General features: G+C 44.7%; 49 protein-coding genes and 2 tRNA genes (1 of these 51 running past the window's edge). 34 read left to right on the top strand and 17 right to left on the bottom strand.

The window, feature by feature from the left end; genetic code table 11:
• Positions 1-245 precede the first annotated feature (245 nt).
• Positions 246-319: transfer RNA gene (locus L0665_RS10790), tRNA-Phe, on the bottom strand.
• A gap of 103 nt (positions 320-422) precedes the next feature.
• Between L0665_RS10790 and L0665_RS10785 the strand changes: the two genes are divergently transcribed.
• The 5 genes from L0665_RS10785 to L0665_RS10765 all read left to right on the top strand — a co-directional run bounded on the left by L0665_RS10785 (position 423) and on the right by L0665_RS10765 (position 4,544).
• Positions 423-1,391 (top strand): phosphoesterase, encoded by a 969-nt coding sequence (locus tag L0665_RS10785; RefSeq protein WP_274925689.1) that lies wholly within the window; start codon positions 423-425, stop codon positions 1,389-1,391.
• Between the two features lie 84 nt (positions 1,392-1,475).
• Complete coding sequence (locus L0665_RS10780; protein ID WP_274925688.1) at positions 1,476-2,279, top strand: ABC transporter substrate-binding protein; 804 nt, start codon at positions 1,476-1,478, stop codon at positions 2,277-2,279.
• Between the two features lie 137 nt (positions 2,280-2,416).
• A complete protein-coding gene (locus L0665_RS10775) occupies positions 2,417-3,091 on the top strand; it encodes an amino acid ABC transporter permease (RefSeq protein WP_274925687.1) in 675 nt (224 codons plus the stop codon).
• 1 nt (position 3,092) lies between these two features.
• A complete protein-coding gene (locus L0665_RS10770; RefSeq protein ID WP_274925686.1) occupies positions 3,093-3,848 on the top strand; it encodes an amino acid ABC transporter ATP-binding protein in 756 nt (251 codons plus the stop codon).
• 3 nt (positions 3,849-3,851) lie between these two features.
• A complete protein-coding gene (locus L0665_RS10765; RefSeq protein WP_274925685.1) occupies positions 3,852-4,544 on the top strand; it encodes an amino acid ABC transporter permease in 693 nt (230 codons plus the stop codon).
• A gap of 11 nt (positions 4,545-4,555) precedes the next feature.
• Here the strand turns inward: L0665_RS10765 and L0665_RS10760 are convergent, their stop codons facing one another.
• A complete protein-coding gene (locus tag L0665_RS10760; protein WP_274925684.1) occupies positions 4,556-5,341 on the bottom strand; it encodes a hypothetical protein in 786 nt (261 codons plus the stop codon).
• A gap of 42 nt (positions 5,342-5,383) precedes the next feature.
• Between L0665_RS10760 and metG the strand changes: the two genes are divergently transcribed.
• Positions 5,384-7,411, top strand: a complete 2,028-nt coding sequence (gene metG, locus L0665_RS10755; RefSeq protein WP_274925683.1) for a methionine--tRNA ligase — start codon at positions 5,384-5,386, stop codon at positions 7,409-7,411.
• Between the two features lie 578 nt (positions 7,412-7,989).
• Here the strand turns inward: metG and L0665_RS10750 are convergent.
• From L0665_RS10750 to L0665_RS10740, 3 genes are all read right to left on the bottom strand, one after another.
• Positions 7,990-8,064: transfer RNA gene (locus L0665_RS10750), tRNA-Arg, on the bottom strand.
• Between the two features lie 57 nt (positions 8,065-8,121).
• Positions 8,122-8,529: a DUF473 domain-containing protein gene (locus L0665_RS10745; RefSeq protein ID WP_274925682.1), complete on the bottom strand. Its 408-nt coding sequence runs from the start codon at positions 8,527-8,529 to the stop codon at positions 8,122-8,124.
• Positions 8,530-8,532: 3 nt separating this feature from the next.
• Complete coding sequence (locus L0665_RS10740) at positions 8,533-9,249, bottom strand: proteasome assembly chaperone family protein (protein ID WP_274925681.1); 717 nt, start codon at positions 9,247-9,249, stop codon at positions 8,533-8,535.
• 156 nt (positions 9,250-9,405) lie between these two features.
• On the opposite strand from L0665_RS10740, the gene L0665_RS10735 reads away from it, so the two are divergent.
• Positions 9,406-9,753: a DUF5611 family protein gene (locus L0665_RS10735; protein ID WP_274925680.1), complete on the top strand. Its 348-nt coding sequence runs from the start codon at positions 9,406-9,408 to the stop codon at positions 9,751-9,753.
• A 22-nt stretch (positions 9,754-9,775) separates the two neighbouring features.
• Here the strand turns inward: L0665_RS10735 and leuS are convergent, their stop codons facing one another.
• From leuS to L0665_RS10715, 4 genes are all read right to left on the bottom strand, one after another.
• Positions 9,776-12,538, bottom strand: a complete 2,763-nt coding sequence (gene leuS / locus L0665_RS10730) for a leucine--tRNA ligase (RefSeq protein WP_274925679.1) — start codon at positions 12,536-12,538, stop codon at positions 9,776-9,778.
• Positions 12,539-12,608: 70 nt separating this feature from the next.
• Complete coding sequence (locus L0665_RS10725) at positions 12,609-14,567, bottom strand: PINc/VapC family ATPase (protein WP_274925678.1); 1,959 nt, start codon at positions 14,565-14,567, stop codon at positions 12,609-12,611.
• A 26-nt stretch (positions 14,568-14,593) separates the two neighbouring features.
• On the bottom strand, positions 14,594-14,962 hold the full coding sequence (gene hisI, locus L0665_RS10720) for a phosphoribosyl-AMP cyclohydrolase (RefSeq protein ID WP_274925677.1): 369 nt from the start codon (positions 14,960-14,962) through the stop codon (positions 14,594-14,596).
• 3 nt (positions 14,963-14,965) lie between these two features.
• Complete coding sequence (locus L0665_RS10715; RefSeq protein WP_274925676.1) at positions 14,966-15,760, bottom strand: A24 family peptidase C-terminal domain-containing protein; 795 nt, start codon at positions 15,758-15,760, stop codon at positions 14,966-14,968.
• A gap of 303 nt (positions 15,761-16,063) precedes the next feature.
• Here L0665_RS10715 and L0665_RS10710 point away from each other — a divergent pair, with 303 nt between their 5' ends.
• Genes L0665_RS10710 through L0665_RS10665 form a run of 10 tightly spaced genes read left to right on the top strand, consistent with a single transcriptional unit; the run spans position 16,064 to position 26,120 of the window.
• Positions 16,064-16,309: a 4Fe-4S dicluster domain-containing protein gene (locus L0665_RS10710; protein ID WP_274925675.1), complete on the top strand. Its 246-nt coding sequence runs from the start codon at positions 16,064-16,066 to the stop codon at positions 16,307-16,309.
• 2 nt (positions 16,310-16,311) lie between these two features.
• The gene (locus L0665_RS10705; RefSeq protein WP_274925674.1) at positions 16,312-16,875 is read left to right on the top strand and encodes a hydrocarbon binding protein (contains V4R domain); all 564 of its coding nucleotides are present in this window, start codon (positions 16,312-16,314) and stop codon (positions 16,873-16,875) included.
• Positions 16,876-16,885: 10 nt separating this feature from the next.
• Positions 16,886-17,806, top strand: a complete 921-nt coding sequence (locus L0665_RS10700; RefSeq protein ID WP_274925673.1) for an NADH-quinone oxidoreductase subunit B family protein — start codon at positions 16,886-16,888, stop codon at positions 17,804-17,806.
• Complete coding sequence (locus tag L0665_RS10695) at positions 17,803-19,221, top strand: Ni/Fe hydrogenase subunit alpha (RefSeq protein ID WP_274925672.1); 1,419 nt, start codon at positions 17,803-17,805, stop codon at positions 19,219-19,221. Before L0665_RS10700 ends, L0665_RS10695 begins: the two co-directional genes overlap by 4 nt.
• Complete coding sequence (locus tag L0665_RS10690) at positions 19,214-19,561, top strand: roadblock/LC7 domain-containing protein (RefSeq protein ID WP_274925671.1); 348 nt, start codon at positions 19,214-19,216, stop codon at positions 19,559-19,561. The genes L0665_RS10695 and L0665_RS10690 overlap by 8 nt, the downstream gene beginning before the upstream one ends.
• A gap of 5 nt (positions 19,562-19,566) precedes the next feature.
• Positions 19,567-20,226 carry a roadblock/LC7 domain-containing protein gene (locus tag L0665_RS10685; protein ID WP_274925670.1) on the top strand — a complete coding sequence of 220 codons (660 nt, stop codon included), beginning with the start codon at positions 19,567-19,569 and terminating at the stop codon, positions 20,224-20,226.
• A gap of 41 nt (positions 20,227-20,267) precedes the next feature.
• Positions 20,268-20,879: a hypothetical protein gene (locus L0665_RS10680; protein WP_274925669.1), complete on the top strand. Its 612-nt coding sequence runs from the start codon at positions 20,268-20,270 to the stop codon at positions 20,877-20,879.
• Between the two features lie 10 nt (positions 20,880-20,889).
• Complete coding sequence (locus L0665_RS10805) at positions 20,890-24,192, top strand: type II/IV secretion system ATPase subunit (protein WP_338036438.1); 3,303 nt, start codon at positions 20,890-20,892, stop codon at positions 24,190-24,192.
• Positions 24,185-25,108 carry a type II secretion system F family protein gene (locus L0665_RS10670; RefSeq protein ID WP_274925668.1) on the top strand — a complete coding sequence of 308 codons (924 nt, stop codon included), beginning with the start codon at positions 24,185-24,187 and terminating at the stop codon, positions 25,106-25,108. The genes L0665_RS10805 and L0665_RS10670 overlap by 8 nt, the downstream gene beginning before the upstream one ends.
• 1 nt (position 25,109) lies before the next feature.
• Complete coding sequence (locus L0665_RS10665) at positions 25,110-26,120, top strand: type II secretion system F family protein (protein ID WP_274925667.1); 1,011 nt, start codon at positions 25,110-25,112, stop codon at positions 26,118-26,120.
• Between the two features lie 246 nt (positions 26,121-26,366).
• Here the strand turns inward: L0665_RS10665 and yciH are convergent, their stop codons facing one another.
• Positions 26,367-26,672, bottom strand: a complete 306-nt coding sequence (gene yciH / locus L0665_RS10660) for a stress response translation initiation inhibitor YciH (RefSeq protein WP_062399989.1) — start codon at positions 26,670-26,672, stop codon at positions 26,367-26,369.
• A 152-nt stretch (positions 26,673-26,824) separates the two neighbouring features.
• On the opposite strand from yciH, the gene L0665_RS10655 reads away from it, so the two are divergent.
• The gene (locus tag L0665_RS10655; RefSeq protein WP_274925666.1) at positions 26,825-28,330 is read left to right on the top strand and encodes a cobyric acid synthase; all 1,506 of its coding nucleotides are present in this window, start codon (positions 26,825-26,827) and stop codon (positions 28,328-28,330) included.
• Here the strand turns inward: L0665_RS10655 and L0665_RS10650 are convergent.
• Positions 28,304-28,570 (bottom strand): hypothetical protein, encoded by a 267-nt coding sequence (locus tag L0665_RS10650; RefSeq protein WP_274925665.1) that lies wholly within the window; start codon positions 28,568-28,570, stop codon positions 28,304-28,306. The genes L0665_RS10655 and L0665_RS10650 overlap by 27 nt on opposite strands.
• Positions 28,563-29,045, bottom strand: coding sequence for a YkgJ family cysteine cluster protein (locus L0665_RS10645; RefSeq protein ID WP_274925664.1), 483 nt, complete (start codon positions 29,043-29,045; stop codon positions 28,563-28,565). The genes L0665_RS10650 and L0665_RS10645 overlap by 8 nt, the downstream gene beginning before the upstream one ends.
• A 102-nt stretch (positions 29,046-29,147) precedes the next feature.
• Between L0665_RS10645 and L0665_RS10640 the strand changes: the two genes are divergently transcribed.
• Positions 29,148-30,329: a nucleotidyltransferase family protein gene (locus L0665_RS10640; RefSeq protein WP_274925663.1), complete on the top strand. Its 1,182-nt coding sequence runs from the start codon at positions 29,148-29,150 to the stop codon at positions 30,327-30,329.
• Here the strand turns inward: L0665_RS10640 and L0665_RS10635 are convergent.
• Both L0665_RS10635 and L0665_RS10630 read right to left on the bottom strand, forming a co-directional pair.
• Positions 30,326-31,111: a CBS pair associated ParBc domain-containing protein gene (locus tag L0665_RS10635; RefSeq protein ID WP_274925662.1), complete on the bottom strand. Its 786-nt coding sequence runs from the start codon at positions 31,109-31,111 to the stop codon at positions 30,326-30,328. The genes L0665_RS10640 and L0665_RS10635 overlap by 4 nt on opposite strands.
• A gap of 66 nt (positions 31,112-31,177) precedes the next feature.
• Positions 31,178-31,645 carry an Hsp20/alpha crystallin family protein gene (locus tag L0665_RS10630; RefSeq protein WP_274925661.1) on the bottom strand — a complete coding sequence of 156 codons (468 nt, stop codon included), beginning with the start codon at positions 31,643-31,645 and terminating at the stop codon, positions 31,178-31,180.
• Between the two features lie 169 nt (positions 31,646-31,814).
• Here L0665_RS10630 and L0665_RS10625 point away from each other — a divergent pair, with 169 nt between their 5' ends.
• On the top strand, positions 31,815-32,492 hold the full coding sequence (locus L0665_RS10625) for a hypothetical protein (RefSeq protein WP_274925660.1): 678 nt from the start codon (positions 31,815-31,817) through the stop codon (positions 32,490-32,492).
• Positions 32,493-32,532: 40 nt separating this feature from the next.
• On the top strand, positions 32,533-32,799 hold the full coding sequence (locus L0665_RS10620; protein WP_274925659.1) for a thioredoxin family protein: 267 nt from the start codon (positions 32,533-32,535) through the stop codon (positions 32,797-32,799).
• Here L0665_RS10620 and L0665_RS10615 read toward each other — a convergent pair.
• Positions 32,794-33,369, bottom strand: a complete 576-nt coding sequence (locus L0665_RS10615; RefSeq protein ID WP_274925658.1) for an HVO_0476 family zinc finger protein — start codon at positions 33,367-33,369, stop codon at positions 32,794-32,796. The two genes, L0665_RS10620 and L0665_RS10615, sit on opposite strands and share 6 nt — an antisense overlap.
• A 65-nt stretch (positions 33,370-33,434) precedes the next feature.
• Here L0665_RS10615 and L0665_RS10610 point away from each other — a divergent pair, with 65 nt between their 5' ends.
• Complete coding sequence (locus tag L0665_RS10610; RefSeq protein WP_274925657.1) at positions 33,435-33,950, top strand: DUF371 domain-containing protein; 516 nt, start codon at positions 33,435-33,437, stop codon at positions 33,948-33,950.
• Here the strand turns inward: L0665_RS10610 and xseB are convergent.
• A complete protein-coding gene (gene xseB, locus L0665_RS10605; RefSeq protein ID WP_274925656.1) occupies positions 33,886-34,065 on the bottom strand; it encodes an exodeoxyribonuclease VII small subunit in 180 nt (59 codons plus the stop codon). The genes L0665_RS10610 and xseB overlap by 65 nt on opposite strands.
• Positions 34,049-35,287, bottom strand: a complete 1,239-nt coding sequence (xseA, locus tag L0665_RS10600; protein ID WP_274925655.1) for an exodeoxyribonuclease VII large subunit — start codon at positions 35,285-35,287, stop codon at positions 34,049-34,051. Before xseA ends, xseB begins: the two co-directional genes overlap by 17 nt.
• 66 nt (positions 35,288-35,353) lie before the next feature.
• On the opposite strand from xseA, the gene L0665_RS10595 reads away from it, so the two are divergent.
• The 12 genes from L0665_RS10595 to rpl18a form a co-directional block, all read left to right on the top strand.
• The gene (locus L0665_RS10595) at positions 35,354-36,199 is read left to right on the top strand and encodes a sugar phosphate isomerase/epimerase family protein (RefSeq protein ID WP_274925654.1); all 846 of its coding nucleotides are present in this window, start codon (positions 35,354-35,356) and stop codon (positions 36,197-36,199) included.
• Between the two features lie 93 nt (positions 36,200-36,292).
• Positions 36,293-37,573 (top strand): hemolysin family protein, encoded by a 1,281-nt coding sequence (locus L0665_RS10590; protein WP_274925653.1) that lies wholly within the window; start codon positions 36,293-36,295, stop codon positions 37,571-37,573.
• 25 nt (positions 37,574-37,598) lie between these two features.
• Positions 37,599-38,216, top strand: a complete 618-nt coding sequence (purN, locus tag L0665_RS10585; protein ID WP_274925652.1) for a phosphoribosylglycinamide formyltransferase — start codon at positions 37,599-37,601, stop codon at positions 38,214-38,216.
• Positions 38,217-38,252: 36 nt separating this feature from the next.
• A complete protein-coding gene (locus L0665_RS10870; protein WP_420847037.1) occupies positions 38,253-38,576 on the top strand; it encodes a ribonuclease P protein component 4 in 324 nt (107 codons plus the stop codon).
• Positions 38,554-38,799 carry a YhbY family RNA-binding protein gene (locus L0665_RS10580; RefSeq protein WP_274925651.1) on the top strand — a complete coding sequence of 82 codons (246 nt, stop codon included), beginning with the start codon at positions 38,554-38,556 and terminating at the stop codon, positions 38,797-38,799. The genes L0665_RS10870 and L0665_RS10580 overlap by 23 nt, the downstream gene beginning before the upstream one ends.
• 92 nt (positions 38,800-38,891) lie before the next feature.
• On the top strand, positions 38,892-39,341 hold the full coding sequence (locus L0665_RS10575) for a 30S ribosomal protein S19e (protein ID WP_274925650.1): 450 nt from the start codon (positions 38,892-38,894) through the stop codon (positions 39,339-39,341).
• A 14-nt stretch (positions 39,342-39,355) separates the two neighbouring features.
• Positions 39,356-39,697 (top strand): DNA-binding protein, encoded by a 342-nt coding sequence (locus L0665_RS10570; protein ID WP_274925649.1) that lies wholly within the window; start codon positions 39,356-39,358, stop codon positions 39,695-39,697.
• Positions 39,694-40,296, top strand: a complete 603-nt coding sequence (locus L0665_RS10565) for a DUF7411 family protein (protein WP_274925648.1) — start codon at positions 39,694-39,696, stop codon at positions 40,294-40,296. Before L0665_RS10570 ends, L0665_RS10565 begins: the two co-directional genes overlap by 4 nt.
• Before the next feature lie 6 nt (positions 40,297-40,302).
• A complete protein-coding gene (locus tag L0665_RS10560) occupies positions 40,303-40,455 on the top strand; it encodes a 50S ribosomal protein L39e (RefSeq protein ID WP_274925647.1) in 153 nt (50 codons plus the stop codon).
• Positions 40,456-40,461: 6 nt separating this feature from the next.
• Positions 40,462-40,725, top strand: coding sequence for a 50S ribosomal protein L31e (locus L0665_RS10555; protein ID WP_274925646.1), 264 nt, complete (start codon positions 40,462-40,464; stop codon positions 40,723-40,725).
• Positions 40,726-40,729: 4 nt separating this feature from the next.
• Positions 40,730-41,392, top strand: a complete 663-nt coding sequence (locus tag L0665_RS10550; protein ID WP_274925645.1) for a translation initiation factor IF-6 — start codon at positions 40,730-40,732, stop codon at positions 41,390-41,392.
• Positions 41,392-41,499, top strand: the 5' portion of a protein-coding gene (rpl18a, locus tag L0665_RS10545; RefSeq protein ID WP_338036437.1) for a 50S ribosomal protein L18Ae. It continues 90 nt past the right edge of the window; the window shows 108 of its 198 coding nt (coding positions 1-108); its start codon is at positions 41,392-41,394; its stop codon lies beyond the right edge, outside the window. Before L0665_RS10550 ends, rpl18a begins: the two co-directional genes overlap by 1 nt.

Raw genomic sequence — 41,499 nt, 5'->3', positions numbered from 1 at the left:
GGAGAAAGAATATGTTTCCATTCTTCATCTGTCCGGATTATCGGTTTGGCACTGTACATCACACCTGAACATGGATCAAACAGCAGAAGATCAGCTCCCGGATTCATGCATAAACCTGTCCATACCAGTAGAAATACATTGCCGATAGGGCGGGGGGGACTCTTTTTTAATACCTGATGGGATTGTCATAGAGAGAAAGAGAAAAAATACCCTGCACTCACAAGAATAAAAAACGAAGAAATTAGTGCCTCAGGCCGGATTTGAACCAGCGACAACCAGATCTTCAGTCTGGCGCTCTCCCAATCTGAGCTACTAAGGCTTGGATATTAAGATTGGCACCACATAGATATAATACCATCTATTTGGTTTTTAGCAGACGAGTCAGGATATTTATTCCACCACTTCCAAACGGTATCGATAACATGGGGAAGAAAAAGGGAAATTCCAAATCAAAGAGAGAAAATTTACTCAAATCTGTCTCAGAACGAAAAACAGAGATTGTGCATCTCTCACATAATGATCTTGACGCGGCAGGATGCGATGCAGTGCACCGGATGAAATACGGCACCGTGTTCACCATATGGTCGTCAGTTGGTTCATTCCCATCAATGCTGCGCGACATTGGTGCACTTAAGGGAAAAGGCCATCTCCTCAGTATCTCTGACCTTGGATACTGTAAAGATGCGGAGAAACTGGTGAAGGTAGCCATCAAAAACGGATGGGAAATCTGCTGGCGTGACCATCACCGATGGACAGACGAGGAACTTCTTTCCATTCAGAATACCGGCGCGACCTGCATTGTAGACACAACACGATGCGCTGCTGCCGTATGTGCAGGGGACCTTCTGCCCGGAGATAAAACTGCTGAAGAAGTCGCCAGTGTTGTCTGTGACTATGATCTCTGGAAAAATGTTGATCCACGCGCAAAGATTCTGGGTCAAATCTGCACAAAAAGACATAATCTGAATCCTGTCCGTGATCGCCTGGCAAAAGGAATTATTAGTGATGACTGGATCACCGAAGAGTACCAGACAATTGAAAAAGAACGAAAGGATGCAATAAAAAAGAGCATTCGGCGGATGAAAATAATTGAATCGCGCTACAAAATTGCATTTGCCCCCATGTACGGATATCCCAGTGAGACTGCCCATGAAATACGGGATATATATCACACGGATATTGAAGTGGTATACGGAACAAATGGCAGATTTTCAATACGTTCATCAGTTCCCATCAGTCATCTCATTGCACGCAAATTTTCTGGCGGCGGACATCCCCCTGCAGCAGGAGGTTCGTTCACATTAACCTTAAAAGATAAAATATCCCTGTTTTTCCTGAAAAAAGCCAGATGTTTCGATGAACTGGTTCAGGTTGCAGATACTCTTCCATAACTGCAAACAACCTCCCACTCTTTTTCTCACCCCCCTAAACACAATTCATAAGACATAATTAATATCTCCACATAAGAAAGTCTGATGAATCACAAAGGATTGGGATTGGTTCTTGTTCTTATCATGGCAGTGACAGTCGCATTTGCGGGTTGCACGTCATCTGAACAGACACCTGCAGAAGAGCAGGTCATTATTGAGGAGACCACAGTGTATACTGTTGGTATCGACGGAGAGTATCCTCCATACGCATTTATTGACTCTGAAGGAAATGCGCAGGGTTTTGATGTTGAGTCTGCCAGATGGATCGCAGAACAACAGGGTTTTGAAGTCAAATTCCAGCCAATGGCATGGGACAGTATCATTCCGTCACTCATGAACAACAAGATTGACATGGTCTATGCCGGAATGACAATCACAGATGAGAGAAAGGAAAAAGTGGACTTTTCCATTCCCTACTGGGTGGTAAACCAGTCTGTTGCAGTGCATGAAGACTCCGGCTATACCCTCGAAGACTTTAAGAGTGGTTCACTCGTCGTCGGTGCACAAAGTGGTACCACCGGTCAGATATGGGTTGAAGAAAACCTCATTGACACAGGCCTCATGCCAAAGGAAAACCTGAAAGCATCTTACTCTAATTTCCCACTGGTAGCAGAAGACCTGAAAATCCAGCGTATTGACGCAGCAATCTATGACAAACCACCCATGCTCGATGCAATTGCAGGGAAACCAATTGTCATCGTTGGTGAGATTAACACCGGAGAAGAGTATGGTGTGGCCATCCGGAAGGATGACCCTGAACTGTTAGCCATGATGAATGAGGGTATTACTGCACTCATGGCAGACCCATACTGGGAAGAACTCAAAACGAAGTACGAAATGACCGAGTAAATTTTCAGACATTGTGGAGAAATCAACTCCACAACTTCTATTGCATAAAACCACACAGTATCTTTTAGGTACATATTGTGCTGTGTTTGTACACAGCATTGAATATGATCTGGATAAACGAATTTTGAGTGTTATCTATGGATTTCGCAGCAGTAATCACAGAATGGTTCCCATATCTCATTGGGGGAATTTTTGCGACCCTCGGTCTCGTCGGATCTGCACTGCTTCTGGGCGTGCTTTTTGGCCTTCCGATGGCAGTCGGACAAGTCTATGGCAAACGTCCGATCCGCTTTTTAATCGGTATTTTTGTGTGGTTCTTTCGTGGCCTTCCAGTTCTTGTTTTGCTCTTTCTCTTCTACTTTGGTGTATTTCCGGGGTTAGGACTGGAAGCCCCTGCCTTCCTGGTTGGTGCCACCGTGCTTGGGCTGAGAGGTGCAGCCTATCAGTCACAGATCTTCCGTGGAGCAATCCAGTCAGTCAGCGAGGGACAGATGATTGCAGCACGTTCCGTCGGGATGACAAAACTTCAGAGCATCCGGAATGTCATATTGCCACAGGCCGTACGTGTGGCACTTCCGGGATGGTCAAATGAGTACCCCAATATCCTTACCGATTCTTCAATCTGTTACGCCATCGGTGTAATGGAACTCATGACACGAACATCACAGATCGTCTCACAGACCTACATAACCATGCCAATTTACCTCGTATGTGCGGGAATATTTATCCTCCTGAATTATGCAGGAATGAAAGTCCTCCACATGATTGAAAAGAAGATAAAAATACCCGGATTCGGAACAGGAGCTGCATAATATGGAAAATAACGAGACAATACTCAAAGTTAAAAATATTCACAAATCCTTTGGTGATTTAGAGGTCTTAAAGGGAGTATCATTTGAAGTGAAAAAAGGGGAGACCATCTGTTTCATCGGCCCTTCCGGTACAGGAAAAAGTACCCTCCTGCGCTGCATCAACCTCCTTACTCAGCCGGATCAGGGATCCGTGTGGCTTGGAGATGCGGAAGTCACGAATTCAGGTAAAAATATAAATCATTTCAGACAAAAAATCGGAATGGTCTTCCAGAATTTTTTCCTTTTTGACCACCTGACAGCGATACGAAATGTAGAAATTGCACTCATCAAAGTCAGGGGGATGAAGCCAAAAGAGGCACGGGAAAAAGCACTCGAAGAACTCAGACAGGTGGGAATGGAAGAGTGGGCAGAACACTACCCGGCAGAACTCTCCGGAGGACAGGCACAGCGGGTATCAATCGCCCGTGCCCTTGCAATGGATCCCGATGTTATCCTCTTTGATGAACCCACTTCAGCACTGGATCCTGAATTAACACGGGAAGTTCTTGAAGTCATGAAGAAGCTGGCACTTGCAGGGATGACAATGCTTGTTGTAACTCATGAGATGGGATTTGCCTGTTCTGTTGCAAACCGTATCATGTTCATGGAACACGGTGAAATAAAAGAACAGGGATCGCCGGAAGAACTCATGAGTGACACAAAGTTTGAACGCTGTAAAAATTTCATTGGTCAGTTTGACCAAATCAACGGTGATTGAACGATGGATCAGGCTGAATTTTTATTCCAAATACTCCTCCCCGTCCTGATGGAAGGGATGATAGTCACTATAAAACTAATTGTCTTTACTGCCCCATTTGGACTCATACTGGGAATTCTTGTCGCTGTCGGTCGGGTCTACGGGTCAAAACCCATTTCACTCCTCTGTAAAGGTGCCGTCGGATTTATTAAGGGAACACCACTCCTTTTGATGCTCTTTATCTTGTATTTCGGGTTACCATCGATAGGAATTACTCTTTCAGCATTTGTCGCATCACTGGTTGGTTTTATTATGTGCAATGGTGCCTACAACTCTGAATATATCAGGGGTGCAATCAGTTCTATAAAAGAGGGCCAGATTATTGCAGCACAGGCACTTGGTATGACCAGGATGCAGGCAGTTCGGCACATAATCCTCCCCCAGGCACTCATACGGGCCATTCCCGGTCTTTCAAACGAATTCATATATCTCATTAAGTATTCGTCCCTTGCCTACATGCTCACGGTAATTGAACTGACAGGGGCAGGAAAAATGGTTGCAACAAAATATTTTGAATTTACCGAAGTATTCATGATTGTCGGAATTGGCTACCTGATTCTTGTAACAATTACAACAATTGCTGTAATGCTCATCGAAAGAAAGGTGGCCGTTCCGGGAATGACACAGTCAGGCCGGAATATGCTGGATATCCTTTAGAAACTGGCGAATCAGACCAAAACAAAGGCGTGTGAAGACACGTCGTCCCAATACTTTTTTCCGCCGCCGGAAGATAATCCACCTGCGGTCAGGTCTTCCGGATCAAAATACGAAATAAGTCCGGTAAAATCCTTTTCAGTCCCATCAATCACCGTTAATGCACGTATCTCATATTCATTAATCAAATCCGGAATGACAGAGAGGCGATGTGCAGAAAGAGACAGAGTATTCTGGACTTCAAGAATTTTGGAAATTGCACGCGTGCTCCCTGAAAGGGAGTGGAGAAATACCCGTCTTCCGGGAAGCAGTTCGCGCTCTAAAGACGAGAACTGATCACCAACAATAATAGTCCCATATACTCCGGCATCACGCATCTCACGCATAAGGGATTTATAAATACTGCAGAGAGCATCCTCATACTCCTCTCTGTCATGAAACACCACATCTTCAATCTTCAGGTGCAGAGGAGACGGCAGGACAGCCCATACCTTTCGGGAGAGAGAAACTGCGCGCGAAGCATCATCAAGAAGATATTCTGAACGGAGCCAGGGTTCTTCACGCAAGAACCCGGAACGAACTCCACCAATCGAATCACAGATCCTGTCTCCATAATACATACCCCCATATGCCAGGCGATCAAGTCCGACCTGGTCTTTTAGTGAACTTTCAACCTTAAATGAGAGAAGATCACACACCCCACCTTTTTGCCTGCCCGTCCAGGCAGCAAGAATGGGCACATCCGGATCCGGTTCTTCCCCGCCAAATGACCAGACCGGGAGGTTTCTACGTTTATTCATTGATATTATGTATTTATACCATCAAATGCAAAAAAATTAGTTATGAGTGATTCACCTCTGCTGGTAACATGCGGACTTCCGTACACTAACGGGCACTGCCATATCGGGCACCTGCGTACATATGTTCCCGCGGACTTTTATGTCCGCTATCTCCGCCATTCTGGAAAAGAGGCCCTTTTTATATGTGGTTCAGATAATCACGGAACTCCTATTGTCATCTCTGCCGACCAAAGTGGCAAGACCCCCCGTGAAATTTCAGAACTTTACCATAACCACTTTGATTCGACATTTAAACGAATGAATGTCGTTTTTGACCGGTTTGGAATGACAGATGACCCAACGAATCACCAGCGGACGCGCAAGATTGTCCAGTCACTCATTGACAATGGACATGTCTACCAAAAAACGATAAGTCAAAGTTACTGTCCTCACTGTCAGATGTTTCTTCCCGACAGGTATGTGGAAGGCGTCTGTCCACACTGTGGTACCCGTGCACGTGGAGACGAATGTGACCAGGGATGTGGCAAACACCTTGAACCAGGTGAAATCAAAGATCCTGTCTGCAAAATATGTGGAGAAAAAGCTGAACAGAGAGAACAGGAGCATTACTTCTTCAAACTCGGTGATTTCAGCGAATTCCTGCAGGAATATCTTCCCAGTCTGGGCGGCACAACAAATGCACGGAATTATGCAATCGGGTGGCTCAAAGAAGGACTGCATGACTGGTGTATCACACGAACGCTTGACTGGGGCGTGAAATTCCCCGGCAACGAAGATCTGGTAGTCTATGTCTGGGTCGATGCACCGATTGGATATATGGCATTCACCGAAGAGTGGGCAGAACAGAACAATGGCGACTGGGAACAGTTCTGGCGGGGTAGCCAGCCAATCACCCATTTTATCGGACAGGATATCATATACCACCACTGTGTCTTCTGGCCGGCGATTCTGAAGGGGGCCGGGTATGCAACACCAAACGCAGTGGTAGCAAGTGGCATGGTCAAAATCAATGACAAGACCTTTTCCAAGTCACGGGGATATGTGATCTGGACAAATGACGATTACCTTGATCAGGGACTTCCTGCAGATTATCTCCGATATTATCTACTTGCCTATACATCGCACACCAAAGAACTCAACTTTTCATGGGATGTATTCCAGCAGCGGATCAATAATGAACTGGTAGATACTCTGGGCAATTTCCTGTACCGGACACTGCATTTTGCTGCAAACAAACTGGGAGGCATTCCTGAAGGAAAGCCTGCACCTGAAATTTGTGAAAGAATTCAGGCAACCCTGGACATTGTCCAAACAGAAATGGAACGGTATGAGTTTAAAAATGCAATCGATGAGATGATGGCACTTGCATCATTCGGCAACTCCTATATCCAGAATAATGCACCATGGAAACTCATAAAAGAAAACAGGCAGGAAGCAGAAGCAGTGATTCTTAACTGTCTGCAGATTGCAAAGGCATGTAATCTTCTTTTTGATGCACTCCTTCCGGAAGAAGCACAGAAAGCATGGGAGATGCTGGGATATACCGACAGTGTTGCAACGCACACTATTGCAGAATCAACAGAAGGATTTGCACACAATAATCTCCCAAAACCTTCCATTCTATTTGCAAAAATCGAAGACGAAACACGAGATAAACTGAATGGAATTATGAAAATCAGAATAGAGGAAGCAGAAATGAGCGAAAATACCGAAATGAGCAAAAATACTGGAAATACTGAAATACCAACAGAAGAACGTATAACCATCGATGAATTTGCACGCGTTGAGATGAAAGTTGCAAAAATTCTCGCCGCAGAAAAAATAGACGGGTCAAAGAAACTTCTCAAAATCCAGGTGACTCTTGGGGATGAAGAACGCCAGATTGTCAGTGGGATTTCCCAGTATTACACTCCAGAAGAACTGATTGGAAAGTCTGTTGTTGTTGTAACAAATCTGAAGAAAGCAAAACTCTTCGGTGTAGAGAGCGATGGCATGATCCTTGCGGCAGGAGATAATGCAGCACTCCTGATTCCGAATGAGGACGTTCTTCCCGGAACAAAAATTCTTTAACTTTTTTTCAGAGTGAAATTTTCTTTTTTTTTAATCAATTCACGACTCCCGCCACATGAGCAAAGCCCAGAAATAAACAGCATAATTACGTTCAAATGGTATATCCGGCGAATATTTGCCCCGAAAATCAGCATCCACACAGAAGCCCTGCGTGGGCAGTTCTCAGTTAAGACAGCCAATACATCCTCCCAAAATACCTGCCAATAGCGACCGCTTATTAGTCTGCAATCAGCCGTATTTCCACCAAATAAAAGGCATTGCAGCCGTATTTTTCCACCAGTAAGAATGAGCAAAAAATACGTCCATTTCACCCCCTAATTCCCAAACACAGGGGGACAAAGAGGGTGGACACAGAGGGTTACAAAATAAAGGAGGGGAGAAACAGTATCCCACATCACCAACATTGCAGAACAGGCTCCTTAGTGAAAAAATCCCAAAAAATCGTAATCATCCACTGCGAGGGGAGCACTGACCAGAAGAAAAATACCCCTTTTTCGAAAATGAACGACAAAAACCCACAATAATCAGAATAATAAACAATCTGACAGTTCAAAAAGGAAACATGAGACAAATAAATACGGGCCTGGAGGGATTCGAACCCCCGACATCCGGGTTAGAAGCCCGGCGCTATATCCAGGCTAAGCCACAGGCCCAACTCATCCTGCGTAATAAGGTTGCATTCAGGGATAATAAAATGTATGGAATTGATATTATCCGGCACGATAACATGAAGGACGGATTACTTCTGCAAATGTGGGCTCCCCCCATCCATTCCCATCCACGGATTTTGCCATCGCACCATTCAGATATCGCACCTGAATCCGTGCAGACATCCTCTCACGCTCTTCATAATGATAGGGCGCCGTATATTCAACGAGCCTCTTCATATTTATCGTCAGTGAGATAACCTGCACAACAATTCCACGGTCCCCGGCAGTAAAATCATCCAGATCAACCGATGTCAGTAACATAACATCACCGGGCGACACAACGGTAAGAGATATCAGATTATGTGCACTCTGAAGTTCCAGTGTGCGTGGCTTCCCTTTCTTCAGTTCTTCAATGACATGTGGTCCAATTCCGGTGAGTGCAATACACTTAAGCGTACAATCCATCATAAATCACCCATACATCGGAAGGTGTTCTTTTTTCACCGGTTGCTGCTCAGCCTGCTCAACCTGTTCGGCCATCTGCTGCAGAGACGCTTCAATTTCCGTCGCCTGTTCAATCAGTGGATCAATGCTCACATTAAATGCAAACAGTTCATTCAGAACTTTCATAACGGCAGCAGCAGCGCGTGGATCAGGGGCATTTACCGATTCTCCCATAAGTCCTATTGCCAGTAAACCATTTACTTTACATTCAGTAAGGACGGTCCCTGCAATTCCTGTTATACTTCCCATCGGCAGAATCTCTGTTTTTTCACGGATCAGTTCAAGACCGGATTTCTCTGTTGCAACCCCAAATACCCGTTTTTCAACATCATTTGTTACAATCCCTGCCACAACCACTACTTTACTCACCGGAAAGGGAGAAAGCCATTCCAGAATACCATTTCCTACTTCATAGCAAATAGCCGGATGGATTGGGACATCAGAAACGATGAGAACATACTGATCTTTCTGAAATATTCGCATCGGAGCATTGACAATTCCGTCGACCATCATCGCAAGCGGGGGGAAATATTTGCTGGTGATATTTCCTATATGTTCAAACTCCAGTTCATCGATCATATGGGCAAGTGCAATACTCCCGACAAGTCCACTGCCCGGGAACCCCAGCAGTACAACAAGGTCCTCCCCATGCGGGTCACTGGAAATTATTCTTATATCCTCCATCTTCATCACCGTCCTTGATACCTATACAATGCTAATGAGTAGACAAAGGTATAAAAAGGATTTCCGTCGGAAAATAGTGCAAGTCATCCAAGATCCGAATTGATCACACATAGATCAAGACCAACAATCATAATATCTGACGTCGATACATCTGGTATGCAGGAATATCCAATTAAAAGAGGATATACCAAAGAATTTGCCACACGAATGGTAGATGGTCTGACAGAACTCTTTGGTGAGACGGCGGAGGAAAATGAGGGGCACTATCTCATAATATATGGATCCTTCAAGCGCTTTGAAGTGTACACTGGTGAAAAAGGAAAAACACTGATTGTTGATTCTGACTCAGATATGTCCATTTTTGACCGGTTCACTGAAGAAGAGGCAAATGGAATTGTCCTTGATACAAACAGACGCTTCCGACAGTACCTTGAATTTGTGACCGGATATAATACAAAAGAAAGAAAGAAAAATGCAGAAAAGGCTGCCAAAAAATCTGCATAATTTTTTTGTTTTTTACCTTTTTTTACTGCACAACAATTGCTGGTTTAAACGGCAGTGCTGCCCGTGCTTTGGGATGAGAACTCTCTTCTGCATTAACGACAGAAACTGAGACACCAAACTCACGCTGCAGGAAGTCCTGTACTTCAATGAATACAGCATGTTCGTCCAGCCCACCTGCAGCAATCGAGGAAACCAGTTCCGGCGGGAAACGGTGTATCTGATTTGTGATCTGTTTTGCAGCATCCGTTGCTTCTTTACCCCGGTTTCTCATCTCCTCATTCTTCATGATCTCGCCCATCACCTTCTTTCTGTCAGAGGCAGAGGCTATGATACGGAAGATGTCCCACTTCCATGCCGGTGCAACATATAGAGTGATAGATGCGGTGTCAATCTGAATCAGGCGGATAATTGACTCAATATCCTCCACAGTCCGGGAAAGAAGTTCCTCAGATAGTTCAAGATTGGTGTCAACAAGGGCATAATCCGGTTGTGGCCAGGACGCAAATCCAACCGGTTCGCCAGAACCAACCAGTGTCCAGAGTTCCTCACAGGTATAGGGGATGAATGGCGCGAGCATTCTGACCCACACAGATGCAATGGAATTGAGAACCGCTGAGCTGCGTACACCTTCCGGAAGACGGCGACGGTACCACTTCAGATCGGATTCAATGCTGAAGTAGGCCTCCTGTAGTGCCTGACGGGTTTGGAACGATTCAAGGGCGTCTGTCGTCATCTCAATGTGCTTCTGCATACGGGACAGGACCCATGCATCAATATCATAGGAATCTCCGGACTGAATGCCTTCGTTGATTGTGTTCCAGAACCGTTCAATCTGTTTCCGTACTGACGAGACCAGTTCATTTCTCCAGTCAAAGTCCTGCCATGGTTCAGCACTGCCTACAAGGAACATCCGCACTGTGTCAGCACCAAATTCATCAAGCGCATCTTCAAGAAGAATCACATTTCCTTTCGATGAAGACATCTTGGCTCCTTCTAAGAGACCCATCCCAAAGACGACCATTCCCTGCGGCCTCAGTTCGGGAGGGAAAAGAGCATCATGGTGGAACAGCTGGAACGTCAGATGGTTGGATATCAGATCTTTAGCTGAGAAACGGTAGTCATATGGATACCAGTACAGGAATTCCTGCCTGATATCATCAAGAGTTTCCCGCGGAATGCCCTGCGGGTCCCCTTTCCCAAGGAAGATATATTCAAAGACATCCGGCGTAAGCAGTTCCGGTGCGATTTCACGGATTTTATGGGCAATGGTATAATATGACATATACATTGTCGAGTCAGACAGAGGCTCAACCAGCCAGTCTTTATCCCATGGCACTTTGGTGCCCAGTCCAACTCTTCTCGTACATGCCCAGTCATTGAGCCAGTCAATAGTGCGGGTAAATTCTGCCCGCACTTCAGGAGGCACCAATGTCACGGATTTCAGGTCATTATGAACATTCGCCTTCCATTCCGGGTCACTGTATTTCAGGAACCACTGATCCTGCAGAATCCTCACATACACACGGGTACCGCAGCGGCAGACGACATTTCTGTTGTCAAACTCAAACATCACTGCCGAACCGTAGCGCTCAAGCATAAGTTCAGAAATTTCCACCCGGGCTTCTTTTACCGGCTTTCCACCGAATTCCGGAAGCATCCTGCCTTTTGAATGCTCTGCATTATAGACTTCCTGTGTCAGGACTTCCATTGCCGGATCATTCTGATTACTGATACCCGAGCGTTCAACAGCATCCTGGGCTGGGCATCTGCCATATCCTGCAACCGTAATCAGGGGGACAGGAGTAATGTCCAGGTATTTTCCCTGCTGCTGAAGGTCACGGAGGGCAATGTAGTCAAATGGCGCATGTGCGGGCACACTCATCACAATGCCTGTCGCCATATCAGGATCAACAAAGGCTGCAGGCAAAATCTGAATGTCCCCACTCAGAGGATTGGAGACCGTCTGATCAACGAGGTCTGCACCTGAAATTTCTCCATCCAGAATCACATCATGATCCTGCAGACGAATCTTTTCTGTTGCTTCAGGGGACAGAATCCATTTCTGGCCGTCAACACGTACCTTCTGATACATGACATCAGGATTCACCCAGAGATTTGTCACACCATATGACGTCTCAGGCCTGAGCGTGGCACAGGGAATGGCATACTCATTCCAGCTGAACATAACCAGGACATATTTGACAATCTCTGCATGTTCTCCTTCAAGGAGGTCATGATCACCGACTGGGTTGTCACATCCCATACAGTATTTCACCGGATGAGCGCCTCGCACCACACGGTTTTGATCATGCAGATGCAGATACTGCCATTCAATAAATTTAGAATATGTCGGATCCACCGTAGTAAACCGCCGTCTCCAGTCAATTGAGAGACCGCAGCGACTCATTACCCGCTCATATTCCTGACTGAAATGACGAACAATTGACATTGGTTCAACAAATGTATCAAGCGTCTCCTGGGGGACACGATAGAGATCAGAATAGAGCCGTATTGTCTTCTCGTCACCTGCTGCAATTCTCCGTGATATACCAATAACAGGAGATCCGGTAACGTGAAAAGCCATCGGATACAGAACCTGATACCCTTTCATTCTCCAGAAACGCCCAATAACATCAGGCACAATGTATGTCCTCCCATGCCCGACATGCATTGCCCCGGATGGATATGGATACGCCACATTCAGGTAGAATTTATTTTTCGCGCTGGGGTCTGATTCAAATTGCGACCGCCAGATTTTCCCGTATTTTTGTTCAAAGTTTTTCATATCAAATGATTGCACGTTTATCGCCCCAATCTGAAAGGTAATACCAGAAATATTGTTCCCAAAAATAAAGTTAGTTTCCTACCGGCTTAAGGAGGATTGGCTCACCCTCCTTATACCGGCGGAGCATGTCCTGTGCTATCCCACTGCTCTTAGAGATAACAATTTCACCACTATCATTCACCGTTGCTGTGAAAAGGTATTCTTTTCCACCAAACACATCAACAATTCTCCCACTGTTTTCCCGAGACATCACCGTGAGATTCTTTTTGTCAACGGTAAGATCAATGGAATGCCCATTTGTAGCTACTGCATCTCCGGATGGTCTCCCATCCACAGAAACATCTTCATTTGCAGGGCCAAATTCCGAGAAAGGCTTGATATCTATTCCAATACTCAGTTTATTGACGATCCCCGCAACATTTTTGCCCCCTTTTCCAATTGCAGCAGGCACATCTCTGTCATCGATATATACAACTGCTTTATTGTCAGAGAGCATTTTTACTTCAATGGGGCCATCTGTAAAACGCCCGATTTCCTGTTTTATTTCACGTCCTGCCAACTTCCACGAGAGATTTTCGTCTTCTGGCTGCGTCACCTCTTTCTCCTCAGGAACTTTTTTTGCCATTTCCTTTACCGGAGCGAGCTCTTTTTTATGTGAAGATACGGACGGTGCTTCATCTGTCTTCACTGGCAAAACAATTATTTGTCCTTCATAGCAGAAGGCATCACATACCGTAACACCATCTGAACAGCGTGACAATTTGATGATTGGACAATTTTTGGAAATATCCTGCATTCCGGTAGGTTTCCCAATTATCATCGATATTTCGTAAACAGACAATTTAGCTTTCTCATCAACAAATATCAGCGTATCAACTGCATTTGCCAGGGTACTGAAATCGATCCGGTTAATGAACCGCTGCAGGACAGCACTGGGTGTATGAGAATGGACAACACCAATGGTTCCGATTCCTGCAAGACGCATGTCCGCATATACCTGAAAATCTTCTTCAATACGGATTCCACCAAATATGACATAGTCCGGACGCATGAGTACGAGCACTTCTCCGGTTTTCATCATGCTTCCGTCAAGGGGCGCAAACTGTATGACTGAATCAGGAACCTGAAGATCACGGGGATTTTCCATTGTGCAGACCTGATTTCCTGACTCCAGAAGGTAAGACGCAATGGTCTGAGCAATCGTGGTTTTTCCGGAACCCGGAGGACCGGCAATAAGAATACCGGACGATTTATGTGCCAGACGTGCTTTAATCTCCGAAGTCAGCAAATTCGGATCATACTGCTCTCTAAGAACCGGTCTGAATGCAGTAATACCCATGCCATCAGAAAAAGGCCGGCGCGTAATTGCAATTCTCATCGAACCTATCTGAACAACCGTCACTCCCTTGCATTCAACTTCAACAAATCCATCTGGATCGCGTTTGGCCCGTTCAAGGATTTCCTGAGCCATTTGACGGAGTTCATACTCAGAAAGAGGCGTATCACGAAGACACACAATCTCGGAACTATCGATATTTCCTTTCCGCGCAGTAGGTTTTACACGTTCCTTCAGATAGACAGAGATTGTCGTCTCATCAAAAAACTGGTCAATACCGAGAGGTGAAAATTCCCCCGCATGTGGTTTGAGGTACAGGACATCCAGACCTTTTGCCTTTGCCACCTCTGCCTGCACAATATCACTGGTGATAAATCGCACATCTTCGTATTCCAGTGCAACATTGCGAATAATTGCATCAATTTCCCCACCACTTGCCAGTTTCACCTGTTCAAGACTGGGTCGTTTTCCGACATACTGTAAGTCAATTATTCCTTCTCCAGCCATATCTGAAAGTTGCTGGAGTTCGATTAAACCACTGAATCCTATTTCTCTTCCCTGGTTCGCCTGTGATTCAAGTTCTGCCACAACAGCTTCCGGTATTATTATTGTATAACCGTTATATTCTCCCTCCCGTATCATGGAGGTGATGCGTCCATCTATTACAACGCTTGTATCGGGTACTAATATCATAAAAATATCACCAATCTAATATGATGTCACTCATCCTTTTTATCATATACCTCATCCGGGTTAACCAGCCTTCGCGCAATTACTTTTCCGTCCAGTTCACGGAAAAAGCAGGTTTCATATCCGGTATGGCAGGGTGCACCGGTCTGATGCACAATATAGAGAAGAGTGTCTGCATCGCAATCCACTCGTATGGCTTCAATTTTCTGAAAATGCCCGGATTCCTCACCTTTTTTCCAGAGCCTGTTTCTGCTCCGGGAAAAATAGTGCGCATAGCCTGTTGACTGAGACAGTGACAGAGCTTCGGCATTTGCATATGCAAGCATCAGTACACGCCCGGTCTTTGCATCCTGTGCAATCACAGGAACAATTCCTGAGTTATTGTAATGTATATCCATGAATCAGATAGCTCCTGATAGTGCCTGTATTAGTATTGTCATAATATCACCAATAAATAGTGCAGAAAGAAAACCCGCACAGATGGGAAGAATGAAAGGAACACCATAGGAGATCCAAACCGTCCCCGCCTTCCTGTATAGTCTGAGTTCCTCTTTGTATTCCTCTGGGTTTCGCTTAAAATCCTTTGTATACAATCTTCGCTCTCCACGGATCATTCTCCGTATCGCTTCCGTGAATGAAAGATACCGACGCGTCACTGTGCCGTCTTCATCTTCAGTGAATTCCTCCATTACAAATCCAAATTCATTCTGAATTGTATCTCCGGAAACCGGAAATCCTACAAACATGTACCGAAGTGGCCCACGATTCCTCCGAAAGATATTAATGAAAAATATGCCCAACGGCGTCACAAGATTGAGAAGAACAGCATTTACCATTACAGAGAGAGGGAAAAACGCAATTATCGGATAACCTGCATACGGTTCAACAGGGAAAAGTGGTATACACGCAGTAATGAATATCATCGCCCATGCATCCGCACCGCCAAAAAGATGCAGGTATGCTGAGGCAAAATAATAAAATCCACAGAGCATCACTGACAAAAATAACAGACCTGATGCAAACCGTACAGAATCATGAAATAATTCTGCATACGTAAGCACTGCCATTGGGAGTGCAATAAAAAGCATTGGATACCATGTACGAAAAGGGACCCGGCGTTCGCGCAGGTCCAGAATTGATGCATACAGAAGAGTCAGAGCGATGGCCGCTGAAGAGAGAATCAGTGTCTGATACATATCATAATCATAAGTAGTTCAGCATCTTTCCATTTAATTATTCATAAGAGAGTTGAATGCATGGGTGATAGATACTATTGAATATCAAAACTTATTTAACTAAATATTCATTTTTTATAAATTATTTTGGCAAAATCCCCATATAAATCCAAATTTGAGAGAAATTTCTCCATTGGTATTAAAAAAGTATCCCCGATCATTCATCGGAAGGACTTTTACGGATCAATCACACCACTTAATTATTACTGTAAATCAGTGATGATAAGTCACAAATAATTCTCTGAATGTAAAAGGTTGAGACAGATGATAGAAATCAGGGTTGACGAAGATGCGTGCGTCGGTTGTGGCCTTTGCGTTAAAGACTGCCCAATGGAAGTACTCCAGTTACGAAATGGCATTTGCTATCCGGCACATCCGGAAAACTGTATGGGGTGCCTGTCGTGCCATGAAATATGCCCGGCTCAGGCTCTGGAACACAAAGGTGTGGTACCATCCAGAAGAATGTACATCAGCATGAAAGTTTGCAACATGCTTCGAAAGGTGATCTAAGAATGCCTGCAAGTTATATTGATGAAGCAAAAAAGCAATTCAAAACAGATCTTGTCTTTAAAGCAGAGGATGTACCACTGAGATGTGACCCTCCTGCTGCTGAATTAGAGGTCACCCTCCATGGCCTCATGCAGATGAATGGGTATATTATAAAATCCCTGGAAGAGATCGCAGGGAGGGGCGCGAATGCTGTTACATACCGTGCGGGAAAAAAATTCGGACATGAGGTTGCGAAATATTTCGAGAAAAAGGATGATGTGGAAGATGCACTCCGGGAACTCTCGTACATTCTGCATGGACAATACTCCTTTGAACCATGGAAACCGGAGGGCAAGGATAACTACATTGTGGAGGATGAAAGCGGGACATTCATCTATCTGGTCTTTCACGATTGCATTGTCCGCCAGAATCTGAGACGGATAGGCGAAGAGCAGGGCGGCCCGTTCTGCCAGACACTCTGTGGATATGTCGTTGGTGCTGTTGAAGAAATCACCGGCAAAAAAGCCAGACTGGAAATAATTCACACCGGGCCAAATGCCTGCCTTAAAAAACTGATCCTGAAATAATGGGGAAAATATGAAGATTGCAATAGAAGAACTGGCCGGATGTTCCGGCTGTACAATTGCCGTCCTTGATCTCCATGAAGCAATTCTGGACCTGGTTGAAGCGGCAGACATTGTATATTCACCAGTAATAATGGACGTGAAAGAACCTCCTGAAGGTATTGACATCGCCTTTGTTACCGGAGCGGTGCGAAACGAAGAAAATCAGGAACGGCTTAAAAAAATTCGGAAAAATTCCAAGGTTTTGGTTGCACTTGGAACCTGTGCATGTTATGGGGGGATATCGGGCCTTTCTATGATGAGTAGCAGAGAAGAACTCTTCAATAAAGTGTATTGTGATCTCGATACTGTCAATAAAAATGGCATAATCCCTCATGATGTGCCGGAATTTTTATACCGTGTCTTTGCCGTTGGAGATCTGGTAAAAATTGATTATTATATTCCGGGCTGTCCCCCAAAAGAGGCACGGCTAAAAGAGATTATACTCCCTATGGTGAAAGGAGAGAAAATCAATCTTTCCCGGAAATCAGTCTGTTCTGAATGTGACCGTAAAATGGTGGAAGTCAAAGACTGGTCACTAAAACGCCGTCATGTAGGAATCCCAGACAGGGAAACCTGCCTTCTGAGTCAGGGATATCTCTGTCTCGGGCCGGTGACATTCTGCGGATGCAATGCATCATGCCCAAAAAATAATGTGCCCTGCCACGGATGCAATGGGCCATCTCTGGATATTCTCAGGGAACCCTGCAGGGACATATATAATATGATGGTCAGAAGAATCGCCGATCTGACAGATATCCCTCAAAAAGAAATTGAAAAAGAACTCTACGACGTTGGACATACAATGTATGCATTTACCATGGGAAGCGAGGTAATGGAAGATAAACAAATCTCAAAAATTCGTGAAGTCATATCCCAGGAGGGAAACAGATGACACGGATTAACATCAGTCCGGTCACCCGAATTGAAGGCCATGCAGAAGTACGGATTGATCTCGATAGCTCCGGAGGAGTTGAAAGCGCACATTTCAATGTTGTTGAGCTTCGGGGATTTGAGAAATTCATGATTGGTGCCGCAGTTGAGGAAGCGCCAAGAATTACCCCACGAATATGCGGAATCTGCCCGACAGCACACCATGTAGCTTCCGCAATGGCGTGTGATCAGATATTTGGTGCAGATATTCCTGATACCGCTAAAAATCTCCGGGAATTACTGATGCATGGACAGTACGTGCACTCACATTCCCTGCACTTTTTTATGCTGGCAGCCCCGGACTTTCTCATCGGGCATGATGTACCTCCCGAAGAAAGAAACATCCTTAGTCTGGTAAAAAAAGAACCGGAAATCGCAAAAAACGCGATTAAAGTTCGAAAATTTGGCCAGCGTCTTACCGAGGCTGTTGGGGGAAAACCAATTCACCCATCATCTGCAATTCCGGGCGGGATGTCGCACGCCATTACAGAAACCCAGAGAACTACACTCCTTGAAATGGCAGAAGAGTCAAGGGGGATAGCTGAGAAATGCTGGAGTCTTGCACGCGATATTCTGGATAAGACCGATCTCTCTTTCGGAGCAGTGGAGACTGCATTCATGGGCTCTACAGAGAATGGCAGATATTCAGTCTGCGGAGGCACGACAAAAGTCATTGATGCAAATGGAAACCCTGTTTCAGCATTTTCCGGAAAGGAATACGCAAATCATATCGAAGAATATTCCGAAGACTGGTCATATCTCAAATTCTCCCGTCTGAAGGATGGACGTTTTTACCGTGTTGGCCCTCTTGCACGCCTGAATATTGTTGATTCAATGGGGACACCTGCTGCAGATGCGGCTCTTGAGGAATATAGGGAAAAATTCGGCAGGCATGTCCAGACAACACTGGCATATAATCCGGCACGATATATCGAATTCCTCGCATCATGCGAACGGGCTGTCGAAATTCTCAGCAACCCATCAATTACATCAACTGATGTCCGGACAGAGGTTGACAGTGTGGTTAATACCCGTGGCGTTGGCATCATTGAAGCCCCGCGTGGAACACTCGTCCATGATTACACGGTAAATGATGAAGGATTTATTGAAAAATGTAACCTGATCGTTGCAACCTGCCAAAATAACTGGGCAATGGATAAGGGGGTCGAGAATGTTGCACGAAAAGTCATTTCCAATGGAAAAATCTCAGATAGTGGTAAAAATCAAATTGAGATGGTAATTCGTGCCTATGATCCCTGTATATCCTGTGCAACCCATGCAATCGGCAAAATGCCTTTTAAATTTACTATTGTACCAAAAAGAAAGGTTATTAATTTAAAAAATGAGAAAACAGAGTTGGGTGTGGAAGATGCTTAAATCAATATTGTCAGAATTTCTCAGACTGGATGGGATTACTGCTGCGGTGGTTGTCGGAAGAGATGGATTTGTAATAGAGAGCGCAGAGAAAGGGGATATTGACACGGAAGCACTGGGGGCAATGGCTTCGACCGGGATGGGCACCTCTGAAGCAATGGGCGCTGAGCTTGGACAGGGGGAGATGATCCAGATGCTGGTAGAGTGTAAAAACGGCCCAATTCTCCTTTCACCGTTATCTGATGATGAACTCATTGCGATTGTCGCGGAAAAGGATGTAAACATTGGAAGAATTCGGTATGAGTTAAAGAAAAACCGTGAACGAATTACTGCTGCACTGTGATTACAATGCTTCCGGAAGGTAGGCAGGTTGCAAATATTAAAGGTTCATTTAAAGAACTAATTGAGTTTACCGGACAAATAATTGCCGGAATTTCAGCACGGGGCCCAAATGGAGAGGGATACCTCCTTATCGAGAAGGGAAATCCCGCAATTGCTCAATACAATGAAAATGGAACAGAACTGAAAGGAAACGATGCAGTAATTTTCTTTAGAGAACAGCCATTTTTAGAATATACTGTCTCATCCTACAAGGAATCAGAGTTAAGAGAAGTTATTACCTACTCAATCCGAAATAAATGGCTTGTCGATCAAAAGTCCCTTCCTGCTGAAGAGAAGGCCATATTTTCAGAAGAAGAGAAACTTGAAACGATTCTGCGGCAGCCCGGGGTGATTGCTGTTTCATCATTTTTTGAAGGATTTCCCATTAATTCACGGGGAGATGGTGATTTCGAACACGCCGCAGCAATCGCAGAAGATCTCCTTCGTGCAGGTGCCAGGATATCAGATGACCTTGGTATTGGCATCCTTGAACAGATAATTCTTGAAACACCAGAGGGGAAATGCATACTTGCACCATTTGAAGATCTCTATCTGGTTGTACTAACCTCAACAGATGCAAATCTCGGCCTTATACGCCTTGCAATAAAAGGGGTGCAAAAACAGTGATCTAATCACTCGAAAAAAAGTCAGGGGGATGGTGAAAGAAGATGAATATTGAAAACGACATCAGAAATGTGGTTGAGCATGCCCAGTATGCCGGCGAGTATGAATCTGAAGATCTCATAAATAAAATGACAGCATCCGGAAGATCCGGGCTTGCTGTGTCTATTGGGGGGAAAGAGCAGAATTTATTAATTTTTATTGATGGAGCTGTTGAAGGTGCAGCCCTTCTGGGAAATGAAGGGAACCTCTATGGTGACAAAGCAATTTATCTATGCAATAAAAATTTAAAATATAAAATATATATTACGGACAAAAATATCGCAGAATCAGTAGCTTCGGGGTGCAGGATATATGACAAGGGACACATACAAAGCAGTCATCTTGAAGAGATTCCGGAAATTGGTGAGCAAAAAAAGGGACGGGGAGTAATCAGACTCCAGATAATCTCAGAAAGAGAACCACTTGCCGGGGCAAGGGTCTCCATGAGGAAAGGCAGACAGCTTCTTCTGAGTGAAGTCACCGGACCAGACGGAATTGTGGCATTTAAACTCACTTATGGTATCTATGACTGTATCATTGTGGACAGATCGGGGACTGTTCACAAGTATCGGATTGAGTTTAATGATGAATTAATTGATACTATAATTGAGATTTGAGGGTGAAGAGATGAAAGAGAAAAAATCATTTTTTGGGGGATTGCGTCGTGGAAATAAGTCAAAAGAAACCAGTGATGCTGTATTGCCAGAAGAAAAAACAGTGCAGGATATCCCTGCCGGACAGGAAAACAATCTGATACCAGCTGATGAAGAAAAACGTTCTGAAACGGAAACCACCTCGGCTAAATCATATGAAAATGGTATCTCAGATTATACACGACCAAATGAAACTCTTGGAAATCTGCTGGCCGACATCCGGGGAATGGACACAAATACGAAAAACACGGATGAAAAACCAGATTCGAGCAGATCTCATACAAATAATTCAATATCCGAAAGCAATGAATCAGGAGAAAAAAGATCTACATTCAGGGACATTATTGCAGGAATTCATATAAATGAATCCGAACACGACTCTGCTCAAAAAGAACTGAAACCAGAAGATAAAACTGTCCCTGCCGGATTGATACCGGACAAAAATACAGAAAAGACAGAAGAAGAAATAAATCAGGACATCAGGGAAGAAGATCCTGAAGAAATACCAATAGAACAGGATACAGAACAATTCATAACCGGGAAAACAGAAGGGAAGAATATTCCGGAATTCGGGAGCGAGAATACCGAAGAAATACCAATAGAACAGGATACAGAACAATTCATAACCGGGAAAACAGAAGGGAAGAATATTCCGGAATTCGGGAGCGAGAATACCGAAGAAATACCAATAGAACAGGATATAGAAACATTCATACCAGAAAGAAGAGAAGAGGAAATTATTCCGGAATTCAGGGAAGAAAATACCATAGATCAGGATATGGAGGTATTCACACAAGCCAAAAATGATGGAGGTGGAGTCCCGGAATTCAAAGACGAAATTTTTGACGGTGATCTTTCCGAAGGGGACACAACAAAACAAGAGTCCACGTCACATCTGAATTCACTCATCCAGTCAGTACAAAATGAATCCCCTGAAAATATTGCACCTAAAACACCAGAGGTCACGGTGGATGCAGAAAGCAGCCACCTTGATTCACTGATTGCTGACAATAAGGAGAACACCAATCCATCAGTATTAGAGAGTTTTGACAATCAGGCTGAAATGAAAATTGATGGAATAATTAGTGAATTGCTTAACAACAAAGAGGAAACTCCTGAAATAAATTATTTTGCTGACATACCTGAGGAATCCAAAGCAGGAGATCTCAGTTCAATGATACAGGAAATACAGGATTCTGAAACTGCATTAAACAAGATACCTCCTCAGCGAAAAACAGATGATATCATCAACGAACTGGTGGATGCATATGATGATGCAGAACCAATACCTGAAATCAATCAGCTCAAAAATTCAACAACAAGAATTACCCAGATGATTGAAGAAATTTCAAGTGACGGAGACTTAAGTATCCGCAAAGAAAAAATCGAAATCAGGCCTGAAAATGCACACTCTCATTCAGAACCGACAGGTAAGAGAAAATTACGTAAAGATGGGATAATTAGTGCAGAAGAAGCAGCAACCATTTCAGATCATATCCTGTCAGGTGGCGCAGAATTAGACCTTGAGGAATTTCACATCTCTAACACTGCACACAATTTTGAGATGGATAACAGAAAAGAGATCTTAGCTGCACTGGATGGAATCGTTGACGGTGATCTGGAAAAGCTGGACTTTTCAAAGCTGAAACCTGCTGAATCTGTTTCAGAAGAAGATACAAATAAAGACCAAAAAAAGAAAAAATTCGGTCAGGGCCTTTTTAGTAAAATCATGGGCAAGGTTGTGGAATATGACCCTGCAATCCATGGATCCCTCATCGATCTTTCACATGAAAGTGCTGAAGGAATTGAAGAAATCGAATTATATCCGGTAAATGAACCATACGCCTACATCCGAATTATCTTTGACCATAACAGTCATGAATACCTTTACACGGTAATTGAACCGGAACTTTCAGAAGGAGAAAAAGTATTGCTGCAGGAACTGACGCAGCGATTGTTTGAAACACTGGACATCAACACCAAAGATCTCACAAAAGAACGGGCACGTTCAACCCTGACAGAGGCTGTTGACCGGATTATCTTCGATTACGGTATAAAACAGGATCCGGTATCAAGGGAAAAAACCCTTTATCATATTCATAAAAATTTCGTTGGAGACGGACGTATCGATGCCATCATGCATGACAAATATATTGAGGATATTTCCTGTGATGGTATCGGTGCACCCATATTTGTATTCCATTCAAATTATGAATCAATCCAGACAAATATCTCCTATAACCATGCTGAAGAACTTGACTCATTTGTAACCAAACTTGCCCAGCGTGCAGGAAAATACATCTCAATTTCTGAACCGATGCTTGATGCAACAATGACAGACGGGTCACGAATTCAGATGACCCTTGGTCACGAAGTGACAGCCCATGGGTCTACATTCACCATCCGTAAATTCAAGGATGAACCAATCACTCCAACAGATCTCATAGAATGGGGAACCTATTCACCACTCTCCATTGCGTTCCTGTGGCTTGCTGTGGAGAATGGGAAATCCTGTATATTTGCAGGAGGTACAGCATCAGGAAAGACAACTTCTTTGAATGCGATATCACTCTTCATTCCACCTTTAGCGAAGATTGTCACACTTGAAGATACCCGTGAACTGAAACTTCCGCACAAGAACTGGATCCCTTCCATTACCAGAGAATCATTTGACAGCGGCGGGAAAGGTTCAATTGATATGTATGAACTGCTGCGTGCAGCACTCCGTCAGCGTCCTGAATACATCCTCGTAGGTGAAGTACGTGGAAAAGAGGCACAGACACTTTTCCAGGCTATGAGCACCGGTCACGTAACCTATGCAACAACACACGCTGATTCCGTTGCCAGTGTTGTTCACCGATTTGAAAATCCTCCAATGGATGTACCCCGGAATATGCTGAGTGCCCTTGATTTGGTCAGCGTACAGGTGCAGGCACGATTTGGCGGCCAGAGGATTCGACGAAATAAAACACTCATTGAGATCCTCGATATTGACCCCCGGACAAATGAACTGATCACCAATGAGGTATTCAAATGGAATGCAGCTACCGATGAGATACGATTCTCCGGTAAATCCTACATTCTTGAAGATGTTATGGAAGTCAAAGGATGGAATGATGCCCGTATGAAAGAGGAACTCAAACGGCGTCAGGAAATTCTCGAATGGATGAGAATAAAAAAGATCCGTCATTTCCAGGAAGTTGGGAAAGTGCTGCTCTCCTATTACCAGGATCCGGAAACCGTGATGGAACTTGTCAGGAGTGATCTCTATGAATAGTTATCAGAGAATCTGTTTCAATATCATTGGAGAGCGACTGAAAGCGAAAAGGGATGATTTTCTCTTTTTACGCAACGACATGATGCGCGCACGAATGACTGTCCCCTTTGAAGCATATCTTGCAACAGCCTACATTACTTCCATCCTTATTGGATTAATCTTCGGAGCCCTGATTGGTTTTGCTACATATCTATTCCGCCTGCCGGATCTTCTCGTCTACTATGGACAACTACCTGATTTTATCATTGCCCTGAACCCATTTAAGGCGTTAATCGGAGGAATAATTGTAATGGTAGTCTGTCTGGTTGTATTTGGCGGAATTACCTACGCAATATTCCTTATTTATCCTGGAATTATGGCAGGAGAACGAAAACGTAATATCGACGCAACCCTTCCGTATGCAATTAATTATATCACCGCAATGTCAACAGCAGGAATCACACCTGCAGAAGTTTTCCGGCTGCTTGGACAGAGTAAAATTTATGGCGAAAGTGCCGTTGAAGCACGGTATATAGCACGGGAAATCGATATTTTTGGAAAAGATCTCCTTGATTCCCTGAGAATTGCCGGCCAGTATACACCAAGCAGCAGAATGCGTGAGTTCCTTCAGGGCGCATCTGCAAGTATCTCAGCAGGAAGTAACCTGACGGAATATTTCCGTGCAAAATCAGAACAGTATACCCGGGAAAACCGCATGGAACAGAAGACATTCCTGGAAACTCTGGGATTAATCTCAGAGTCGTATGTGACAGCGCTTGTAGCCGGAACACTTTTCCTTATCATTCTTCAGTCTATCATGTCGACAATCAGCGGAGAAACAGATCCCCTGTTTCTGTATGCGGTAATTTATGCCGTCATCCCACTGGGCAGTATCATGTTTGTGATTCTCATCAGTTCAATGACTCCGGAGGTGTAAAATGAAATTATTTGATACCAAAAAAACAGACGATAATGCGCATGATACACCATCACAAATCCAGACAGATGAAGAGATCATTGCCCGGGTGGAAGAACAGCACCGTTCGAATGAGGGGATTGGTAAATTCATGCGGCATCCTGTTCAGGTGCTCACTGAAAAACCAATGAATGTTTTGATTCTCACCATTCCTGTTGCAATAATTGTCTTTGTTATTGGACTGATACTGCAGGTAAGTAAATACGGAGTATTTCTTGCACTGACAACAACAGGCATTGATGACTACTTCCTTCTTGCAGTATTGATTGCATCAATTCCCCTTGCAATACTGGATTTGAAATACTCAATGAGAGTGAGAAATCTCAATATATCACTGCCTAACTTCTTCCGGGACGTTGCCGGAATGAATGAAAGCGGCATGACATTACCAAATGCGATTCATGTTGTTGCAGAAGGAGAATATGGCTCCTTAACGAAATATATTCAGAAACTTGATGCAGAGATGTCATGGAATATTCCATTTGTCGATGCAATATACCAGTTCGGAGAGCGGATAGGTACATCACTTGCACAGAGAAGTGTTGATCTTATTGCAAAGGCAAGTCGCGCAGGTGGTGATGTCAGTGAAGTCCTGCGTGCTGCCGCAAATGACAGCTTTGAATTTGTCAATCTCGAAACAGAACGACGCAATAACATGCTCATTTATGTTATTATTGTACTCATTTCCTACCTGGTCTTCCTCTTTGTAATTGCAGTGATGACGGGAACATTTCTGGAGACAATGGCACAGGCTGGCGGGGCTGTATCAGAGTCAGGAAGTGGTGGAACAACATTCGGGGGTGCCATTGATATGGATTTCTACCGGCGGCTTTTCCTTCATGCATCTGTAATTCAGGGGTTCTTTTCAGGCCTTGTTGCAGGGCAAATGGGTGAAGGGCGTGCGGTTGCAGGACTGAAGTACTCTGTCATTATGGTTGTCATAGGATGGGTTGCATTCAGACTGTTTATCTGAAAAAACCTTCTTTTTTTAGCAAAATACCTGATAGTATCGATATTTATACCCTTTTCAGGAAGAGGGAATTTTTACCTTTTCCCAATGATTACCCTGAAAGTCAATTGAACAACCTTTTGCAGTGTATCACCAAAAGCATGTTTCCTTTTGTAAGATCTTTCTGCAGTTATTCCTGATTAGTAGCATAGGATGGGATACATTCAGACTGTTTATCTGAAAAAGACCCAACACATTTAAAAAAAAAAATTAACTGATATTATCTAGCTTATATCCTTTATCAAGAAGGAGTTTCTTCACCCGTTCACGATGATTCCCCTGAAGCTCAATTGAATTACCTTTCACTGTACCGCCACATGCAAGCTTCCCTTTCAGGTACTTCTGCAGTTCATCCAGGTCAATGTCATAGGGATCAAGACCATCAACCACGGTGACCTCTTTGCCATACCGACGACGGTTTATCTTAACACTGATCTGCTGCTGTTCTTTTGCTACTTCTTCGCAGATACAGAGTTCTTTGGGCAGTCCGCACTTTGGACATATACCTCCAGTCATTACCATGTACCTTCATGCTATGTTTATATATTTGTTGGCATGAACCACTGATTCTTTGTTCACTAATTCATTACAAGTCATATATTGTAATTCAGATTCGCAGAAATAAATCAAAATAATTTAACCCACATAAAAAGAAGTATGTATCAGACATGTCCGTGATGATTCTTGGAACTGCATCCCATGTTGGAAAAAGTATCACGGTAACTGCACTATGCCGGATTCTTTCCAATTATGGGTATCGTGTTGCACCGTTCAAATCCCAAAATATGAGTCTGAACTCATATGTAACCACAACCGGCGATGAGATTGGTATTGCTCAGGCAGTACAGGCACTCGCGGCACGCACGACGCCATCTGCAGAGATGAATCCCATACTTCTAAAACCAAAAGGCGATAGCGAATCACAGATTGTGCTTCTGGGAAAACCGTTTTGTGATGTACATATTGGAGAATACTATACCAAAACCAATTATCTTCTGAACATTGCTCTTGAGGCGTTCTGGCACCTACAGGACGCTTACGAGATGGTCGTTATTGAAGGCGCCGGCGGTGCTGCTGAATGCAACCTGTATGACCGCGATATTGCAAACATCCTCCTCGCAAAAAAACTCAGACTTCCCATTATTCTCGTCGCAGATATTGAACGCGGGGGAGTCTTTGCACAGGTGCTGGGAACCCTGATGCTTCTCCCTGATGATGTCCGCCAAAATGTACGGGGTATTATCATTAACAAATTCTGTGGAGATGAACGACTTTTTGAGGACGGCAAACGATTTCTGGAAGAAAAATCCGGCATTCCCGTTCTGGGAGTAATCCCGTATTCTGACATTCCCCTGCCAAGTGAGGATTCCCTTTCCATAAAGGATAAAAAAGCAGGCGGAACAGGAATCAGAATTGCAATTATCCATCTGCCAAAAATATCTAATTTCACCGACTTTGAACTGCTGGAACAGCATGCATCGGTTGAATATATTCAGCCCGGAACTGTCCTCCGGTCATTTGACTGCATCATCATCCCGGGCACAAAAAACACCATTACAGACCTGCAGTATCTCTATGATTCAGGATATGCAGACCAGATCAATGCGGCGCATAAAGCAGGCATCCCTATCATAGGGATCTGCGGTGGATACCAGATGCTTGGAGAGACAATTACAGATTCGGGCCAGGAATCATCCAAAGGTGTATATCAGGGCCTTGGACTCCTGAACATCACCACACAATTTTCAGGATATGAAAAAACAACCATTCAGGTTACCCGAACGCCACTTACCCATTCTCCCATTCTCCGGAGAATGGGTAGTGTCAGCGGATATGAAATACATACTGGAGATACTTCAGTCAGGGACTGCAAACACGCATTTGATGGCGAAGGTGCAGTCTCCGATAACGGCCAGGTATTTGGAACATACATGCATGGCCTCTTCCTGAACATGAACGCTGTACATGCACTTCTTTCCTATCTGTCTGAAAAAAACGGGACAGAATACATTCCTGCTGAATCGACCAATTCCATAGACGATGATACCGTGTATGATACTGTGGCCCACCATTTTGAACAGTCACTGGATGTACGGACACTTCTTGCCATTGCAAAAGAGGGAGTTCCCTATACTGAAAGCAGACCATCAGCTGATAATGGAAAAAATACTTGAAAAACCCTCTCCATTCATATCATTACAGCATACAGCAGATACCCTCTTCAAATCAACATCTACCGTTGTCCGCGAGGCAAGACAGAACGCCCGTCCGGGTGAGGGCACCCATCTGCCGCCTTCCCTGAACTGGCTTGAATGGATGCAGAACCTGCAACGGACAACCTCTTCTTTTTTTCCCGGGAGGCACTGAACCATGCCGCCGACAGAATCAATGAAACGATGATTTTTCTTAGTCATACCAAACGGCCCGGTATCCTTTGTCTTCCAGGAGGGATGAAGCCACTTCTTCCCAGTTTTCATCCGGGAGAACAGCAATTGTACTCTTCCACCATTCTGAGAATGTATCATCATCCGTAAGGACGGAATCTTTCCCTTTTACCCGTGCAACCGGTATTTTTTCCGCATCAAAAACCATCATTCTGCAACACTGAAAATCTTTGCAGAACTTCGGTGCAGTGTCATAGATGATACAGGGATATTCCCCTTCCTCCTCTAAAAGAAACGGGCACCACCCTTCGGTTACCGACCGCGCCTCTGCAAAGTCAAAATCATCACGATATTTACGGGGAATCATGGCATAACAGGTTTCACCCGAAATTTCATGCTTTACAACAACCTGATTCGCCCCCATCTGACTGATTGCTTTTACATATTTACCCATACCAAAACAGCACCTGCCGCACTTCGTGCAGGAAAAATCTTCATGCTCCATATCTGGAGAATGGAAGGAATCCTATGTTATTCTATCGTTTCTGTCAAAGTTCTGTATATCATACCGGCAGAATTTAACCCAAAGTACGACAACATATGGAGTATGAAGGTATGCATCATGTGTGGCGGAGAGGGGACCCGTCTACGGCCACTGACCTTTGAACGGCCAAAGCCCTGCATCCCAATTGTAAATATTCCATCAATAATTCATCTTGTCGACCATCTCTCCAATCTTGGATTTACCGATATTGTTGTAACACTCGGCTACAAGGGCGATGATATTCAGGACCTACTCGGCGATGGGTCACTCTTCGGTGCAGAAATCACCTATGTACGGGATCCTGTCAAACTGGGTACTGCAGGGAGTGTAAAAAATGCTGAAGAATACCTGAATGATTCACCATTTCTGGTGGTAGGCGGAGACCATATCACGGACATAGACCTCCTCCAGTTTTACCGGGAACATCTCCGTGGTGACGCAATAGCCTCTATTGGTCTCATCTCCATCGATGAACCATCAGAATACGGAATCGCAGAAATCGATGTGAATTATGAGATTATGCGATTTACCGAAAAACCGTCCCCTGGCCAGATATTTTCCAATCTTGCGAGCACCGGAATGTATGTCTGCAATCCGGGAATCTTTGAATACATACCGGAAAATACCAAATTTGACTTTGCCAAAGATCTCTTCCCTATCCTTATGGAACATCCGGAAACACATATTTCAGGCTGGCTTGCGCGCGGCAATTGGTCTGATGTAGGAAGTCCACGTTCCCTGAGGGAAGCAGAACACTGGAAACTGCAGGAGATGTCATACACCAATATATCAGGTGACATCACCATCAAGGGGGCAACCGTTCATGGCCCGGTTCATTTTGGTGAAGGTGTAGTAATTGGTGAGAATTCAAAAATCATCGGCCCGGTATCCATTGGTTCCGGCACGATTATCGGAAACAGGGTTATCATCGGCCCTTACACATCTCTTGGAAACGACTGTGTCATTCGCGAAGGGGTTAAAATATTCTCATCATCGATTTACAACCATGTCCATATCGGAGCTGATACCACAATAAGCGGCAGCATTATTGATAATGAAGCAGCAATACGGGAACGATGCAATATTGAGAATGACACCGTAATAGGTCCCCGTTCAGTAATTAAACAGGGTAGTGTTGTTCATTCAAAAACACGGATATGGCCGGAAGCAGTCATTCCGGAACATAGCGTTGTGACAGAGGATTACCTCAATCCGGACTATGAAACCCTTTGTTCGGGATCCTAACTGTGCCTGACCAGACGATGCGTCAATGCAACAAGGGGATGCCGGGCATAATCCAGAATTTTGATGTCATCAAGAGTTGAAAGATTCATCTCACGTGCAGTCCGTTCGAGCCCGAGTTCAATATCCTCATCAATTTCAATAATATAGGCATCCAATTCTTTTATTCCAAGTCGATGGGCTGCAACAGCACGATGATGCCCGTCAACAAGCACAAGCCTTCCGGGACGCCGGACAACAATAAGTGGTTCGGCAAGTCCTTTTTGTATTTCATACATTCTCCCTTCAAGTTCATCCTGATAAATTTTTGACTGGGTGGGAAGGAGATCTTGTATTATAACTTTTTCCCTGACAAGTGTTGGTTCAATATCATGTAGCTGACGAAGCGTATCAATGAATTTAAACACCTTATCGGGTGAAACATGCTCAATCTGAGAACGGATCACATCTGCATTTGAGATGATGCCAATGAGATTGTTGTCATCGTCAACCACAGGAAGTTTCTGTATCCCAGACCTGAATATCACACGGGCCGCGTCATTGATGTCCATATCAGGATCTGCAACAATAAGGTGACGGGACATTATCTTCTCAATTGGAGTATAGGGATATACAAAGAGAAGATCACGGGCAGATACATACCCTACAACCTTCCGATCATCAATTACCGGAAACCCATCGTGATGCGTATCACGAATTGCATTTATAACATCCTTTGCGGTCCCCTGTGCATTAATGGAGACAACATCATATGTCATATAGTCGCGGACCTTCTTTTTGTCCATTGTTTTCACTATTTACTCGGACGATTCTTAATAACTAGGGAGAAAGCCACACATTAACCAAAAAAGTTAGTTTATTGGGATGACACTCCCCGTCTCAGGGATTGCCTTCCGGAGTCGAACTTCCAGCACTCCATTACGGAAGGCGGCACTGGCTTCTTCGTCAATTACTTCAACCGGGAGGGATACAATACGGCGCATCTTTCCTGAAAGGCGCTCACGGGTAAAATATTCATAACTTTCCGTTTCATCACCAGGTTCTGTAACACCTGCAACAGACATTTCCAGATTCATGGGATTTATCAGCCGTATCACAACATCTTTTTTATCAATTCCCGGAAGATCGGCAACGACGATCACTTCGTCCATATCTTCGCGTACATCAACTCTGAATTCCCTTTTGAGTGCTGGCCTGACCATAGAAGGAAGTGACGCTCCGGCAGCTACGGTGCTTTGCACACGTGATTCCCATTCTGCCATCATTTCATCAAGTTCATTCCAGAGTAGAGAAAATGGATATCTCCTTCTTCGAATCATACTATCATCTCCTTATGCTGACGATCCGGTGCTGCATAACACAGAATCAACAGATACTAATCCCGACAGTATGGAGGATAAATGTTTCCAGACCATCATTTTTGTGATACCTCCGGTAAACCAACGCCAATATACATATTTAATACAGAACAGAGTTGAAATAATACTAATGGCAAAAGAGAAGAGCGCAAAGAAAAAAGACGACTGGACAAAAACCCTCACACGGGTATTTGTTGTCATCATTCTGATATCATGTGTGCTCGGGTTTTCACTCACATTGGGTTTTTTCTCGATTTTTAAATCCGCAGCAGATGGATCAGGCATTGTTGTCAGTTACACAATCCGTGACGACAGCGGCGTGGCCGTGCTTTCGTCAGATGATACCGTCATTCAAAACGAAGTCTTGATAGCAGGTGCCTCACAACCCCTGCAGATGGTCATTGGTCAGAATTATACTGACTTTATTGTACCAATTGAAGTGTATATGTACCCAAACGGTTGGAATACCTATGCTTTCTTTGAACCCGAACTGACAACCATCGCTGATGAAGCAAAAGGGATGCACGAAGGGGATGCAAAGACAGTCTTATTCCCATTCGGAGAGACAATGACACGGGAGATGACAGCAGAGCAGTATGGTCTCATTGGTGGGAACTATTCAGAAACAGCAGTTGGAATGTGGATTCCTCTTGGATTTGCACCACAACCGGAAGTTGTCCTCGACAATGAAACAGCACCCGAAACTGTTGCTACCAGAATGTCAAAGATAATTGCAAAGGATAACAATACCCTGACAGTGCAGTATGGATATGCCTCTGCAGATATTACTATAAACCAGCTCATCTGAAACAAACAGTTTCATATATTCTTTTTTCCTTTTTACCAGTATGACAGTAGAAATACTCTGTTTTCATCAGGACGGGTGCCCTGGTTGTGATGAACAAAGGTCCATCAATCATGAAATTGAAGAAAAACAGGGAGTTACGATAACAGATATTGATGCGGTAAAAACAGAAGGAGCAATCCAAAAATATGCTCTGCGGGTCACACCCACAATTCTGGTTTTTGTTAACGGAACGGAAAAAGAACGAATGGAGGGAATAACACCCGGCCCGGTTCTTGAAGAAATGTTAAAAAAATATATCTGGTTATAAGCGGGTCCCATACACACGACGGATTTTCCGTGCATATGCCTTCCATCCATCTTTTCTCATCATAGACCCGTTTCGCATTTTGATATGAGTTATACGGGCACTCATACCCTCAATATTCTCAATACCCCCAATCTGAAAATCACGTTCACCATCACAGCGGAGATAGCATGGAATTGTGCGCATTCCATCGTGAACAGAGATTTTTACAACCACGCTGTCAATGAGCCGTGTCCAGAGAGCGGTAATATCCGGGGCTTTTGCACGGGATGGGCGACGTTGCCCCACCTCGATGCCACATACCTCAACCGTATAGACTTCCTCCCCGACGTCAGCAACAAAAAAATCTCCAATAAAACAGATATCCGATTCATTTAGTTCAATTGTCCCGACCTTGGAGCTATCTTCATCACTGATTATTGTCCGGACAACAATCGGTTCCGGTGGGATGGGGCGCGACACATGATGAACATGGCTGCACACCTTACACTGAACCAGAAGGTCGGATGACTCCTTCAGGATACTGTGAGTTGTCTCTTCCCCACAAATGGGACAGAGTACTTCGTACGTCATTGGCTATGTTATTAGCACTATAAACGGATTAACCTGAGCCTGAACACAGGTAATGATTTTTGAGTATGCAGTCAAACATAGTACCTCTGTTCATGAACAAACGGCATGGTGAAAAACTAATCTGCAGCGGCCACCCGAATATCATGGCACTGCATCAGTCCACATTTGAAATCACAAAAGAAGTACATCTCACACCCAGTGGAACATGCATCATTGGGGTGCATGCAGACAAAGGACTTTGTGATTTAAACCCGGAATTCATAAAATCACTCGCTTCAGACACCGCACTTCTGGTGACAACACTCTCTGCAGGAAAAGAAACGTGTACAATTACCGCACGGGGAAGCAGTCAGATGACACTCAACCACCCAACAGATCTTGTGTGGAGAAGAAGTTCATATATCGACAACAGAACCATTGGAATTCATGCTGATTTCACCGCGAAAACACTTCCACGGGAACTGATTGCTGCAATTATTGAAGACGAAAAGATGACCGTGAATATGGAAATATTCACTATTCCTGAAGAAGAACGATCTTCAGCTCCGCAGATTCAAGCATTTTTTCACAGATTTTTATAAGCTCCACCCCATGTTCATAATGGGTGAGCATCTCTTCGAGCGGGACGGCACCTGATTCAAGCGTCCTGATTATTTCTTTGAGTTCCTTTAAATTTTCTTCATATGTCTGTGTCATACGTCACCTCATGGATACAGGCCCGTGCAGAACCATCTCTGAAACTCAGTGAAATCTCATCTTCAGAAGAGAGAGACGCTACTGATTTTACGAGCATTCCGTCTTTTTTGACCAATACATACCCCCGCCGTACGGGACCATACGGGTCCAGGCTTTTCATTTGTGCTTTTTCTGCTGCAAGAATCATACGATTACTCTGACATTCACGGCTGACAAGCGTTAGGATACGATCACTGATTTCATTCATATATTCCTGTTCACGGGAAATGTGAACCCGGAGTCTGTCAGGGCGCAGCCTAAGGCGGAAATCTTCAATGTCTGAATGGAAACGATGGAAATAGCGCCGGGTAGTCTCAGATAAACGCTGGTCAAGCGTTCGAAGCTCCTGCTTCAGTTCAATTTTATCCGGGACAACAAGCTCTGCTGCTGCAGACGGGGTCGGTGCCCGGACATCTGCGGCATAATCAATGAGTGTGGTATCAACTTCATGACCAACCGCGCTGACAACCGGTGTCCGGCAGGCACTAACGGCTCGGACTACCTCCGGATGATTAAAAGAAAAGAGATCCTCAAATGAACCCCCGCCCCGCCCGACAATGATCACATCAACCTTCCCGTCAAGAGAACGGATGGCGTCAGCAATTTGATGTTCAGACCCCTGTCCCTGGACACTGCATGGAGACAGCATAAGAGTCACCGGAAACCGGCGCGCAATTACCTGTTCTATATCACGGCGTGCAGCACCGGTCTCTGCTGTTACCACTCCCACAACCTGTGGATATTGGGGCAGTGCCTTCTTCTTTGACAGGGCAAAGTGCCCTTCTTCTTCCAGCATCTGTTTCCACTGGTTTACCAGCCGGTACACTTCACCGCGACCTGCCTCTTCCATTTCTCTCGCAATGAATTTGTACTCACCACCCGGCTCATAGAGATCCACAGACCCATACACCCGTACGCGCATTCCATTTACCGGGGAAAATGTCAGTTCACGCCCATAACTTTTCCACATTGCACAGCGGATAACCGAGGGACGTGTACCCGGGTCCTCAGACAGGGAAAAATACCGGTGACCGGACCGGTGGTGAAGATAATTTGTAATCTCTCCTTCAACCCAGATATTTTTGATACGCCTGTCATCAAGGAGTGATGCAATTACCGCCGTCAGGGAAGAAACGGAATATATACCGGAATCTCCGGAACCCCCATCTTCCATTGGTCGCATGAACACTATTTTATCGCATTCCCATATGAATACCGCGTATCAGGTGTTTTCAGGTAAAAGACTATTATGAGGCGAATGAAAGAGGAGGGTATGGCAACGGTTGGCACATCAACCATGTTTTTCCATGAATATACAGTTGACATCATCTTTGACGCACTCACAGACGCCGGATGTGATGCGGTGGAATTCTGGCTTGAAACCCCTTCATTCTGGTTAAAAAATTTGCCAGTACCTGTAATTCAGGAAGCTATCATTACTCACCCTGCGATTAAATCTGTCAGTGTTCATGCACCGGTACTTGACCTGAATCCCTGTTCTGTCAATCCTGATGTAGCAGAAATATCCACCAGATGGGCCTGCCGGGCAGTTACCATCGCAGATCAAATCAATGCCTGCGCGGTAACTATTCATCCCGGCAGAAGAACAGCAAAACGCCCGGTGTCCTTTGCTGACAAAGAACGCCTTGCATACTATCTTTCAGAAGTGAAAACCTGCGCGGCATCTGCAGAGGTAACTGTATCACTTGAAAATATGGAGCACAAGGTAAATTCTCTTCTTCCCGCACCGCAGGACTTCATCACACTTTTAAAGGCAGAACCATGGCTCTCTTTCACACTTGATACTGCACATACCTTTACCGGAGGAAACGGGGAAGCAACGGAATACATCGAACATCTTCACGACCGTATTGCCGTCGTTCATGTCAGTGCCTGTATTGATGGCAGAATGCACTGCAGAACGAAGGACAACACTGACGTGGCACACATACTCACCCTCCTTGCCGAATACGGATATGCAGGGCCACTCATACTTGAAATTGAGGATCTCACATTCCAACCGGAATTGTCTCTCAGGAAAAAAACAGAACTTCTGTCAGATGAAACTGCATGGGTCAGATCTTTTTTTGAGTGAGCGCTGCTTTTATCTGGGAAAACGTGCATAAATCAAAGAGAAACCCATATATGAATCATATAGTATCAGAACCGCCGGAGGCGGCATAGTGCAATGATAGAATACAATCTTGCACTGATTATTTTTATTTTGTGTCTTATCCTCTCCGGGTTTTTCTCGGGGTCAGAAGTTGCATTGATCTCGATAAATCACGCAAAGGTACGAACCCTTGCAGAACAGAAAAAAACAGGATCCAAGGCACTTGAACACCTGAAATCGGATCCTGATCGTCTACTCATTACTATCCTCATTGGCAATAACCTGGTCAACATTGGTGCAGCATCTATTGCAACAGCTGTTGCCATTGCCATCTGGGGAGAGATTGGAATTGGTATTGCAACATTTGTAACAACCATCCTGATGCTGACATTTGGGGAAATCCTCCCCAAAACCTATGCAGCCAGATCCTCGGAAAAGGTAGCCCTCATGGTATCACGCCCGGTATTGTGGCTTTCATATCTGCTTTATCCGCTATTTTGGGTCATTGATGTAGGAAAAAGCATTTTTTCACGCAACCGTGAAGTAAAACCAACGGTCACAGAAGACGAAATAAAACAATGGATCGATGTTGGGGAAGAAGAGGGGACGATCGAAGAGGAAGAACACGAGATGCTATACCGGGTATTTGCATTCTCAGACACACGTGCAAGAGAGATCATGATGCCACGGGCAGATGTGGTGATGATAGACCGAAAAAGCACCCTGGAAGATTCAATCAATATCTTTAATGAAACCGGATTTACCCGCCTTCCTGTCTACGAAGAACAGATTGACAACATCATCGGCATATTAAATGTAAAAGATGTCTTCAGCGTCATATATTCACCAGGCCAGAATGCTCCCACAAATGCTGACATACCAGATCTTGTGTACGAAGCGTATTTTGTTCCGGAATCCAAGGAAATTGATGATCTTCTTCGTGAAATGCAGAAACGAAAAGTCCACCTTGCAATTGTTGTGGATGAATACGGAACATTTGCCGGGATTGTAACCGTAGAGGATATTCTGGAGGAACTTGTCGGTGAAATAATGGATGAATTTGATGAAGAAGAGCCCGAAGTCCAGAAAGTCAATGATTGGGTGTATATCATTGATGCACGCGCATGGGTTGAACGCGTCAATGAAGACCTTAAATCCTCACTTCCCATAAGCGAATCCTATGAAACAATAGGAGGTCTCATCATCGATCAGCTTGGCCATATCCCCCATAAAGGTGAAGTAATTACTATTCCGGAATCCGGAATCCGCCTGATGGTGATGAAAATGAATGACCGCCGGATCGAAAATATTAAACTCATATTCCCGATGGACAGTGGTATGCACACGAATCGTTAAGATGAAATTATGCCAACATATTGGTATGAAACGCATTGCAGTGATTGCATCAGGAAGGGGCACAAATTTTCAGGCAATAATAGACAGGGTCTGTGACGGAACAATCCCGGCACAGATTGTCTGCCTCATTACTGACAATCCATCTGCATATGCGATAAATCGGGCAAAAAAACACGAAATACCAGTTTCAATTATCCCATTTTCTGATTACCCTGACCGTGAGTCATATAATCAGGCACTTGAAAAAGCAATGACGGAATCAGGGGCAGACCTCTTTGTCCTTGCCGGGTATATGCGCCTGTTAAAACCTGAGACAGTACATTCTTTTGCCGGAAAAATGATCAATATCCATCCTGCCCTTCTGCCAAGTTTTTCCGGTCTCCATGCCCAGCAGCAGGCACTGGATTATGGCGTTAAAATTGCCGGATGTACCGTGCATTTTGTCGATGAAGGCATGGATACCGGACCGATCATTCTCCAGTACCCGGTAGTTGTGCTCAGCAGTGATACAGAGGACACCCTTGCTGCAAGAATTATGGAATTTGAACATCAGGCCCTTCCCCAGGCAGTAAAACTATTCTGTGAAGACCGCCTGGAAATATCCGGAAGAACCGTCATAATTCATGACATTCAGGATGAGTGAAATTCATTATCACAGAAGACAAAGTGAATAGAATAAATGGGTGGAAAGAGACGACAGCAGAGATCGAGACGTCCAATTGCAAAAGAACGGATTGAAATCCTCTTTTCGGAGGCAGAAAATGCTGCGCGCAATAACCAGGACCGGGCACGGGAATACATAATGCGGGCGCGTCGTATTGCAATGAGAGAGAAGATTTCAATCCCTCATATATGGAAAAGAAAATTTTGCAGAAAATGCTCATCATTTCTTATTCCCGGAATTAATGCACGAATACGAATTCACCACAGCAGAATTATCATAACCTGCCGGGTATGCGGCCACCAGTGGCGCTGCCCTGTTGGGAGGGGATATCATCGATAAAAAAGAAGCATCGCAGTTAAAAGCGACAATATGGATTGGAAAAAGCGGAGTCACGGAACAGACATATGTAGAAATCAAGCGACAGATCAAAGATCGTGGCATGGTAAAAGTAAAGTGGCTCAGAAGTACAGAGGTGGACCCGGAAGGGATTGCTGTTGCCTGTAAAGCAAAACTGGTACAGACACGGGGTCGCACGATGGTCCTCACCCGGAAAAATAAATAATATCACGAGGGCACACTCCCTCGGAATATTTAAATTAATATCTTACCTATATGTAAAGACTGCTAATAGGCATACTAGAGAGTGGTAAACAGATGACAACCGTATATGATTTGCCTGCAGATGTTCTGATCCATAAAGTGGCTGACGAACTCAAGGCAATGGAGACAGTGGAAGCACCTGAATGGGCAGCATTTGCCAAAACAGGTGTCCACAAACAGGCACCACCATTCGATGAAGACTGGTGGTACACACGTGCGGCAGCAGTTCTGCGCCGCATCTATGTGGATGGCCCGATTGGTGTAGAGAGACTGAGATCATTCTACGGTGGAAAGCAGAACCGTGGCTCAAATCCAGATAAGTTCAGGAAAGGGTCCGGGTCTGTAATTCGAAAAGTAGTCCAGCAGCTTGAAAGCGAAGGATTCATTGAAAATGCTGAGAATGGCCGCAAAATCACCGCAAAAGGGAGATCATTCCTTGACGGTGTTGCATACAGTCTCAAAGCAGATGTCGTAGAGCAGATCCCGGCACTTGCAAAATACTGATGAGGTAACAATAGATGGGAGACGACGAGCTGAACGAACTCCGCCGGAGAAGAATGGAGGACATCCAGCGCCAGCAGCAACAGCAGGGCGCTATGGATGAGGAGATGGCACGCCAGCGACAACAGCAGGATGCACAAATCCACATGGTCCTCATGCAGATCCTGGAACCGGAGGCACGGGAGCGGTTGAATACCATCAAATTGACCCGTCCGGAATTTGCACAATCTGTCGAGAAGCAACTGATCATCCTCGCACAGAGTGGACGCCTTCGTGGCAAAATCTCTGATGAGATGTTCAAAGGTCTTCTCGCACAGCTTACGCCGCAGAAGAAAGATTACAAGATTACCCGGAAATGAAAGCAGGAATACTATTCTCCGGAGGAAAAGACAGCTCTCTTGCAGCCCTTATGCTCTCCAGAGAGTATGAGGTTGAACTGAACACATTCGTCTTTGACGAAAGCAGAACAGTTCCGGAGCTTGAGAGTGTGGCAGAAGCCCTAGGATTTCCTTTGGTAAAGAGAGTATTTGAGCCGAATTTTCTGGACACGGTTGTCGAAATGATGGTATCAACGGGATATCCCAACGATGCCATCAACCTCGTGCACAGGAACGCCGTCAGGACCCTTGCAGGGTACTATGACGTCATAGGGGATGGGATACGGCTGAATGACCGTGTTCCAATGCTCAGTCTATCAGAGGTTCAAAGCCTTGAAGCAAGACATGGGTGTTCCTACGTGCGCCCTCTGTTCGGATTCGGAAAAACTGAAGTGGACCGACTGGCGAGCAGGCATTTTACCATATCCTATGGTGAAACAGGCTCCATCCACAACGGAGATTATGAACACGAAATCCGTGCAGCATTCAACGCACGAGGCATTGATCCGTATACGATATTCCCCAACCACCACCAGCAATCCCTGGTGACCGGATGGAAGGATGAAATGGAACTGGTGTGAAAAAACATGAGTAAACCAACAAAAGGCCGTAAAATCCGGCTTGCAAAAGCATGCGAACAGAACCGTCGTGTTCCGGCATGGGTAATGGTAAAGACCAGACGCAGTGTGGTCAGTCACCCCTGCCGCCGTAACTGGAGACGCAGTTCTTTGAAGGTGTGAGAGACAATGGCTAACATTCTCAATGAACAGATATACATCATCCCACTCAGGGATGTTAAGAAGGTTCCCCGATGGAGACGGAGCCAGCGCGCGATGAAAGATATCCGTTCTTACCTCATGAAGCACATGAAGAGTGATGACGTGAAACTTGACCAGACAATCAATGAAAAGGTCTGGGAACGAGGATCTGAAAAACCTCCTCGCAAGATTCGCATCCGTGCCATGAAGTTTGAGGACGGACAGGTTCAGGCTGAACTTGCGGAAGAGTAAAACAATGAATGAAACGATCGATATCGCAGGCAACGAACATATCGGGGTATATTGCAGAGCATTTGATGATGTGGCTTTTGTCACATCTGAGGCTCCGGACCGGTTTATTCAGGCAATCAGAGAAAAACTCTCTGTACCGGTTGTGCCAACAACAATACAGGGAAGTTCAATCATTGGATCACTTCTTGCAGGGAACAACCACGGATTCATTGTAAGCGGCATGGTTACTCCGGAAGAATTAGCAGTACTTCAGGAGTACCGTGACGTATTAATGCTTGAACGTGGGATGAACGCTGCCGGAAATATCATTCTCGCAAACGATGACCTTGCGATAGTTCACCCGGATATGCCTGAACGCTTTGCGGAGGAGATCGCAGCATTTCTTAACGTTCCGGTTCTTAAGATGCAAATAGGGGGTATACCTACAGTCGGAATGACTGCAGTTGCAACCACCCGGGGTTTCCTTCTTCCTACCAGGGCATCCCTACAGGAAATAGAGGCAATTGAAGAATATACTGACCTTCCCGTCGGTACCGGGACTGTTAACATGGGAACCAATCTCATCGGAACAGGCCTGATCGCGAATAATTCCGGCTATGTAGCCGGAAGTGCAACAAGCGGATACGAGCTTGGCAGAATTGAAGAAGTATTTGGATTTGTGGAGTGATGGTGATGACAGACCTGAATTTTGAGGTTAGCGGTAAATACCAAGAACGCAAAGTATGGAAACCATTTAACAAAGTAATTGTGGCACCGAACGAGAGAGTCGCTGAA

Origin of the sequence: Methanogenium marinum (genome assembly GCF_028912405.1) — an archaeon.
Classification (GTDB): domain Archaea; phylum Halobacteriota; class Methanomicrobia; order Methanomicrobiales; family Methanomicrobiaceae; genus Methanogenium; species Methanogenium marinum.
This window is presented reverse-complemented; position numbering and strand designations above follow the sequence as displayed.

What these genes read in the sequence shown, in the direction of transcription:
- L0665_RS10785 (WP_274925689.1), top strand. Translation starts at nt 423, where the DNA reads ATGGGGAAGAAAAAGGGAAATTCCAAATCAAAGAGAGAAAATTTACTC.
- L0665_RS10780 (WP_274925688.1), top strand. Translation starts at nt 1,476, where the DNA reads ATGAATCACAAAGGATTGGGATTGGTTCTTGTTCTTATCATGGCAGTG.
- L0665_RS10775 (WP_274925687.1), top strand. Translation starts at nt 2,417, where the DNA reads ATGGATTTCGCAGCAGTAATCACAGAATGGTTCCCATATCTCATTGGG.
- L0665_RS10770 (WP_274925686.1), top strand. Translation starts at nt 3,093, where the DNA reads ATGGAAAATAACGAGACAATACTCAAAGTTAAAAATATTCACAAATCC.
- L0665_RS10765 (WP_274925685.1), top strand. Translation starts at nt 3,852, where the DNA reads ATGGATCAGGCTGAATTTTTATTCCAAATACTCCTCCCCGTCCTGATG.
- L0665_RS10760 (WP_274925684.1), bottom strand. Translation starts at nt 5,341, where the DNA reads ATGAATAAACGTAGAAACCTCCCGGTCTGGTCATTTGGCGGGGAAGAA.
- metG (WP_274925683.1), top strand. Translation starts at nt 5,384, where the DNA reads ATGAGTGATTCACCTCTGCTGGTAACATGCGGACTTCCGTACACTAAC.
- L0665_RS10745 (WP_274925682.1), bottom strand. Translation starts at nt 8,529, where the DNA reads ATGATGGATTGTACGCTTAAGTGTATTGCACTCACCGGAATTGGACCA.
- L0665_RS10740 (WP_274925681.1), bottom strand. Translation starts at nt 9,249, where the DNA reads ATGGAGGATATAAGAATAATTTCCAGTGACCCGCATGGGGAGGACCTT.
- L0665_RS10735 (WP_274925680.1), top strand. Translation starts at nt 9,406, where the DNA reads ATGCAGGAATATCCAATTAAAAGAGGATATACCAAAGAATTTGCCACA.
- leuS (WP_274925679.1), bottom strand. Translation starts at nt 12,538, where the DNA reads ATGAAAAACTTTGAACAAAAATACGGGAAAATCTGGCGGTCGCAATTT.
- L0665_RS10725 (WP_274925678.1), bottom strand. Translation starts at nt 14,567, where the DNA reads ATGATATTAGTACCCGATACAAGCGTTGTAATAGATGGACGCATCACC.
- hisI (WP_274925677.1), bottom strand. Translation starts at nt 14,962, where the DNA reads ATGGATATACATTACAATAACTCAGGAATTGTTCCTGTGATTGCACAG.
- L0665_RS10715 (WP_274925676.1), bottom strand. Translation starts at nt 15,760, where the DNA reads ATGTATCAGACACTGATTCTCTCTTCAGCGGCCATCGCTCTGACTCTT.
- L0665_RS10710 (WP_274925675.1), top strand. Translation starts at nt 16,064, where the DNA reads ATGATAGAAATCAGGGTTGACGAAGATGCGTGCGTCGGTTGTGGCCTT.
- L0665_RS10705 (WP_274925674.1), top strand. Translation starts at nt 16,312, where the DNA reads ATGCCTGCAAGTTATATTGATGAAGCAAAAAAGCAATTCAAAACAGAT.
- L0665_RS10700 (WP_274925673.1), top strand. Translation starts at nt 16,886, where the DNA reads ATGAAGATTGCAATAGAAGAACTGGCCGGATGTTCCGGCTGTACAATT.
- L0665_RS10695 (WP_274925672.1), top strand. Translation starts at nt 17,803, where the DNA reads ATGACACGGATTAACATCAGTCCGGTCACCCGAATTGAAGGCCATGCA.
- L0665_RS10690 (WP_274925671.1), top strand. Translation starts at nt 19,214, where the DNA reads ATGCTTAAATCAATATTGTCAGAATTTCTCAGACTGGATGGGATTACT.
- L0665_RS10685 (WP_274925670.1), top strand. Translation starts at nt 19,567, where the DNA reads ATGCTTCCGGAAGGTAGGCAGGTTGCAAATATTAAAGGTTCATTTAAA.
- L0665_RS10680 (WP_274925669.1), top strand. Translation starts at nt 20,268, where the DNA reads ATGAATATTGAAAACGACATCAGAAATGTGGTTGAGCATGCCCAGTAT.
- L0665_RS10805 (WP_338036438.1), top strand. Translation starts at nt 20,890, where the DNA reads ATGAAAGAGAAAAAATCATTTTTTGGGGGATTGCGTCGTGGAAATAAG.
- L0665_RS10670 (WP_274925668.1), top strand. Translation starts at nt 24,185, where the DNA reads ATGAATAGTTATCAGAGAATCTGTTTCAATATCATTGGAGAGCGACTG.
- L0665_RS10665 (WP_274925667.1), top strand. Translation starts at nt 25,110, where the DNA reads ATGAAATTATTTGATACCAAAAAAACAGACGATAATGCGCATGATACA.
- yciH (WP_062399989.1), bottom strand. Translation starts at nt 26,672, where the DNA reads ATGACTGGAGGTATATGTCCAAAGTGCGGACTGCCCAAAGAACTCTGT.
- L0665_RS10655 (WP_274925666.1), top strand. Translation starts at nt 26,825, where the DNA reads ATGTCCGTGATGATTCTTGGAACTGCATCCCATGTTGGAAAAAGTATC.
- L0665_RS10650 (WP_274925665.1), bottom strand. Translation starts at nt 28,570, where the DNA reads ATGACTAAGAAAAATCATCGTTTCATTGATTCTGTCGGCGGCATGGTT.
- L0665_RS10645 (WP_274925664.1), bottom strand. Translation starts at nt 29,045, where the DNA reads ATGGAGCATGAAGATTTTTCCTGCACGAAGTGCGGCAGGTGCTGTTTT.
- L0665_RS10640 (WP_274925663.1), top strand. Translation starts at nt 29,148, where the DNA reads ATGAAGGTATGCATCATGTGTGGCGGAGAGGGGACCCGTCTACGGCCA.
- L0665_RS10635 (WP_274925662.1), bottom strand. Translation starts at nt 31,111, where the DNA reads ATGGACAAAAAGAAGGTCCGCGACTATATGACATATGATGTTGTCTCC.
- L0665_RS10630 (WP_274925661.1), bottom strand. Translation starts at nt 31,645, where the DNA reads ATGATTCGAAGAAGGAGATATCCATTTTCTCTACTCTGGAATGAACTT.
- L0665_RS10625 (WP_274925660.1), top strand. Translation starts at nt 31,815, where the DNA reads ATGGCAAAAGAGAAGAGCGCAAAGAAAAAAGACGACTGGACAAAAACC.
- L0665_RS10620 (WP_274925659.1), top strand. Translation starts at nt 32,533, where the DNA reads ATGACAGTAGAAATACTCTGTTTTCATCAGGACGGGTGCCCTGGTTGT.
- L0665_RS10615 (WP_274925658.1), bottom strand. Translation starts at nt 33,369, where the DNA reads ATGACGTACGAAGTACTCTGTCCCATTTGTGGGGAAGAGACAACTCAC.
- L0665_RS10610 (WP_274925657.1), top strand. Translation starts at nt 33,435, where the DNA reads ATGCAGTCAAACATAGTACCTCTGTTCATGAACAAACGGCATGGTGAA.
- xseB (WP_274925656.1), bottom strand. Translation starts at nt 34,065, where the DNA reads ATGACACAGACATATGAAGAAAATTTAAAGGAACTCAAAGAAATAATC.
- xseA (WP_274925655.1), bottom strand. Translation starts at nt 35,287, where the DNA reads ATGCGACCAATGGAAGATGGGGGTTCCGGAGATTCCGGTATATATTCC.
- L0665_RS10595 (WP_274925654.1), top strand. Translation starts at nt 35,354, where the DNA reads ATGAGGCGAATGAAAGAGGAGGGTATGGCAACGGTTGGCACATCAACC.
- L0665_RS10590 (WP_274925653.1), top strand. Translation starts at nt 36,293, where the DNA reads ATGATAGAATACAATCTTGCACTGATTATTTTTATTTTGTGTCTTATC.
- purN (WP_274925652.1), top strand. Translation starts at nt 37,599, where the DNA reads ATGAAACGCATTGCAGTGATTGCATCAGGAAGGGGCACAAATTTTCAG.
- L0665_RS10870 (WP_420847037.1), top strand. Translation starts at nt 38,253, where the DNA reads ATGGGTGGAAAGAGACGACAGCAGAGATCGAGACGTCCAATTGCAAAA.
- L0665_RS10575 (WP_274925650.1), top strand. Translation starts at nt 38,892, where the DNA reads ATGACAACCGTATATGATTTGCCTGCAGATGTTCTGATCCATAAAGTG.
- L0665_RS10570 (WP_274925649.1), top strand. Translation starts at nt 39,356, where the DNA reads ATGGGAGACGACGAGCTGAACGAACTCCGCCGGAGAAGAATGGAGGAC.
- L0665_RS10565 (WP_274925648.1), top strand. Translation starts at nt 39,694, where the DNA reads ATGAAAGCAGGAATACTATTCTCCGGAGGAAAAGACAGCTCTCTTGCA.
- L0665_RS10560 (WP_274925647.1), top strand. Translation starts at nt 40,303, where the DNA reads ATGAGTAAACCAACAAAAGGCCGTAAAATCCGGCTTGCAAAAGCATGC.
- L0665_RS10555 (WP_274925646.1), top strand. Translation starts at nt 40,462, where the DNA reads ATGGCTAACATTCTCAATGAACAGATATACATCATCCCACTCAGGGAT.
- L0665_RS10550 (WP_274925645.1), top strand. Translation starts at nt 40,730, where the DNA reads ATGAATGAAACGATCGATATCGCAGGCAACGAACATATCGGGGTATAT.